At 67.6% G+C, this 56,848-nt stretch carries 54 protein-coding genes and 1 pseudogene (1 of these 55 cut by a window edge); 27 read left to right on the forward strand and 28 right to left on the reverse strand.

Translation table 11 applies throughout. From position 1 onward, the window contains the following. The 4 genes and pseudogenes from MSZK_RS33190 to MSZK_RS23170 all read left to right on the forward strand — a co-directional run. Positions 1 to 187 (forward strand): annotated as a pseudogene (locus MSZK_RS33190) (hypothetical protein); the annotation flags it as partial. A 592-nt stretch (positions 188 to 779) separates the two neighbouring features. Next, positions 780 to 1,550: a WXG100 family type VII secretion target gene (locus MSZK_RS32140; protein ID WP_233211473.1), complete on the forward strand. Its 771-nt coding sequence runs from the start codon at positions 780 to 782 to the stop codon at positions 1,548 to 1,550. A gap of 6 nt (positions 1,551 to 1,556) precedes the next feature. Further along, on the forward strand, positions 1,557 to 2,156 hold the full coding sequence (locus MSZK_RS23165) for a hypothetical protein (protein ID WP_142389986.1): 600 nt from the start codon (positions 1,557 to 1,559) through the stop codon (positions 2,154 to 2,156). 249 nt (positions 2,157 to 2,405) lie between these two features. Further along, positions 2,406 to 3,086 carry a response regulator transcription factor gene (locus MSZK_RS23170; protein WP_099250891.1) on the forward strand — a complete coding sequence of 227 codons (681 nt, stop codon included), beginning with the start codon at positions 2,406 to 2,408 and terminating at the stop codon, positions 3,084 to 3,086. Positions 3,087 to 3,107: 21 nt separating this feature from the next. Here MSZK_RS23170 and MSZK_RS23175 read toward each other — a convergent pair whose 3' ends face one another. Both MSZK_RS23175 and MSZK_RS23180 read right to left on the reverse strand, forming a co-directional pair. Continuing rightward, positions 3,108 to 4,754, reverse strand: coding sequence for a hypothetical protein (locus tag MSZK_RS23175; protein ID WP_099250892.1), 1,647 nt, complete (start codon positions 4,752 to 4,754; stop codon positions 3,108 to 3,110). A 103-nt stretch (positions 4,755 to 4,857) separates the two neighbouring features. After that, positions 4,858 to 5,241, reverse strand: a complete 384-nt coding sequence (locus tag MSZK_RS23180; protein WP_099250893.1) for a hypothetical protein — start codon at positions 5,239 to 5,241, stop codon at positions 4,858 to 4,860. A gap of 235 nt (positions 5,242 to 5,476) precedes the next feature. Between MSZK_RS23180 and MSZK_RS23185 the strand changes: the two genes are divergently transcribed. From MSZK_RS23185 to MSZK_RS23205, 5 genes are all read left to right on the forward strand, one after another. Next, positions 5,477 to 6,199: an RDD family protein gene (locus MSZK_RS23185; RefSeq protein WP_233211474.1), complete on the forward strand. Its 723-nt coding sequence runs from the start codon at positions 5,477 to 5,479 to the stop codon at positions 6,197 to 6,199. Then, positions 6,200 to 10,648: an FtsK/SpoIIIE domain-containing protein gene (locus MSZK_RS23190; RefSeq protein ID WP_099250895.1), complete on the forward strand. Its 4,449-nt coding sequence runs from the start codon at positions 6,200 to 6,202 to the stop codon at positions 10,646 to 10,648. A 16-nt stretch (positions 10,649 to 10,664) separates the two neighbouring features. Further along, positions 10,665 to 11,675, forward strand: coding sequence for a WXG100 family type VII secretion target (locus tag MSZK_RS23195; RefSeq protein ID WP_099250896.1), 1,011 nt, complete (start codon positions 10,665 to 10,667; stop codon positions 11,673 to 11,675). A 74-nt stretch (positions 11,676 to 11,749) separates the two neighbouring features. Beyond that, a complete protein-coding gene (locus MSZK_RS23200; protein ID WP_142389987.1) occupies positions 11,750 to 12,616 on the forward strand; it encodes a DUF6777 domain-containing protein in 867 nt (288 codons plus the stop codon). 150 nt (positions 12,617 to 12,766) lie between these two features. After that, on the forward strand, positions 12,767 to 13,039 hold the full coding sequence (locus MSZK_RS23205; RefSeq protein ID WP_233211475.1) for a WXG100 family type VII secretion target: 273 nt from the start codon (positions 12,767 to 12,769) through the stop codon (positions 13,037 to 13,039). On the opposite strand, the gene MSZK_RS23210 is transcribed toward MSZK_RS23205, so the two are convergent. From MSZK_RS23210 to MSZK_RS23220, 3 genes are read right to left on the reverse strand one after another with little or no spacing between them, the layout of a single operon-like run. Continuing rightward, on the reverse strand, positions 12,970 to 14,346 hold the full coding sequence (locus tag MSZK_RS23210) for a hypothetical protein (RefSeq protein WP_099250899.1): 1,377 nt from the start codon (positions 14,344 to 14,346) through the stop codon (positions 12,970 to 12,972). The two genes, MSZK_RS23205 and MSZK_RS23210, sit on opposite strands and share 70 nt — an antisense overlap. Beyond that, a complete protein-coding gene (locus MSZK_RS23215; protein ID WP_099250900.1) occupies positions 14,343 to 15,368 on the reverse strand; it encodes a PP2C family serine/threonine-protein phosphatase in 1,026 nt (341 codons plus the stop codon). Before MSZK_RS23215 ends, MSZK_RS23210 begins: the two co-directional genes overlap by 4 nt. After that, positions 15,365 to 16,063 carry a VWA domain-containing protein gene (locus MSZK_RS23220; protein WP_233211476.1) on the reverse strand — a complete coding sequence of 233 codons (699 nt, stop codon included), beginning with the start codon at positions 16,061 to 16,063 and terminating at the stop codon, positions 15,365 to 15,367. Before MSZK_RS23220 ends, MSZK_RS23215 begins: the two co-directional genes overlap by 4 nt. Before the next feature lie 348 nt (positions 16,064 to 16,411). Between MSZK_RS23220 and MSZK_RS31875 the strand changes: the two genes are divergently transcribed. Beyond that, complete coding sequence (locus tag MSZK_RS31875) at positions 16,412 to 18,058, forward strand: hypothetical protein (RefSeq protein ID WP_102869267.1); 1,647 nt, start codon at positions 16,412 to 16,414, stop codon at positions 18,056 to 18,058. Between the two features lie 17 nt (positions 18,059 to 18,075). On the opposite strand, the gene MSZK_RS23230 is transcribed toward MSZK_RS31875, so the two are convergent. The 4 genes from MSZK_RS23230 to MSZK_RS23240 all read right to left on the reverse strand — a co-directional run bounded on the left by MSZK_RS23230 (position 18,076) and on the right by MSZK_RS23240 (position 23,049). After that, on the reverse strand, positions 18,076 to 20,571 hold the full coding sequence (locus MSZK_RS23230; RefSeq protein WP_099250901.1) for a PQQ-binding-like beta-propeller repeat protein: 2,496 nt from the start codon (positions 20,569 to 20,571) through the stop codon (positions 18,076 to 18,078). A gap of 212 nt (positions 20,572 to 20,783) precedes the next feature. Then, positions 20,784 to 20,957, reverse strand: coding sequence for a hypothetical protein (locus tag MSZK_RS32475; RefSeq protein WP_158230637.1), 174 nt, complete (start codon positions 20,955 to 20,957; stop codon positions 20,784 to 20,786). Between the two features lie 149 nt (positions 20,958 to 21,106). Continuing rightward, the gene (locus MSZK_RS23235) at positions 21,107 to 21,754 is read right to left on the reverse strand and encodes a helix-turn-helix domain-containing protein (RefSeq protein WP_099250902.1); all 648 of its coding nucleotides are present in this window, start codon (positions 21,752 to 21,754) and stop codon (positions 21,107 to 21,109) included. Next, positions 21,754 to 23,049, reverse strand: a complete 1,296-nt coding sequence (locus MSZK_RS23240; protein ID WP_099250903.1) for an acyl-CoA dehydrogenase family protein — start codon at positions 23,047 to 23,049, stop codon at positions 21,754 to 21,756. The genes MSZK_RS23235 and MSZK_RS23240 overlap by 1 nt, the downstream gene beginning before the upstream one ends. A gap of 110 nt (positions 23,050 to 23,159) precedes the next feature. On the opposite strand from MSZK_RS23240, the gene MSZK_RS23245 reads away from it, so the two are divergent. From MSZK_RS23245 to MSZK_RS23265, 5 genes are read left to right on the forward strand one after another with little or no spacing between them, the layout of a single operon-like run. Beyond that, positions 23,160 to 23,996: a magnesium transporter MgtE N-terminal domain-containing protein gene (locus tag MSZK_RS23245; protein WP_099250953.1), complete on the forward strand. Its 837-nt coding sequence runs from the start codon at positions 23,160 to 23,162 to the stop codon at positions 23,994 to 23,996. Beyond that, positions 23,993 to 25,231 (forward strand): NRAMP family divalent metal transporter, encoded by a 1,239-nt coding sequence (locus tag MSZK_RS23250; protein ID WP_099250904.1) that lies wholly within the window; start codon positions 23,993 to 23,995, stop codon positions 25,229 to 25,231. Before MSZK_RS23245 ends, MSZK_RS23250 begins: the two co-directional genes overlap by 4 nt. Before the next feature lie 17 nt (positions 25,232 to 25,248). Continuing rightward, positions 25,249 to 26,043, forward strand: coding sequence for an enoyl-CoA hydratase-related protein (locus MSZK_RS23255; RefSeq protein ID WP_099250905.1), 795 nt, complete (start codon positions 25,249 to 25,251; stop codon positions 26,041 to 26,043). Beyond that, complete coding sequence (locus MSZK_RS23260; RefSeq protein ID WP_099250906.1) at positions 26,040 to 26,933, forward strand: SDR family NAD(P)-dependent oxidoreductase; 894 nt, start codon at positions 26,040 to 26,042, stop codon at positions 26,931 to 26,933. The genes MSZK_RS23255 and MSZK_RS23260 overlap by 4 nt, the downstream gene beginning before the upstream one ends. Positions 26,934 to 26,942: 9 nt before the next feature. Further along, positions 26,943 to 27,548 (forward strand): GNAT family N-acetyltransferase, encoded by a 606-nt coding sequence (locus tag MSZK_RS23265; RefSeq protein ID WP_199203450.1) that lies wholly within the window; start codon positions 26,943 to 26,945, stop codon positions 27,546 to 27,548. A gap of 45 nt (positions 27,549 to 27,593) precedes the next feature. On the opposite strand, the gene MSZK_RS23270 is transcribed toward MSZK_RS23265, so the two are convergent. Continuing rightward, entirely contained in the window at positions 27,594 to 28,493 is a 900-nt protein-coding gene (locus MSZK_RS23270; RefSeq protein ID WP_099250908.1) for a LysR family transcriptional regulator, read from the reverse strand. A gap of 117 nt (positions 28,494 to 28,610) precedes the next feature. Here MSZK_RS23270 and MSZK_RS23275 point away from each other — a divergent pair, with 117 nt between their 5' ends. Together MSZK_RS23275 and MSZK_RS23280 are read left to right on the forward strand one after the other, a co-directional pair. Further along, positions 28,611 to 29,669 carry a surface layer protein gene (locus MSZK_RS23275; protein WP_099250909.1) on the forward strand — a complete coding sequence of 353 codons (1,059 nt, stop codon included), beginning with the start codon at positions 28,611 to 28,613 and terminating at the stop codon, positions 29,667 to 29,669. 42 nt (positions 29,670 to 29,711) lie between these two features. Continuing rightward, positions 29,712 to 30,470 carry a 2-keto-4-pentenoate hydratase gene (locus tag MSZK_RS23280; RefSeq protein ID WP_099250910.1) on the forward strand — a complete coding sequence of 253 codons (759 nt, stop codon included), beginning with the start codon at positions 29,712 to 29,714 and terminating at the stop codon, positions 30,468 to 30,470. Between the two features lie 231 nt (positions 30,471 to 30,701). Here the strand turns inward: MSZK_RS23280 and glgX are convergent, their stop codons facing one another. The 5 genes from glgX to MSZK_RS23305 all read right to left on the reverse strand — a co-directional run bounded on the left by glgX (position 30,702) and on the right by MSZK_RS23305 (position 35,500). Further along, entirely contained in the window at positions 30,702 to 32,834 is a 2,133-nt protein-coding gene (glgX, locus tag MSZK_RS23285; protein ID WP_099250911.1) for a glycogen debranching protein GlgX, read from the reverse strand. 86 nt (positions 32,835 to 32,920) lie between these two features. Then, entirely contained in the window at positions 32,921 to 33,361 is a 441-nt protein-coding gene (locus tag MSZK_RS23290) for a hypothetical protein (RefSeq protein WP_099250912.1), read from the reverse strand. Next, positions 33,351 to 34,001: a pyrimidine reductase family protein gene (locus MSZK_RS23295; protein ID WP_233211478.1), complete on the reverse strand. Its 651-nt coding sequence runs from the start codon at positions 33,999 to 34,001 to the stop codon at positions 33,351 to 33,353. The genes MSZK_RS23290 and MSZK_RS23295 overlap by 11 nt, the downstream gene beginning before the upstream one ends. 56 nt (positions 34,002 to 34,057) lie before the next feature. Next, positions 34,058 to 34,732: an HAD family hydrolase gene (locus MSZK_RS23300; protein WP_099250914.1), complete on the reverse strand. Its 675-nt coding sequence runs from the start codon at positions 34,730 to 34,732 to the stop codon at positions 34,058 to 34,060. Positions 34,733 to 34,780: 48 nt separating this feature from the next. Next, positions 34,781 to 35,500 carry a TetR family transcriptional regulator gene (locus MSZK_RS23305; RefSeq protein WP_099250954.1) on the reverse strand — a complete coding sequence of 240 codons (720 nt, stop codon included), beginning with the start codon at positions 35,498 to 35,500 and terminating at the stop codon, positions 34,781 to 34,783. 70 nt (positions 35,501 to 35,570) lie between these two features. On the opposite strand from MSZK_RS23305, the gene MSZK_RS23310 reads away from it, so the two are divergent. Together MSZK_RS23310 and MSZK_RS23315 are read left to right on the forward strand one after the other, a co-directional pair. Then, a complete protein-coding gene (locus MSZK_RS23310; protein ID WP_199203451.1) occupies positions 35,571 to 36,617 on the forward strand; it encodes a ferredoxin reductase in 1,047 nt (348 codons plus the stop codon). Positions 36,618 to 36,634: 17 nt separating this feature from the next. After that, the gene (locus MSZK_RS23315) at positions 36,635 to 37,732 is read left to right on the forward strand and encodes an acyl-CoA desaturase (protein ID WP_099250915.1); all 1,098 of its coding nucleotides are present in this window, start codon (positions 36,635 to 36,637) and stop codon (positions 37,730 to 37,732) included. Here the strand turns inward: MSZK_RS23315 and MSZK_RS23320 are convergent, their stop codons facing one another. Continuing rightward, on the reverse strand, positions 37,733 to 39,514 hold the full coding sequence (locus tag MSZK_RS23320; protein WP_099250956.1) for a glycosyltransferase family 39 protein: 1,782 nt from the start codon (positions 39,512 to 39,514) through the stop codon (positions 37,733 to 37,735). A 189-nt stretch (positions 39,515 to 39,703) separates the two neighbouring features. On the opposite strand from MSZK_RS23320, the gene MSZK_RS23325 reads away from it, so the two are divergent. After that, the gene (locus MSZK_RS23325) at positions 39,704 to 40,429 is read left to right on the forward strand and encodes a hypothetical protein (RefSeq protein WP_199203452.1); all 726 of its coding nucleotides are present in this window, start codon (positions 39,704 to 39,706) and stop codon (positions 40,427 to 40,429) included. A 25-nt stretch (positions 40,430 to 40,454) separates the two neighbouring features. Here the strand turns inward: MSZK_RS23325 and MSZK_RS23330 are convergent, their stop codons facing one another. Then, on the reverse strand, positions 40,455 to 40,868 hold the full coding sequence (locus MSZK_RS23330) for a hypothetical protein (RefSeq protein WP_233211477.1): 414 nt from the start codon (positions 40,866 to 40,868) through the stop codon (positions 40,455 to 40,457). Between the two features lie 44 nt (positions 40,869 to 40,912). Continuing rightward, positions 40,913 to 42,271, reverse strand: a complete 1,359-nt coding sequence (locus tag MSZK_RS23335; RefSeq protein ID WP_142389988.1) for an NlpC/P60 family protein — start codon at positions 42,269 to 42,271, stop codon at positions 40,913 to 40,915. Positions 42,272 to 42,444: 173 nt separating this feature from the next. On the opposite strand from MSZK_RS23335, the gene MSZK_RS23340 reads away from it, so the two are divergent. The 4 genes from MSZK_RS23340 (at position 42,445) to MSZK_RS23355 (ending at position 46,180) form a co-directional block, all read left to right on the forward strand. Beyond that, the gene (locus tag MSZK_RS23340) at positions 42,445 to 42,822 is read left to right on the forward strand and encodes a BlaI/MecI/CopY family transcriptional regulator (RefSeq protein ID WP_099250917.1); all 378 of its coding nucleotides are present in this window, start codon (positions 42,445 to 42,447) and stop codon (positions 42,820 to 42,822) included. Next, positions 42,819 to 43,736: a M56 family metallopeptidase gene (locus tag MSZK_RS23345; RefSeq protein ID WP_142389989.1), complete on the forward strand. Its 918-nt coding sequence runs from the start codon at positions 42,819 to 42,821 to the stop codon at positions 43,734 to 43,736. Before MSZK_RS23340 ends, MSZK_RS23345 begins: the two co-directional genes overlap by 4 nt. 184 nt (positions 43,737 to 43,920) lie before the next feature. Continuing rightward, the gene (locus MSZK_RS23350; RefSeq protein WP_099250919.1) at positions 43,921 to 44,634 is read left to right on the forward strand and encodes a DUF305 domain-containing protein; all 714 of its coding nucleotides are present in this window, start codon (positions 43,921 to 43,923) and stop codon (positions 44,632 to 44,634) included. 25 nt (positions 44,635 to 44,659) lie between these two features. Then, positions 44,660 to 46,180, forward strand: coding sequence for a multicopper oxidase family protein (locus tag MSZK_RS23355; protein WP_099250920.1), 1,521 nt, complete (start codon positions 44,660 to 44,662; stop codon positions 46,178 to 46,180). Between the two features lie 11 nt (positions 46,181 to 46,191). On the opposite strand, the gene upp is transcribed toward MSZK_RS23355, so the two are convergent. The 9 genes from upp to MSZK_RS23400 form a co-directional block, all read right to left on the reverse strand. Beyond that, positions 46,192 to 46,821 (reverse strand): uracil phosphoribosyltransferase, encoded by a 630-nt coding sequence (gene upp, locus MSZK_RS23360; protein ID WP_099250921.1) that lies wholly within the window; start codon positions 46,819 to 46,821, stop codon positions 46,192 to 46,194. After that, a complete protein-coding gene (locus MSZK_RS23365; RefSeq protein WP_199203453.1) occupies positions 46,821 to 48,047 on the reverse strand; it encodes a URC4/urg3 family protein in 1,227 nt (408 codons plus the stop codon). Before MSZK_RS23365 ends, upp begins: the two co-directional genes overlap by 1 nt. Then, positions 48,047 to 49,321 carry a GTP cyclohydrolase II gene (locus MSZK_RS23370; RefSeq protein ID WP_099250922.1) on the reverse strand — a complete coding sequence of 425 codons (1,275 nt, stop codon included), beginning with the start codon at positions 49,319 to 49,321 and terminating at the stop codon, positions 48,047 to 48,049. Before MSZK_RS23370 ends, MSZK_RS23365 begins: the two co-directional genes overlap by 1 nt. A 127-nt stretch (positions 49,322 to 49,448) precedes the next feature. Then, positions 49,449 to 50,096 (reverse strand): TIGR03085 family metal-binding protein, encoded by a 648-nt coding sequence (locus tag MSZK_RS23375; RefSeq protein WP_099250923.1) that lies wholly within the window; start codon positions 50,094 to 50,096, stop codon positions 49,449 to 49,451. Then, positions 50,089 to 50,964 (reverse strand): SAM-dependent methyltransferase, encoded by an 876-nt coding sequence (locus MSZK_RS23380; protein WP_099250924.1) that lies wholly within the window; start codon positions 50,962 to 50,964, stop codon positions 50,089 to 50,091. The genes MSZK_RS23375 and MSZK_RS23380 overlap by 8 nt, the downstream gene beginning before the upstream one ends. Then, positions 50,961 to 51,701, reverse strand: a complete 741-nt coding sequence (locus tag MSZK_RS23385) for a fluoroquinolone transporter permease (protein ID WP_099250925.1) — start codon at positions 51,699 to 51,701, stop codon at positions 50,961 to 50,963. The genes MSZK_RS23380 and MSZK_RS23385 overlap by 4 nt, the downstream gene beginning before the upstream one ends. Then, positions 51,698 to 52,402 carry a fluoroquinolone transporter permease gene (locus tag MSZK_RS23390; RefSeq protein ID WP_099250926.1) on the reverse strand — a complete coding sequence of 235 codons (705 nt, stop codon included), beginning with the start codon at positions 52,400 to 52,402 and terminating at the stop codon, positions 51,698 to 51,700. The genes MSZK_RS23385 and MSZK_RS23390 overlap by 4 nt, the downstream gene beginning before the upstream one ends. Further along, positions 52,399 to 53,271, reverse strand: coding sequence for an ABC transporter ATP-binding protein (locus MSZK_RS23395; protein WP_099250927.1), 873 nt, complete (start codon positions 53,269 to 53,271; stop codon positions 52,399 to 52,401). Before MSZK_RS23395 ends, MSZK_RS23390 begins: the two co-directional genes overlap by 4 nt. Positions 53,272 to 53,409: 138 nt before the next feature. Continuing rightward, positions 53,410 to 54,450: a zinc-binding dehydrogenase gene (locus tag MSZK_RS23400; protein ID WP_099250928.1), complete on the reverse strand. Its 1,041-nt coding sequence runs from the start codon at positions 54,448 to 54,450 to the stop codon at positions 53,410 to 53,412. Positions 54,451 to 54,515: 65 nt separating this feature from the next. Between MSZK_RS23400 and MSZK_RS23405 the strand changes: the two genes are divergently transcribed. The 3 genes from MSZK_RS23405 (at position 54,516) to MSZK_RS23415 (ending at position 56,724) form a co-directional block, all read left to right on the forward strand. Then, entirely contained in the window at positions 54,516 to 54,971 is a 456-nt protein-coding gene (locus MSZK_RS23405) for a PPOX class F420-dependent oxidoreductase (protein ID WP_099250929.1), read from the forward strand. After that, positions 54,968 to 55,477 (forward strand): hypothetical protein, encoded by a 510-nt coding sequence (locus tag MSZK_RS23410; RefSeq protein ID WP_099250930.1) that lies wholly within the window; start codon positions 54,968 to 54,970, stop codon positions 55,475 to 55,477. The genes MSZK_RS23405 and MSZK_RS23410 overlap by 4 nt, the downstream gene beginning before the upstream one ends. 68 nt (positions 55,478 to 55,545) lie before the next feature. After that, the gene (locus tag MSZK_RS23415; protein WP_099250931.1) at positions 55,546 to 56,724 is read left to right on the forward strand and encodes an alcohol dehydrogenase catalytic domain-containing protein; all 1,179 of its coding nucleotides are present in this window, start codon (positions 55,546 to 55,548) and stop codon (positions 56,722 to 56,724) included. Here MSZK_RS23415 and MSZK_RS23420 read toward each other — a convergent pair. Then, on the reverse strand, positions 56,714 to 56,848 hold the end of the coding sequence (locus MSZK_RS23420; RefSeq protein ID WP_099250932.1) for a TetR/AcrR family transcriptional regulator. Its footprint extends 486 nt past the window's final position; 135 of the gene's 621 nt are visible here — the last part of the coding sequence; its start codon lies off the right edge, out of view — the gene reads right to left on this strand; the stop codon is at positions 56,714 to 56,716. The two genes, MSZK_RS23415 and MSZK_RS23420, sit on opposite strands and share 11 nt — an antisense overlap.

A 56,848-nucleotide genomic window follows, 5' to 3' on the forward strand; every position in this document is an offset into this window, starting at 1 on the left:
GTATGTCGGTGGCGGTGACGAGTACGTGGGTGTGGCCGGGGGAGGTGTGTACGGCGGCGGAGGAGGCGATGGCCGTTGCGGTGGAGGCGGGCTGTTTATGGGCTGCCGAGAGATGGTGGGCTGCTCGCGCGGCGCTGCGGGCGCCGGGGTGGCGGCAGGGTCGTGGCGTCGGCCGGTGCCGGTGTAGGTGGTGCCGGCGGAGAAGCGTTGCGAAGATTCGCGCAACAGACGTGCGGCGGACTCGCGTGACGGTTCCGGCTCGGCGACAGGCGGGGGACCAGGTGGCTGAGCTTCGCCCTGGGCGGGGGTCTGCGCTGGGGCGCGGAAGATGCGCGGCGCCGCCGGGGGCTTGGTATCTGGCGGCGGTGGCGGCGACGCGACCGGCTGCCCAAAGTGCGCGGCCGCTTGTCGCCGATATTCGCTGTGCGGATCCGCGCCGTCGGTGTTCACGATGTCCCTCCTGTACCCACAACGTCGGCGACGCCTGAGTTCATCGAGAGTCTTCGCCGGATCGCGCAGTTGTCAGACCCGGGCCGGGCCCGGTGTAGGCACATGATCGCGAAAGAACGGTCGCGGCGGTATCAACCGAACGGAGGACAACAGGTCCACATCGCCCAGTGGGTGGTGTGGGTAGAACAGCCCGCACCGCCGCTGATGGCCTGTCCGCCGAACGGACGAATCGGCGCTGCGAGGCACCGTCACCCATGGCTGAGTGATTTAGTCTCGGCTGGATGGAGCGCCATCGGCTGCTCTGCTGGTGAGAAATCGGGGGTGCGGCGATGGTCCAGATGGGTATGGATACCGATGCCGTCGAAAGCGCCGCCCGCCAACTCAAAGGTCACGCGGCAGCGATCGGCAACCTGATCGCTCAGCTCGACAAGGTCGTCAACACGCTGCCGTCGGTCTGGGACGGGGCCGACGCCAGTATGTTCGTGCGGGAGTGGTGGCCCCAGCACAAGAAGGCACTAGCCGAAGCCCAACAGCACGTCGACGGCTTGGGGCAATCCGCACTCAAGAATGCCTCGGAGCAGCGGCAGACAAGTGCCTCGAGCGGGGCGGTCAGTCCGCGGTCCAGCCTATCCAGCGCGCCCACACCGTTGGTCCCCCACTCGGTGCCCGGAGAAGCCATTTCGTTCAGCGGTCTCGGCCACGGCTACAACGACTTCATGAACACGCCACTTGGCCCGATCACCGTGGAAAACGTGCTTTCGAAGACTCCGCTCGGCGAGTATTTGCCCTACACGGACACCGCCGCTTTGGTGCTCGACGACCAGATCGCGACTGGCGACAAGGTGCACGGCGTTGTGGACTTCGCCGGCGGCCAACTTCGAGGAGCCGGCCTTGAGAAGGGCAACGTGCCGATGTACTTGACCGGCGTCGCGATATCGCAATGGGGCGATGTGGTGAATGAAGCGTCCAAGGCCGACTTCAGCTCAAGCGGAGTGAAAACTGTCACCGATTACATTGCTGCCGACCCCGGCGGCGCATTGCAAGGGGCGGTCGACGGCATTGTCGGGTATCTGCCAAAGCTCTTCTCGAATTTCAAGTAGGGGCCGATGACTCGGGCGTTTGTGCTCACCGATGACGAAGTGGTCGCGCTGGCGGCAATCCACAACCAATTGTGGCCTACCGGATTGGCAACGGTCCCAACCGCACCCGAGGCTATGCGGGATGCCGGGATGCGCGGTATTCGTTCGCTGATGGTTCGCGGGTTGGTCGGCGGTGAATTCGGTCCGAATGGCCGTTACGCGGTGGATCCCGAGTTGGAGTCTGCGGTGAACGGGTTCCTCGGGGCTACACGGCGTGTCGGCGCCTACCTGGCTCCGATCGGTGAACCGGATCGATTGGCCGGCGCAGCGATTACCGCCGCTGGTGCGGGCTCACAGTGGTGGCTGGTGAACACCACGGCCCACGGTGTCCACAGCATCCGGCCCAGCAGTCGTCTCGAGGTTATCGACGCGCTGGCCGAACTTGCCGAAAAGACCTATGACGGAACGCTGTTGGCGGCCTCATCAGACCCGTCGGACTACGCCTGTGTGGTCCGATTCGGTCCCGGAGCCGTCGACCGGATCGTGTTTGCCGGCAACGGTGCGGCCACCGGTCCGCCATGGAACCGGGCCCAATTGGTCGACGCGTTTACCGCGGCGGTCGGCTGACGCGCGATCGCCCCTTCGAGGGTTGTCGAATGGGGCCGAGGACTGCCGCTGCGGTGAGCTAAGGCGACGCACGAAAATTTGCCGGAAATCGGCGGAACGCCCGAGATGGGTGCTCGGCCGAGTGTCACACGGCGTGTGACATTGCTGGCATTGGTACAGATGTATGGCACCACGTGCCGCCGTTGGTTTATCTTGCATGTTGATTAAGTGCAGATGTAACAGCGGACCGCCACTTGGGGGGAACCAAGGATGACAGTCGCCGGTGATTCACAGCCACCCATCAAGGTAGCGATCATTGACGACCACGATGTTGTTCACGCCGGCGTCGAAGCATGGTGTGCGCGCGCTGACCCACCGATAGAAGTTGTCGGAAGTTTCACGAACCCGGCGGATTTTTTCGCGCGCTTTCCCGATCCCTCCAGTCGGGATGTCGACGTGGTTCTGTTGGATTTGCAAATCGACGGGCATCGGCCGGACTGGACGACGTTGACCCGGATGTGTCAGGCGGGCCAACGAGTCATCGTGTATTCGCACATGTTCACCGATGAGGTGATTTTGACCTGTCTGGAAATCGGCGCGGTGACCTACGTCGTCAAGTCCGAGGGGCAGAGTCACCTGATAGACGCGATCCAGGCCGCTCGCGACGGGCAGCCCTATGTCGCGCCGCGGATGGCCAATGCCATGTTGAGTGGCAACACCGTCGGCCGCATCAATCTGTCGGACCGCGAGAAAGAAGTCCTGGTCGCCTGGTTCCAAACGGAGAGCAAGGACCTGGTCGGCAAACGGCTCTTCATCGCGCCGACCACCGTGCGCACTCATCTGCAGCGCGCCAGGGCCAAGTACGCTGCGGCCGGCCGGCCGGCGCCGACCAAGTCGGCGCTGCTGGCCCGCGCGGTCGAGGATGGGATCCTCAGCCTCAAAGATCTCTGAGCACTCGGTCCCGGTCCGGGTCTACCCGCCGACGCACGGCAGCATCGGCACGCAGATCTTCGGCAGCTTCGGTGGCGGCGGCAGGTTGATCACCGGCGGCGGCGGAAGCTTCGGTGGCGGCGGCAGGTTGATCACCGGCGGTGGTGGAAGCTTGGGCGCTGGTGGCGCCTTGATCACCGGCGGCGGTGGAAGCTCGGGCGGTGGTGGCGCCTTGATCACCGGCGGCGGCGGAAGATCGACCACCGGTGGTGGCGGGAGTTTCGGTGGTGGTGGTGCCTTGATCACTGGTGGCGGCGGAAGATCGACCACCGGTGGTGGCGGCAGCTTGATCGGCCCCGGCGGGGGTAGCTGCACGATGATCGGCGGCGGCGGGGGGAGCTTGAACGGCGGCAGCACGACGTTCGGTGCGGGCAATCCAGGCGCCGGCACCGCCTCGACCGGCGGCGGGGGCAAGGGCGCCGGAAGGTTCACCGGGACGCTCGGGACACCGCCCCCTCCGCCACCGGAATACACGACCTTGAAACCGCCGTCGCTGGCGGCATCCGGGACCGCGACAGCGGCGGGAATCACGGCAGCGGCGTTCTTCTCCAGCAAGTTTTGGACAGGGCCGTATCTCGAGCCCACGGCACCCTGATCGGTTTCGTAGTTGCTTGTCGCCGCGATCCCGACTGTCGGCGGCCGAATTCCCATGGCCACCCAGACGGCCAGCCCGGCCAACGCCACCACGGCGACGGCGGCCACCGCGCTACCGACCAGCAGCACTTGGGGCCGCGCCGCTGGAGCGACCGCACTGTCGACTTCGGTCGGATCCGACGTGTAGCTCAACGGGTGCATCGCGCGCTGCAGCGGCACGCTGTCCCGGGGGTAGCGCGCCGGATCCTCGATGGACAGCGGGCCGGAGTCGTAGGCCATCGAATAGGCGAGTTGCGAACCGATCAGCGGGCTCTCCACCGTGGCGGCGGCAGGCGCGGCAACCGCCGCTGCCACCGGCGCGGGCTTGGGTTCGGGACGCGGCGCCGGCCGCTCCGGGACGGTGACTGGCGACTCCTGTGCCGCGGTGGCGGCCCCCCGCGCGATCGCGAATGCGGGATGCTCGGGGATGGCCAGCGGAAGCTGCGAACGCAGCCCGGCGGCAACCGTCGCGGGATCGCCGCTGGTGGCCACCAGGTACACACCGGTCGCGGCGCCGGGCTCCTCGGCCAGCCTGCGCAGCAGTGCCGCGCACGCGGGCCCGGGATCTGGACCGGCGTACGGTTCGGCGGCGATTACCGAGGTGGTCTCGGCGTCCGCGCCCACGATCGACAGCGTCGCGGTGTCCTCGTCAACGAACAACAGTGCGCACTCACCGTGGCGAGCGGCCCCCCGCACCAGCGCGGTGGCGGCCTCCGTTCCCGACACGGTGCGGACGTCGGAGACACCGGACTGAGCCAGCGCCTGGGCCAGCCGTTCAGCCTGTACTTGGTCGGGCCAATAGACCCGGGTGGCGACCAGTCGATGGTCGCTCTCACGCAGGGACTGGTGGGTGCCGGCGATGGTGGTGTGCAGTTGACCGGCCGGGTCCGACAGCAGGGCGAAATCCGATTCGTCCAGCACGTTGCCGGTATCGAAATCCAGCAGCGCGAGCCGCGCCGATGGGCCCGTTACCGCGACCCCGAGAGCAACGTCCACCGAAATCTTCCCCTTGCGAATTGATGGTGGCGTCACTATGTCATTTCGGTAACGGCGGCAATATCGGTCGAACGGTCGACACTGAGAGGCGGGATTTGCCCGATCAGGCCGGCCTGACGACGACCAGAAGAACGACCACCACGGCCGCCGCGATCAGATATATGCAGCTCATCGCGAGAGCGGCCTTGGCCAGTCCGGCACCGGCGGAGCCGGATTGAGTGATGTGCCGGCGTGCGATGAGGCTCAACGGAATCGTCAGCGGCGCGATGAACGGCCCCATCAGCAGCACCAAGACGAACGATGCCAGGGCGAGGGAGCTGATCGGCGCATTGGTGGCCGGTCCCGCGGGAGGCGAGCTCACGGCCGGACCGGTCGGCGATTGGCTGCGCAGTTGCGTCCCGTCGGTGGCCGGCAGCGCGGTCGGCGGCGGCGAGCCGACGGTGTAGCCCGCGCCGAAACGGCTGGGCGGTAGCACCGAATCCGGCATCCGCGCGATCCTCCGAGCCGTCCAGACAGGCCTTGCGGGCCGCGGTCGCGCGGCTCGTTGGGCCATCGTTGCCGCACGCCGACGGCCCGAGCAATCGTACGTTCGACCTACAGACAATTGACTGCACCCGCGCGATGCCGAGCCTAAGGTTTGACCGGCGGGCCCACCGTCGTGCGCGCCCAAGGGTGTTCAGGGCCGCCCGGCAGGAGGGAGTCCAAGTGGTGGTGGTGGCTGCGTGCGGGCAGCAGGCCTGGCGATCAGTACCGGAGAGGGTGCGGTGACGACCCCCGCCGACATCTCGTGCGCTCATTGCGGGTCAATCGTGCGGGCCAATGCGCCGTTCTGCTCGGCCTGTGGTCAGTCGGTGCCCAATCGCCCGGCAAATCTCGTGACCACGACGACCGCTCCGCAGCAGCCGTTCCCGACCCAGCCGACGATGCCGGTGGTCAGCGACCAGATCGTCGGAGCCGGGCGGGGAGTGCGGTGCTGCAGCCACCTCCTGGATGTCGCCGCCATGTTGAGTCCCGCCTTCCCGATCGCCATCGCGGCGACCGTCCTGGGCGTGGTCGACGTCATCTACATCGTGGTGCCGGTGTCCTTCGTCGCGATCTCGGTGTGGATGTCGTTGTGGCGGGGCCTGACCGGCATGACCTTCGGCACCGCAACGCTGGGTCTGAGGACGGTGCGCACCGCGGACAACCGGCCCCCAGGATTCGCCGCGGCAGGCCTGCGCAGCCTGGTCTTCGCCGCGACCGGAGGGCTGGCGGCCCTGCCGGTCCTGGCCACCGAAGCGCCTCGGCGCGGGCTACATGACCGAGCCACCGGTATCTCGGTGATCGACATCAGCCTGGGCGCCAACCCGTTTGGGCAGCGGCAGCAGACCGCGTTGCGCCGTACGCTCGACCGGAGTTTGCGCAAGGTCAGCTCGCCGGTGCCGGTCGGGGTGGGACGGCTCTAGATGCAACTGAAGATCATCCTGCGCCGGCCCGACGGCACGCACGCACAGCTGGCGGTCACCGCCGACGCGACAGCCTCGATCGGCGACCTGGCCGCGGCCCTGGTGTCCGGGGATCCCGAGCGGCGAACCGCCGCAGCGCCTGTCGGCGCCACCCTGAAGCTCGAGCACAGTTCATTCGACAGCGGTACGCCCGGGCGGGTGCTCGACCCGCGTCGCAGCCTCATCGACTCCGGCATCCGATCAGGCTCGACGGTCAGTGTCGCGAGCGCGCCGGCCAACCCGGTGTCACGCTCCCGACGCGGCCGCTCGGTCGCCGTCCTACGGGTACTGGCCGGGCCGGACGCCGGTCGCGAGTTCCCGCTCTCGGCGGGGAATTCCCGAATCGGGACAGCCCTGACCAGTGACGTGCTGCTCAGCGACCCGAGCCTGTCGGAGGTGCACGCCGCCATTGCGGTCGGCGACACCGTCGAGATCTCCAACTTGGCCGGTCCCAACGGCGTTCTGGTGGGCGGAGTTCCGGTCCAGCGGGCCGTGATCGGGGCGACCGACACGGTGCGGGTGGGATCCACCGAGCTGGCGGTGCTCCCCACGGTCAGATCTCGTGCTGCCCAATCCGACAGCAGTGCGATCGAATTCAACCGCTCGCCACGGGTGGTGGCCAGATTCGCCGAGCGGCGTTTCGTCACCCCGCAGATACCGCCGCGACCCGAGCCGCAGCACCTGCCGATCGTGTCGATGCTGCTGCCGCTGGTCATGGGTCTGGTCCTGCTGGTGACGACCCGCAGCCTGCTCTCGGTGCTGTTCGTTGCGCTGAGCCCGCTGCTGATGATCGGGATGTACTTCGACACCCGACGGCAGGAGAAGAAGCGGCGCCAGGAGGCGATCGCCCGGTTTGCCGAATCGCTGCGGGTACTCGCCGAGGAATTGACCACCGCCCAGCGGGTGGAGCGGGCGACCCGATTGGCGGAGACCCCGGCGCTGTCTCAAACCGTCGAGGCCATTCACCGATTGGGCCCGCTGTTGTGGACCCATCGACCGGAGAATCCCGAATTCCTCAGCATCAGAATGGGATTGGGCGACGCGCCGTCGCGATGCGTGGTCGAGATCCATGAGGGTCAGGACGGTGACGCGCACTACGCGGCGCAGCTGAACGAGCTCCGCGACGAGTTCGCACTGGTCAGCGAGGTACCGATTGTCGCCGACCTGCGTGAGTGCGGAGCGCTGGGACTGTGTGGCCCCCGCGGCCTGGTCGACGGGGTCGCCCGTGGCGTTGTGATGCAACTCGTCGGCCTGCACTCGCCCGCCGACCTGGCCGTCGCGGCGTTCAGCTCACCGCAGGCCCGGCAGTGCTGGGAGTGGCTCGAGTGGTTGCCGCACGCCGGCTCGGTGCACAGCCCGCTGACTGGTAACCACCTCACCGAAAGCGCCAGCGGCGCAGCGTCACTGCTGGCCCGGTTGGAGGACTTGGTCAAGAAGCGCCGCGAGGGAGTGGACGTCAACGCCCCCAGCTTCGGGGTGATCGCCGAGAATGGAACCAGCTTCGATGCCCCGGCCCAGGGGGTGCTGCCGGCGGTAGTGGTGATCGTCGAGGACACCGCCCCGATCGATCGGCCGCGGTTGACCCGGCTGGCCGAACACGGCGCGACGGTTGGCGTGCACGTCATCTGGGTGGCGACCGAGGTGACCAGTCTGCCGGCGGCCTGCCGGACCTTCCTACTTGTCGACAACGCCAGCGCGGGTTCGACCGTCGGCGAGGTGCGGCGTGGCCGGCACACCTTTCCGATCGCCTGCGAGACCCTCGACATTCCCGACGCCGTGCAGGTCGCCCTGCTGCTGGCGCCCGTCGTCGATGTCGGGGCGGCAGTCGAGGACGAGACCGACCTCCCGCGCTCGGTGTCGTATGTGACTCTGGCCGGTGCCGGTCTGGCCGGTGACCCGGCGACGGTGACCCGCGACTGGCTGGCCAACGAGTCGGTCACGTCGCGACGGCCGCGCAGCCAAACGCCGTCGGGGCAGCCCATCACGCTGCGGGCCCTGGTCGGCTCGACCGGGACCGCCGACTTCCACCTCGACCTGCGCGAGCACGGCCCGCACGCGCTCGTCGGCGGCACCACCGGCTCGGGCAAGAGCGAGTTCTTGCAGACCTGGGTGCTGGGAATGGCCGCCGCGCACAGTCCCGACCGGGTCACGTTCCTGTTCGTGGACTACAAGGGCGGGGCGGCTTTCGCCGAGTGCGTCCATCTACCCCATACCGTCGGGCTCGTCACCGACTTGTCGCCGCACCTGGTGCGCCGCGCGCTGACCTCGCTGCGCGCCGAGATCCGCCGCCGCGAAGAGTTGTTGAACCACAAGGGCGCCAAGGATTTGGTGACGCTCGAACAGACCGGCGACCCGGACACTCCGCCGAGCCTGATCATCATCGTCGACGAGTTCGCGGCGCTGGTCAACGAGGTGCCCGAATTCGTGGACGGCGTCATCGATGTCGCGCAACGCGGCCGCTCGCTGGGTCTGCACCTGATCCTGGCCACGCAACGTCCGGCCGGCGTGATCAAGGACAACCTGCGCGCCAACACGAACCTGCGGATCGCGCTGCGGCTCAACGATGTCGACGACTCCGTGGACGTCATCGAGGATCCCCTGGCCGCCCACTTCCCGCTCGGGGTGCCCGGGCGCGCCGTCGCCAAGACCGGGCCCGGACGGTTGACGGTCTTTCAGTCCGGATACGTCGGCGGCTTCACCAGCGACGAGCCGGAGCAGGCGCCGATCGACGTGTGCGAGTTCGTGTTCGGCCGCCGACGCCAATGGTTGACCGCAGTGGGTGCGGGCCGCAAAGCTGCCGGACCGACCGACATCAAACGTATTGTCGCCACAATTCGATCGGCGACCGACACGCTGGCGATCCAACCCCCGCGCCGGCCTTGGTTGCCGCCCCTGGCGCCGGTCTACGCCCTGGAGAGACTCACCGGACTGGCCCGCGACGAACAGCTGGTGATCGGACAGGCGGACTGGCCCGACGACCAGACACAGCGCCTGGGCGTCCTCAACCCGGACCGTGACGGCAACATGGCCATCATCGGCACCGGCGGGTCGGGCAAGTCGACGGTGCTGCGCACCCTGGCGATCTCGGCCGCGGTGAGCCCCGGCGGCGCACCGGTGCACGTCTACGGGTTCGACTTCGGATCGGGCAGCCTGCGGATGCTCGACGCGCTGCCACACGTGGCCGCGATCGTCGACGCCGCCGATGACGAACGCATCGGCCGGGTCTTGCGCCGGTTGACCGCACTTCTCGACGAGCGCTCGGCGAAGTTCAGCCGCGCGCACGCCTCCGACATCGTCCAATACCGCCAGCTGACAGGGGAACCCGAGCCGCGCATCCTCTTGCTCGTCGACGGTATCGCTGCCTTCCGCGACGCCTACGAGCACACCTCCCGCTCCCCGAACTTCGGCATGTTCACCCAGCTCGCCGCCGACGGCCGGATGCTGGGTATCCACGTGATCGTCGCCGCCGACCGTCCCGGTGCGCTGTCGGCGTCGTTGTCCTCGACCATTCAACGGCGGCTGGTCCTGCGGCTCGCCTCCGACGACGACTACGGCCTGGCGGGCGTGTCCGCCGACGTGCTGTCGGCGGCTTCACCGCCAGGGCGCGGGGTGATGGACGGCCAAGAGGTGCAGGTCGCAGTCTTCGGTGGCGACGCCAACACCGCGGTTCAGGGACGCGCGATTGCTCAGCTGGCCGAAGCGATGCGCGACAAGGGATTTCAGGAACCCGAGCCGGTCGTCCGGCTGGCAGAGCAGATCCCGCTTCATGCGCTGTCCGCGACGGCGGCGCCCGGCAGCCCCGCCATCGGTGTCGCCGCCGAGACGCTGGCGCCGATCGGGGTCAGCCCGCACGGGGTGTTCATGGTGACCGGTCCGCCGGGCAGTGGGCGAACGTCGACGCTGCTGACCCTGGCTCAGGCCGTGCGGCGCACCAACCCGGGGATCCGGCTGGTCTATCTGGCGCCCGCGGCGTCGACAGCAGCCGGTGCCGGTGGCTGGGACGACGTGGTGGTCGGGCCTTCGCGAGTGGCCGATTACGCCAACGAACTGATGGTGCGACTCCCGGCCGACGCGGCCGACACCCTGATGGTTGTGATCGAATCGGTGGCCGATTTCGGGGGCAGCGAAGCTGAGAACGACCTGACCCGACTGGTGAAAACACTCAGTGAGGCTTCGGTTTTCGTGGTCGGTGAATCAGGAGTGTCGTCGTGGAGCCAAGCCTGGCAACTCGCCCAGCCGTTCAAGTCCGCGCGCCGCGGGATCGTGCTGGCCCCCGACGGCACCGACACCGACAGTTTGTTGAGCACCTCGATCGGACACGTCCACGGCAGCTACTTCCCGCCCGGCCGCGGGGTGCTGATCGAGCGCGGGAAGGGCACCTGGTTCCAGGTCGCCCAGCCGTCCATCTAGTACCGGGGAGGCAGTCATGGCGTATAACGGTGCCGATGTCGATCAGCTTCGCACGGCGGCAAAGCAATTCGACAGCGTGGCCGGCGCCCTCGAGGGGGTGGCCAAGGCGGTGAGCTCGTCGATCAACGGGCCATGGTGGGGTACCGACGCCGATCGATTCCGATCGCAGTGGACCGGCACATCACAGCCCAACGTGCGGGCGGCGGTGTCGGCATTACGTGACGGCGCGGTCAGCCTGCGGCGTAACGCCGACGAGCAGGAGAAGGTCAGCAACACTGGGGACAGGCCGCGCGCGGCGGCGCCGGTGGGGACTGCGCAGCTCTTCGCGCATATCGACAACTACAACAAAGACGGTGACGGGGTACGCATCGAGCGAGTCATCGGACCTGACGGTAAGACCCGACTGATCGTCTATTTCCAGGGTATGAACACCACCGACAATCGGACCTTGGAGCGCAACGTTCCGCTGCTGGACGGCAAGGTGGATCCGACCGTGGTTGCTCGAATTCGCGAGGCTCTCAAGTTCTCTCCCGACGGCGCCAACACCGACGTCATGCTGGTGGGATTCAGCCAGGGCGGGATCGACGCCCAGAACGTCGCCACGCAAGCCGATGGCCTGGGGTTCCACGTGACCAATTTGGTCACCTACGGCTCGCCCATCATCAGTGGCAACCTGGACGGCGTTGAGACCGTGCATCTTCACGGCAATACGTCAGAAGGTATCCCTGACATGGTTCCCGGGGCAGGGGCGATAGTGAATTCGATCAATACCGTCGTGCCGGGTGCCAATGTGTTCACCATGATCGCCGGTGTGGCCAATCAGAACCCACTGCCGTGGAATTCGGTTTTCCAGTCCGACTCTGATGTGCCGATGGAGAAGCTGCTCGAAAAGGGCTACGACCACACCTTGCTGTACGACGATGTGGCCAAGGACTTCGACAATTCGTCGGATCCCCGGTTCACCGATGTCAAGGCCAGCATGAAGAAGTTCCAGGGCACGATCGTCGACGTCTCGCCGTCCAAGTGAACCCCGCGCCGCCCACCTGGTCCGATCCCAATGCCGCACCGCCGGCATCACCGCGGACCAACACGATCCTTGCGGTGGCCGCCGTCGCACTGACCGCGGTGGTGTTGGCGACTCTCGTCGGTGTGGTTCTCGCCGAGCGCGACACGATCTTCGACGAGCACGGCCCCGGCCGGCCCGCCGCCACCCTGATCGCCGCGAACAGCCCCGGAACCGAGCCGTTCATGGCGGCATCGGCCGTCCCGACGGTGCTGGTGTCACCGGCCGCGGTGCAGGCGATCCAAACCGACACCAACGGATTGGCGGTGTCGAAGGAGCGGGGTGTGCGGTTGGTGTCCGGCGCCCATCCCGGGCTCTACGGTGCGACCGAGAACACCGCGCCGTGTGATGCTCCCGCGCTGGCCAACTTCCTGGATGCCCACTCCGGCCGGGCCCGGGCCTGGGCCGAGGTGGAAGGTATTCGGCCCCAGCAGGTTCCGTCCTTCCTCAACACGCTGACGCCGGCGGTGCTGACCGTGGACACCTGGGTGAGCGCGCACGGATATGGCACCGATGGACGGCCCACCCGCACGCAGGCGGTCCTGCAGGCGGGCACCGCGGTGATGGTCGACCCTGCCGGCGTTCCGCGGGTGCGGTGCGCGGGAGCGCACCCGCTCACCCCGCCCGCCGACGTGAGCTTCACGACGCTCCAACAGTCCGGTGCGCCCTGGCCGGGCTACGACGCGCAGAACGTGGTCGCCGTCGCGTACACCCAAGGACCGTCGTCGTTCAGTGACCCGACGCCGACGTCGCCGCTGACCACCTTCACTCTCACCGATCTGAGCTCCGGCGAGCCGGTGTCGCGCGGTGCCGGCGGCACCATCGATCTGAGCGCGTCGGGTGAGGCCGCGATCGCCCTTCCCGACCCGATCACCGCCAACCACGCAAGCCCGGTCGGCCGCTGACCGCACGGGTCCCCGGTGCGGTGTACGCCATTCGGATGAATCCGCCGACAAACCCTCGCGACGCCGCTCCGCGGTGCCCTACAGTCGTGCCAACCACAGTCTCGCCAGCCCGATCCACGATGGCCGGACGCAAACAGGAAGGCATCACCAATGGCACGTATGGGGATGGACGTCGACGCCGTCGAGAACACCGGTCGCCAGCTCAAGTCCCACGCGGCCAACGTCGGGAACCTGGTCTCCCAGATCGACAAGGTGGTGCAGTCGCTGACTTCAGTCTGGGACGGCAAGGACGCCCAGACGTTCGTGAACGATTGGTGGCCGCAGCACAAGAAGGCGCTGCTGGACGCCCAGAATCAGATCGACGGGCTGGGCCAGTCCGCGCTCAACAACGCCTCCGAGCAGCGCAACGTCTCGTCCCACTGACAGCGGCTCGCCGCGGACAGTCGCGGCGACGACACGCTGACCTGGTTGGCGGCCGGGGCACCGAATGTCGTTGACCGGCCGGTCATCACCGCCCAGGCGATGAACGCCGACAACGCGATGGCCAGCACCCCGAGCACGATCAACACCACGGTCAGGGTGCGGGTGCTCATACCGGCGATCTTCGGGCTCGATCCGCGGGCGCCGGCTTGGCTGATCGGTCCGGTGCTGGCCGGCGTCGCCGCGGGGTGGGGGGCGGTGCGATAACCAGGCCCCTCGCCGCGGCGCGCCTGACGGGCTTCGTCGATCGCGCACCAGGGGCACGCCGCACACGAGACCGGAATCTGATGGTGCCCCGCCGGGCACGTCGTCACGGTGATCCGTTGCAGCGCGTCACGCCATTGGCCGGCGGTGGGACGCTGGCTGGGATCGACGGCACCCGCGGTGAACGCGCGATAGAACAGCTGTTGAATCTCACCGGGCAGGAACGTCACTGGCGGCGCCATCGGGTGGGTACGCAACTGCGACGACGGACCGCCGGCCCAATCGCCGTTACGGGCCAATGCCAATGCGGCGGGCTGCTCGCCGGGACCGGTCCACTCACCTCTCAGGAACGGGTGATTGCCGCCCATCAGAAGTTGATGGATGTGGATCGCCAGTGCGAACAGGTCGGAAGCCTGGCTGCGCGGTTGGGTGTGCAGATCGATACCGGTCAGCTCGGGGGCGGTGAATTCGGGTCTGCCGACCGTGCACAGATACTGCTGACCGGCCGGATCGGTGAACTGCATGGAATCGCAGTCGACCAGCGTGACCTCGGTGGTGTCGGACACCAGGATGTTGCGTTCCTGGAAGTCGCCGATCACCGCGCCGACCCAGTGCACAACCTCGACCGCCAGACACAGATTGGCTGCCACGTTCACCAGGTGGCCCCAGGTGGCGTGCTTGACCCACTGTGGCGCGTTCGGCGGCGGGTCGCGCCGGTTGGACGGATTGCTCAGCGCGTGGATCTCGACGGAGGTCGCGGTGGCGATCTTGGGCATGACGTAACCCACGAGACTCGGCCCATCGCTGAGCGTGCTGATCGGCCAGGTCAGAACCGCGAAGCCGTTGGGCTGGATCGCTCCCTCCGGTGAGGCCCGGGTCATCGCGGCGACTTTGGCCAGTTTGTGGTACAGGTTTGGCAGGTTCGGATGAAACACCTTGGCCGCCCAGTCCGGTCGCCCGACGACGTCGTAGATGGTGCCTTCACCGGCTTTGGCCAGCGCGGGTCCCAACGTCACCGACTGTCCGGTCCCCAGCAGCAGGTTCACTTCTCCGACCGCCGAAAGAGCCGGGGCCGGCCCGAAGGCTTGCCGATGGGGGTGGTCTCGGGTTCGGGCGCCTCGTCGCCTGCCGGCGATACGGGTTCGGGCGCAGGCTCAGGCGTCTGCGCCGTGATCGGTGTCTGATCCGAAATAGCTTGTACAGCAACAGAATTCGGGTGCAGCACCGACGGACTCGGTGAGCTGGCCGTCATCTTGGTTATCGGTGTCGGGCTGGGGTAGTAGTCGTCGTCCTGCCAGTGCAGGGTGGCCAGCACCATGGTCTTGTCGTCGCCGGTCTGGTCGTCCTCGATGCTGCGCAGCAGAGAGGCGAAGTTGGCTGAGGTGCCCCCGGCGCGCACCCGTTCCCACGAGCCTCGGAAGAAGGGCTCGTAGGCTTCGCCGCTGGCGACATTGGTGATCTTGTACGTCATTCCGTCGGTGCTGAGCGCGAATGCCGTGACCGCCGGGCGCACCACCGTGCGGAAGGATTCCTCGAACGCACCATCGGACTGCAGGAACCAGGTGGCGTTCTGGTAGTCGTCCTTGGCCTCGATCAGCAGTGTCTCGATGCCACCCTCGGTTTCGATGGCGATGATGCCGTCGCCGATCTGACCGAAGGCGGCGCGGTCGCGGTCGGCCAACGCCACACACAGCGTGGTGGCCAGCTTTGCGCTGTCCAGCCCGAAGTAACGCGCTTGAGCGTGAACATGTTCGGTGGCCTTGTCGAACAGGCCCCGCAACATCTGCTCGGCTTCCTCGGCTGTGCTGCTGCGGAATTCGCGGATGAACCGAGATCGCATGGCATTGGCCAGCACACTCTGGCAGGCGGTGTAGGCGCCCCAGGCCGACGTCCCGGTGACCGAGCCCGCGCCGTCGGCCACCGCCGCCACCACGAAATCCTGAGTGACGCCGAAGCAGTACGCGTCGTCACAACCCAGACCGCGCCGCTGATGCTCGGATCCCACGACCGAGGCGCCGCACACGCCCCACTGCCAACTGCCGCGCGCCCCGGTGACGGGGTGGGTCATGCGCTCGTCCAGCCGCTCACCGGCGGCAGGTTGATCCGGTCGCCCATCGCACCGAGGGCTTCATCGCTGCGGGCGTAGTCGGTGGAATTGGACACGTTGCTCAGCGACGCGGACAACCACTCGAAGAGTTCCTCATACATCAGCCCGTTCAGCGGTGCGGGGGACCGTTGAACCGACAACCGGCCCAGCTGTCGATAATCCACCCCGGAACCCGCGCCGACCGGGAAAACGGTGACACCCCTGCTGGTTTCGGCGGCGTTGAGCCGGGCAACCGCGGCATCGAACCCGTCGACGTTCGGCTTGCCGTCGGTGAGGATCAGGATCCAGGGCCGGTAGTACTGCAGCCCGGCCGCCTTGTAGGCGTGCTTGCGGTCCTCGAGGATGTCGAGCGCCAGGTGGATCCCGGCGGCCATGTTCGTGGTACCCGACGCGGTGAACCTCGCGGGCTGCAGCGTGCGGGCTTCCTGCATCGGCACCAGCACGGTGGCGGCCGACCCGAACGTGACGACGGCGACTTCGACCCGCTTGCTGGCCAGAGTGTCGTTGTGCAAGTAGTGCACGAACGAGGAGAACCCGTGCTCGAGGGCCGCGATGGGATCCCCGTTCATCGAGCCCGACACGTCACACAGCACGACGCACGCCACCCGAGGATCAGGGTTCTCATCATTGAGCTCGACCGCCCAGAAGTCAGACACGGCGCTCCTTAACTCCGTCGACAGATACTTCGCCAGATCCTCTCATCGCCGCCGCCGCGATTCATCGCTAACCGGGCACGTGATGACTGTTCGGCCGGGCCGGCGTAGCCGGCCGGTGGCGGTCGCGGGTTCGCTGTCGCACGGTTCTGGGGTCGCCGTCGGTCGAACGTATGAATTTCGGCGATCCGGACAGGCGAGGTCCGGGTGCGGCCCACCGGAGTGCGGATCGTTCGTCCGAACGTCTGATTTTGGGGCCTAACGTGCACCGTGACGATGGCCGGTCGGGTTATATGACGGGGAAATGCCACGAATCATCACCCGACGGTCCGGTTTCTCTGGGGGATCCTTGTGAACAATCACGCCGACGTCACGGCCACCGGCGTTGGTGGGGCCAGCCCCTCCGGCGGTGCACACAGCAGGCAAGTCGCGGACCCGGCGCGGAAATGGACCACCGCCCGCGATCTGGTCGCCGGCGCGCTGCTGGCGGTGTCGCTGTGCCTGCCGTGGAACGTGGTCTTCGGGGTCGGGGTGCCCGCCAGTAGTGGGTGGCTGTTCGCACTGGTGTGGGTGACGGTGTTGCTGTCCGTGGCGGCTCTCGTGCTCAGCCATCTGCCGGCCGCCGAGGGCATGCGGGCGGCACTGGGGGCGCGGTTGCGCGTGCTGTTCAACGCTCCACTGCTGTTGGTCGTGTGCGGATTCGTGGTGTACACGGTCGTGCAAACCCTTCGGCAGGCCGGCTCCGGGGCGGTCTCTCCGGGCATCGGCCCCGGGGTCTTGTTCGCGCTGGCCGGTGCGGTGTTGGGGGCGCAGCCGGCGTTGACCTGGCCGCCGGTCGAGCACCCCGCCTGGCATGCCTGGACTCGTCGCATCGCGGTCGCTGCGATGGTGCTGGCCGTGCTGTCCACCTTGTTCAACATCTACTGGCGCACCGAGTACATGTGGGCGGCCGACTCGTTGGGCAAATCCGACACCGCCGTCATCGTGCTCACCCTGCTCTACGCCGTGGTGGCGGTGCTCGCGGTGGGCATCGGCTGCAGGTGGATTCGACGCGATTCGGCTGCGTCGCAGTTGGCCGTGGTGACGTTGGGGGCATCGTCGCTGGCGGGCAGCCTCGTCGTCTGGAGTCTGAACGCCGGGCGGGAGATCGACGCGTTCCACGGCATCGCGCAGAGCACGTCGACGGCCGGAGTGGGTTACGAGGGGTACCTGCTCTGGGTGTTGGCGGCCGCCGTCTACGGTGCGGCCAGTCTGTCGGCGGTGACGTCGACGGCTTCCGCGGACCGGCAGGTGCTCGGTGCGGCGGTGCGGACTGTGCTGACGTTGATCGCCTTCTGGTGTCTGGCGTCGATCGTGTTGCGTATCGCAGATGTCGCGGTGGCCAGCAGCCTGGGCTTGCCGCATTCCTGGTACGACACCGCGATGCTGATCAGTTTCGATGCGATCACCGCGGCACTGACGCTGTGGCTGCGCGTGACGTTCGCCAAGCCACGCGTGTCAGCGCGGGTGCTCATCGCGGTGAGCACGGCGCTGGTGGGGTTCGCGATCGGCCGGGTCGTCATCGGCGTCGCGATGGCCCTGCGGGTGTTCTATGTCGACGGCGGCCCGGCGTACAACCCGGTGTACGGCAACACCCTGGCCCAACAGATCACCTCGACCTTCGATGTCGTCATCTGCTGGATGGCGGCCGGTGTGCTCGTCGCCGCGGTGGCCGTCGGCCCACTCGCGGCGCTGCTGCGCGCCCGCCGCGAGCCGGCCGCAGCCGCCCCGGCCGGGCCTCCACCGGCAGCGACTGCCGTGCCGACCGGCGCAGCACCGACTGCCGGGGAAGCTCCGACGATCTTCCGCGCGGCGCCCCCGGAACCCGATCCGGTCCCGGGCAGCGCGGCCGACCGCATCGCGCGAGTACTGGCCGATTCGACTCAACGCTTCGGCGCCGGCACCACCTACACAGGCGAGCAGCGCGGCGGGCCGGAGGGCAACGGACGCGCACAATGACTGCGTCCTAACGATTCTCACGGGCTGAACGCGGTGCTGCCGTCCACGGGATGGGTGGTGCTGACCAGCTTGGCGTAGCAGTGTTCCCGGTCGAATCCGTGATCGCGGCACCAGCCCAGCGCGCTGTCGGGGTCGGCGAACGTCACCCCCGCAACGGTCACCCAGAAGTCCGGTGAGGAGAACGTGGACCAGTCCCCGGAGTAGAGCAGCCGCACTTCGGGGTAGCGCAGTCGAAGATCCAGATGCTCGCGCAGTGTCGCGGCGTTGTCCCAGGTGATGCCGTCGGCCACCAGCCCGGGTCGCTTGGAGCTCAGCTGCGGCACCCACCGGTCGGCGAGGTTGGCGGCGACGAACGGCCGGTCGGCAGTCGCCAGGGCGCGCAGGGCGTCGAAGCTGGCCGACTCGCTGTCGCCGGTGGCGGGGGCCGCCGGGCCGCTGGCGGTGCTGGATTGATCGCCCCGCGACCCGCTGGGCGTCTGGCCGTTGCCGGTCGGGCCGTCTTGCCGGCAGTCGACGACCAAGGTGGTGACGCCCAGATCGGTCGGGCCGGACTGGCTCGCGCCACCGGTCGGAACAGCATTGAGCGAGACCGGGATCCGCCAGAATGTGCCTGCCGGGAACACGAAGTCATGAGTGACGGCCGGCCGGTCGCCGGAGCCGGCGGGAATGACGATGGGTGCCGCCGACAGATCGAACGTGGCCGCGGCCACATTCTGGCCCTCGGAGGTCACCGAGAGCCTGGTCTGTCCCGAGGACAGGACGTCTCCGCCCGGACATTGGGCCACGATCTTCATCGTGATGACCAGCCCACCGGACTCTGCCCGGATGGCTTGCGGCTCGAAGTGGGCGGGCCGGCCGCATTTGGTGACCAGACGCGTGCCAGCGGAGCCGGTCGGTTTCGTGCCGACGGCCGGCACCGGGGCGGCCGGGCCGCTGGGCCGGAGCAGGGCCACACCGATTGTGCCGACGACGAGCACACCCTGATCGGTGGCATAAATCACGGCAGCCTTGCCGACACCGGTGCCGACCTCCCAGATGCGCGATCCGTCCGACAGGCTGATCGCCGTGACATCGCCGTCGTCGGTGGACACAATGACGTGCTCGCCATCGGTCAGGGCATGGGAGCGGGAACTTAGACCGTTGCGCCACAGGCGATTTCCCGAGCTCATGTCATAGGCACCCAGTCCGTCGGCGTCGGAGGCCATCCCGATGTCGCCGACCACCCAACCGGTTCCGGACGAGGGCGTCCCCGGCAGGTGCCACAAGGTCTGCCCCGTCCGAGGGTCCAAGGCCTCGCCGCGGGTGGTGGTCAAGGGCGGCGGCCCACCGGCGAACACCGAAAGGTCCTCGGTCTGCAGCTGATCCGGCGTGGTGAACAGTTGGCGGCCGTCGATTGTGGCCACCTCGGTCGGCCAGCTGTCGAAGTCTGCGCCGCCGCGGCATCGGGTGGCGATGATGGTGTCGGGTTCCCGCATCCGGACATTGACCACCTCGTGGTCGAACAGGGCCGACCCGTCCACCGCACGTAGCGCGATCTCGGCGCCGCCGAGATAGCCCCAGAGCACGCCGTGAGCGACGTGAAGATCTTGCCCGTCACCGTCGCCGTAGGCCTGGCACGCGTCGTTTCCGACGGTGCGCGTCCACGCGGCGGCGGGATTCTCGGCGGTGCCCTTGCTGACGGTCAGGCCGCCGACGTCGTTGCTGTAGGACGCGGTGTACAAACTCGTCCCGTCACTGGCAAGGATCGACGCCCGTGAGGGCACCGTGGAGTCCACCTTGCCGGTGCCGACATCGATGAATTGCAGCTGTGCCGGGCGGCCGTTGTCACCGGACTTCTGGCATACCAGAAGATTTCGCAACAGGTTGCGCGCGCAGCCGTCGCTGAGCCGAACCGGCAGCGACCACTCGACACGCCCGTCGGCCAAGCTCAGCGATACCAGTTCGGCCTCGTCGAGCTGGGACGAGTGATCGGCCCGTACCACGTGGACGATCACGTGATCGCCGGCGATGATCGCGCCGGGGCTGCCGTAGAAAGCGGCGCCGAACACCGGTGTCGCGACCCGACCGTCCCTGCCGTTCAGCAGGATTGACGCTTCTGCGGTCCAGGCGGTGGTAGGTGTGTTGGGGAATGTGCCGGCCAGCATGTTCTCCGGCCGTGGAGCGGGGGAACTGCCGTGCTGCTTGACCAGCACGACGCCGATGACGGTGGCGACCACAGCCACGATCAATGCCGCCGCGCCGGCGACGAACAACCCACGACGCCGGCCGGGGCCTGGGTGCGGGCGTTCGACGGGCGCTGGCGGCGGGGCCGAATAGCTTGGCTGGAAGGCATTTTCACCGACTGCGCCGGGAGCGGGGTGGAGCGGGGCGCGGGCCTCTTCGGCGGGCTCCTCGACCCAGAACCGCCAGCCGGGCGGCGCCGGCGGCCAGGACGGATCCGGTGACCAGTCCGGGGTCGGTGTGAAGCCCGATCGCAGTGGCCAATTGGGAGGCGGGTTGAAGACCGCTGCCATCGCCCTCTCTTTCCCCGCCGCCGCGGCGGGGCCGTGCCGGCCGCGGTCACCTGGGTGGGACTCTAGGCGCAGTTGTGCGCGCACTGGCGGCGCGATCGTGACGCCGCCGGATTTTCATACGTTCGGTCGATAGCGGTCCCGGCATTCGCTGCCGGGGATGGCGACGCACCCGAACAGAGCCTCCCGTGCTCGGATGCGTCGCCCCGGTGTCGTCAATAGCCCCTACGCGGAGCTACCGTCGACCCCGTCGCCGCGACGATGGCGGGTCCGCAGACGGCGTCGACGTCCCCCATGCCGTCCGCCTGCACCATGCCCGCGGCGGCGAGTCCCGCTGCGCCGACCATCTCGGCGGCAACGCTGCGAAGAGAAGAAAGCGTGTGCGCCATTGCTTGCTCCTTGTGCCGTATGTTGCACAAGAGGCTGCCAGTGGCGCCCGATTAAAACCAGGCTTAACTGGGATAATACGTCGAACAAACGACGGAGATGTCGACCGAACGGTCGACGGTGGGTGTCCCTCGAAGGTCCGCTGGACCGGTCAAGATCGGATAGTCCGGGACCGTCGCGCTTGCCGTTCCCGTGCCAGCGTGCGGGTCTCGTCCGACAGCGGCGCGGCCAGCAGTGCGGCGACGGAGTCGACGAGATGGCTGGTGAACAACCGGTCGTCCGCGTGCGGGGCGGTTGCCGCGCGGCGACCGAGCTCGATCGCCGCGTACACCAGCGCGCCGAACCGCGGGTGCAGCGTGACAGCCACCGGATCGAACATCGGTTCCAGCATCCGGCGCCAGCGCTGCAGGCTGGCCGAATGCCCGGTGAAATCGAACGCGGGGACCGCCCGGTTCAACAGGTCGGCGTGGATCCTCAAAAACGCCGGACCGCCGTCGGTGTCGGCGAGCTTGGCAGCCAACGGGCGGACCAGGGCCGAGGCCATCGACCGCATGGAGGGCGTGGCCTCGGCCTCGATGGCGTCCAGGAGGGCGTCGCGGCGGGCGTCGACGAGTGGCAGGTGCTTGGCGGCGACCGCGGCCAGCATTCCGGCCCGGTCGGTGAAGTGGTACTGGACCGCCATCACGTTGCGCGCGCCTGCCTCGCGGGCGATCTCGCGCAGGCTGACGGCGTCGACCCCCCGCTCGGCGAACAACCGCTCGGCAGTGGCCACCAGGTTCGCCGAGGTGTCGGCGGCCATCAGAGCTCGGCGACCTCGTGTTCGAGCAGTTCGGCCAGCTTCGCCTGGGCGGCCGCGCGCCGGGTGGGGATGTGCTGGGACGGGAAGAGGGTGTCGACGGGCTCGTATTCCTTGAGGGTGCGCCGGGCCACGGTCAGTTTGTGCACCTCGGTCGGGCCGTCGGCGATAGCCAGCGACTCGGCGGCCACCATCATCTTCACGAACGGCATCTCGTCGGAAACCCCCAGTGCGCCATGCAGATGCATGGCCCGTTGGACGACATCGTGCAGGACCTGCGGCATGGTCACCTTGACCGCGGCGATATCGCGGCGCACCCGCTGATAGTCGTGGTACTTGTCGATCTTCCACGCGGTGCGCAAGACCAGGAGCCGGAACTGCTCGATCTGGATCCAGCTGTCGGCGATCTTCTCCTGGGTCATCTGGTAGTCGCCCAGCGGCCCGCGGCGGGTCTGGCGGGACACCGCCCGTTCGCACGTCATGTCGAAAGCCTTGCGGGCCAGTGCGATTGTCCGCATCGCATGGTGAACCCGCCCGCCGCCGAGGCGGGTCTGGGCAATTGCGAACGCCTGGCCCTCACCTCCGAGCACGTGGTCGGCGGGTACCCGTACGTCGTTGTAGCGGATGTAACCGTGCCCGGCGCGATCATCGGACTCGCCACCGACACCGACGTTGCGGACGATCTCGATGCCGGGTGTCTCGGCCGGCACGATGAACAGCGACATCTTCTGGTGCGTACGGGCTTCCGGGTTCGTCACCACCATGACGATGAAGAACGACGCGTTGCGTGCGTTGGAGGAGAACCATTTCTCGCCGTTGATCACCCACTCATCGCCGTCGCGCTCGGCGTGGGTGGTGAACAACCCGGGGTCCGACCCACCGTGCGGTTCGGTCATCGAGTAACACGAGGAGATCTCGCCGTCCAGCAGTGGTTGCAGGTAGCGCTGCTTCTGCTCCTCGGTGCCGAACATCGCCAGAATCTCGGCATTGCCCGAATCGGGCGCTTGGGATCCGAAAACCGAGGGCGCCCAACGGGACCGACCCACGATCTCGTTCAGCAGGGCCAGCTTCACCTGCCCGTAGCCCTGGCCGCCGAGTTCGGGGCCGAGATGTGCCGCCCACAGCCCTTGGTCGCGGACCTGCTGCTGAAGCGGACGCAGCACTCGCAGCACCTCGGGGTTGGTCTTCTCATAGGGGTCCAGCGGTGCGAAGTCCAATGGTTCGAGCTCGTCGCGCATGAACTCTTCGACCCAGTCGAGTTTCTTCTGGTATTCGGGGTCGGTTTCGAAGTCCCACATGGTGTCGTCCTCGGGTCGGCGGCGTTAAGGCGCCGCGATCATAACTTCATGCATCTGCATTAATCAACGACTCCCGGCCATCGCCTCCGGTGATCAGGCATGCTTCCACCGTGCTGTTGCTCAGCCGGGTCACCGGTCAAGACGTGCGGGGACCCGACGGGCAGGTGGTCGGCCGGTTGACCGATCTCACCGTCAGCCTCGCGCAGCAGTCGGGGCAACACCGGGTCGAGCGGGTGCTCGTCACTCGCCGGCACGGCGGCCCGCTGCTGGTGCCGTGGGGGCCGGTGGCCAGATTCGAGCGCAATCAGATCGTGCTCGCCGCCATCACCGCCGAGCACGCGCCGGTGGCGCTGTCCGAGCACGAGATCCTGCTGGGCCGAGACGTGCTGGACACCCAGGTGATCGACGTGGTCGGCCAGCGGCTGGCCCGCGTCGCCGACGTGGTGCTGGCCCGCACCCGGGTCGGTGACATCGAGCTGGTGGGGGTGGAGGTCGGGTTCGGCGCCGTGCTGCGCCGGCTTTCACTGGGCAGGTTCGCCCCACGGTGGGGCAGAGACGTCATCGCCTGGTCCGACGTACACCTGACCTCCGAACGCGGTCACGCCGTGCAGCTCTCCAGCCCGCGCGCCGCTGTGCACCACCTCGACGCACGCGCGCTGGCCGCACTGGTCAGCCGTCTCGACACCGAGTCGGCCACCGAGGTGCTGGCCGTGCGCGGGCCGGGCGTTGCCGCCGACGTCGTCCGCGCCGCACACCCGGCGGTCGGCGAACGCATGCTGCGTGCCATGCCCGGCTCCGAGGCGGCCCGGATCGTCGCCGCGATGCCCGAAGAGCACGCCAGCCGCTGGCGCAACCGGCTCGAGCAGGCGCCGGCCCTGCTCGGGCGCCGCTTCCTACGGTCACGCGTGTGGCCCCGGCGGCGCCACAACACAGGACCGTCGTCGTGACCGCTCCCCGGCGCACCGCCACGAAGTTCGGCGCCCTGCTGGCCGTCTTGGGCCCCGGGCTGCTCGCCGGGCTGTCCGACGACGATCCGGCCGGCATCACCACCTACTCGGTGCTCGGCGCCGACCACGGCTACCAGTTGTTGTGGGTGTTGCTGCTGTCCACCGTGGCGCTCATCGTGTTCCACAGCCTGGCAGCACGGATGGGGGTGGTCACCGGTCAGGGCTTGATCGGGTTGGTCCGCCAGCGCTACGGGGTGTCGGTGGGCGCTGCCGTGCTGGCCGCGCTGGTGGTGGCCAACATCGGCACGACCTGCGCCGAATTCGCCGGCATCGCAGCGGGATTCGAGCTGTTCGGGGTCAGCCGCTACATCAGCGTGCCGGTCGCCGCGATGGCGGTGTCGCTGTTGGTTCTGCGCGGCAGCTTCCATCGCGTCGAGCGGTTGCTCCTGGTGCTGTCCACGGTGTTCCTGGCCTACATCGCCTCGGGATTCCTCGCCAAACCGGACTGGGGCGCGGCGCTGCACGGCACCTTCGTGCCGACCATGCCGATGACCGGCTCCGCGATCGCGATCGTCACCGCCACCCTGGGCACGACGCTGGCCCCGTGGGGGCTGTCGTTCATGCAGTCCTACGCCGTCGACAAGAAGTTGCGCACCGAGGACTTGCCGCTGGAGCGGGTGGACGTCATCACCGGAGCCGTGCTGACCGGGGTCATCGGGTTCTTCGTCGTGGTGGCCTGTGCGGCCACACTGCACCGCGACGGGCGCAGCATCGCCGATGCAGCCGACGCGGCGATCGCGCTGCAGCCACTGGCGGGTGAGGCGGCGGCCAAGCTCTTCGGAATCGGTTTGATCGGCGCTGCCTTTCTGGCCGCGTCGATCCTGCCGTTGTCGACGGCCTACTCGGTCTGCGAATACGCCGGAGTGGAAGCCGCCATCGACGATCCGTACCGGGATGCCCGGGTGTTCTACCTGACCTACGGGATCGTCACCATGATCGGGGCTGTCGTTGTGCTCGCACCCAATGCGCCGCTGGTGCCGATCCTGGTCGGTACCCAGGTGCTCAATGCGGTCCTGCTGGTGCCGCTGATGTTCGCGATGATCGGCCTCGGCCGCGACCGTGACCTGATGGGCCGGTTCGCGATCGGCCGCACCGGACTGGTCGGCTACAGCGTGACGACCATCGTGGTGGTCCTGTGCGTACTGGCGCTTGGTGTCACGACAGTGATCGGGTGAGCAGAAAGGATCGCGGTGTGACGACAACTGTTCGCCTGGAGGTCGACTCCTCTGGCGTCGCGCTGATCACGCTCGACGGCCCCGAACGCCTCAACGCGTTCTCCCCAGGTACCGCCAGTGAGCTGGGCGCGGCGTACCGCCGCTGCGACGCCGACGACGCCGTGCGGGCCGTCGTGCTCACCGGAGCGGGCCGGGCGTTCTGTGCGGGGGCGGACATGTCGGCTCAGGCCGGGGCGTTCGACAGTCCTGCCGATGGATTCAGCGCCTCACCGGTGCAGCCACCGGCCTGGCGGGTCCGCAAATTGGTGGTCGCCGCCGTCAACGGACCCGCCATCGGGATCGGGCTCACCCTGGCTCTGCAATGTGACATCCGGCTGGTGGCCGCCGACGCCAAACTGGCCATCCCTCAGGTGCGCCGCGGCATGATCGGCGACTGCGCGGTGCACTACACCCTCAAGCGCGCCGTCGGCCTGGCTGTTGCCGCCGACCTCCTGCTCACCGGGCGCACGTTCACCGGCTCCGAAGCCACGGCGCTCGGCGTCGCCAGTCGCGCCCTGCCGTCCGGCGAGGTCCTGCCCGCAGCCCTGGACCTGGCCCGCGACGTCGCGGTCAACGCCAACCCCGCGTCGCTGGCCTACAGCAAGCGACTGCTGTGGACCGACCTGGGTGCCGAGGAGGTGGCCGCCGAGGAGACTACGGTGCACCTGAAACTGATGGGCGGCCCGGACGCGATCGAAGGGCCGGCCGCCTGGCGGGAGAACCGGCCACCGGTGTGGCGGTCCCGCGCCGGCCAGACGGGAGATCCTGCATGACAGAGACCACGACCAAGACCACCGCCGAGGTTCTCGACGGTGTCGACCTGACCGGTCGCACCGTCGTCATCACCGGTGCCTCCTCGGGGTTGGGGTTGCAGACCGCCCGGGCGATGCAGTCGGCCGGAGCGCAGATCGTGGCCGCGGTGCGTGATCTGGACAAGACGCGCGCGGCGATCGACTGCGAGATGGTGGCGCTCGAACTCGGCGACCTGCGCTCGGCGGCCACCGCGGCCGAGACGATCGCCGACAGTCATGAGCGCATCGATGTGCTGATCAACAACGCCGGCGTGATGGCGCCGCCGCTGACCCGCACCGCACAGGGGTACGAACTTCAGCTCGGCGCCAACCATCTCGGACACTTCGTGTTCACCACCGGACTGGCCGAGCGCTTCGCGGCCGGCACCCGCATCGTCAACCTCAGCAGCCGCGGGCACCTGTACAGCGGCATCCGGTGGGACGACCCCAACTACGACGACGAGACCAGCTACGACAAGTGGCAGGCCTACGGCCAGAGCAAGACCGCCAACGTGTTGTTCGCCGTCGAGGCCGAACGGCGCTGGGGGCCACGCGGCGTGCATTCGTTTGCCGTCCATCCGGGCGTGGTCGTCACCGAGCTGGCCCGACACATGACCCGCGACGACTACAGCGGGCGGCTGGCCAACCTCGACGTGACCGACGTCGACCACGGCGCGGCGACCACGGTGTGGGCTGCCACCAGCACCGACCTCGACGGGCGCGGGGGGCTCTACCTCGAGGACTGCCGCATCGCCGACCCGTTCGCCGAAGGCGTGGTCGGCGGGTACGCACCGTGGGCGGTGGACCCCGAGCAGGCGGTGCGACTGTGGGACTGGTCGCAGCGACAGGCCGACCTTAATTTGGGTGACTAACCTGCAGTGGTGGTCATCGACGTCCGTCCAGCCCGCAAGGCCGACATCCCTGCGCTGGCACGGGTGCTGGGCCGGGCGTTCCAAAACGACCCGGTCATGTCGTGGGTGCAGCCCGACGCCGAGCGCCGGCAGGCCGCCCTGCCGGGACTGTTCGGCGCGCTGACCCGCCACCACTTTCTGGCCGGCCGCGGCACCGAGGTCGCGGTGTCCGACGACGGGGTGGCCGCCGGCGCACTGTGGGATCCCCCAGGCCGGTGGATGCAGTCACCCCGTGAGCAGCTGGCCATGCTGCCCGGTGTGATCCGCGCGTTTCGGGGTCGGCTCGCCGCGGGCCGCGCGGTCACCGACTTGATGAAGGCCCACCATCCCGAGGAACCGCACTGGTACCTCGCGGTCATCGGCAGCGATCCGATGGTGCGTGGGGGCGGGTTCGGCCACGCGCTGATGCGCTCCCGGCTGGACCGCTGCGACGCCGAATATGCCCCGGCCTATCTGGAATCCAGCAACCCGGACAACATCCCGTACTACCAGCGGTTCGGTTTCGAGGTGACCGGGGAGATCGTGCTGCCCGACGGCGGACCGTCGCTGTGGCCGATGTGGCGTGCCCCGAGGTGACCGCCGCGGCTGGTTAGCCTGGGTATCTCGGTGAGACTGCCGCCGTCAGTCCGAACCGGCCGCGAGTATCGATTCGAACGTGGTGGCGACGTGCTGGCGAAACCATCGGTGAGCCGCGTCGTCCTCGGTTCGGGGATGCCAGGCGATCCCGATCTCGAGCGGCGGCAGGTCGAGTGGAATGGCGAAGGTGCGCATGCCGAGGCTCTCGATGGTGGAAGCCCAGTGCGCGGTGGTCAACGCGACGAGGTCAGTGGAACCGGCAAGCAGCAGGGCGCTGGTGTGGTTGGACACGACGATCCGCACCCGTCGGCGTAGCCCGTGGGCGGCCAGGGCTGTGTCGATCGGGCCGTGCGCCCTGCCGCGTCGGGAGGTGCCGATGTGTTCCGCGGCAGCGAAGCGGTCCACGCTGATCTCGGCAGCGAACAGCGGATTGCCGGCACGGGCGACACCCAGCAGTTCGGTTCGGGTCAGCGAGCGGTGGTGGGTCTCCGGATCGAGGTGGCCCAGGACGCCGAGTTCGAGGTCCACGTCTCCCCGCCGGAGTCCGGTGTCTTCCAACGCTTCCGACACGAAGATCACGTCGACCCCCGGCGCCTGCTGGCTCAAACGCTGCAGCAGCGGTGCGGCCACACTCGACACGAACAGGTCAGCCGATTGAACGGTGAACGCCCGGCGTAGCGAGGACGGGTCGAATTGTGCACCCGGGCGCAGGATTTCGTCAGCTTCAGCGAGGAGGCCGCTGAGCCTCTGGCGCATGTCCACCGCGCGCTGGGTGGGCACCAGCCCCTGTCCTGCCCGCACCAGAAGGGGGTCACCTGCCTGTCGGCGCAATTGGGCCAGCGCCCTGCTCACCGCTGGAGGCGAGGTGCCCAGGCGTTCGGCGGCGCGCGTCACGCTGCTCTCCTGAAGCAGCACATCGAGCACCCGAAGCAGGTTGAGATCCATCGCCCACCATTCTTATCGGCAGAGGCAATTATTAGTTCTCAATACTTGCATTGTTTGTTATGGGTCGGCGGCGAAGGCTTGACGAAGCCCCAGAAACTCGCACAGAGGAGCACACCCGTGAACGATGACTCACCCCGCGCCGGCCGTGATGGTGACGTCCTGGCCGTCGTCAGCCAGAGCGGACCGACGGTGACCTTCTTCGACGCCGCAACCGACGGACCCCTCGGGGTGCTCGACCTGCTGGCCGAACCCCACGAACTGTGTTTCGACGCAACGCATCGGCAGCTGTGGTGCACCAACACCTACCACTCCGGCTACTATCACGCCAACCAGGGCCGACGCACCCAGCTGACCGTCATCGACCCCGACGAGCGTCGCATCGTCGACGTGGTTGATCTGGCTCCCGAGCACGCCCCGCACGGCCTGGCCCTCGACAGCACCCGCAACCGCCTCTACGTCAGTGTCGAGGGGGACGCGGATCGGCCCGGCGGGGTCGTCGTGATCGATACCGTGACGCGAAAAGTGCTCGGCCGCATGAGCACTGGCGCCCCGGGTCCCCACTGGTTCGTCATCGACGCCACCGGGAGGAAGGGGTTCGCGACCAACAAGGAGGCCCCCTTCGTGTCGATCCTGGATCTGGCCACCGAAGAGCTCGTCACGGTTGACGTCCCCGGCAGTGAAGGCCTCGCCGTCTCGCCCGATGGCAGCGAGATCTACGTGGCCGCGCCATACGGCTCGTTCACGGCAAGCGGATCACAGAGCTTGCCGACCAATGGAATCCGTGTCATCGATACCGAAAGCGCCCGAGTGGTCGACGTGCTGGCGACCGAACATGTGGTGTTTCCGGTCTGCCTGACCGGTGATGGCGTACTGCTGGCTGCCGAGCTTCGGATGACCCCCGGCGGACCGTCGGCGCTGGGCAGCCACCTGCCGGGACGCTTGAACGCATTCGACACCGCCACTCGCCAGCGCATCGCGACGGTCGAACTGACGGGCCGATTTCCGCTCACCATGACTGCATCCCCTGACGGCCGACTCGGCTATGTCGCCGCGGTGACGTCCTCCACGGTTGACATCGTCGACCTGCGTCGGTGGGAGGTCCTCAATTCGCTGGCCATCGCCAAGCGCGGCGAACCGGGCGCTCATGGACTCGCCTACATTCCCCGGCCGAACTGACCGGCATGCGGCTGACCTGCTACTTCCGCGCGGAGAATCACTGTGGAGTTTGACGACATCGCGCACCGGCTCGATACCGCGCGCGCTCGGCGCACAGCGGTGACCCCGTTCAGCGACACCGCGCCAGACTTCGACGTTGGCGCGGGATACCACGTTCAGCGCCGCCGCCGCGCCGGCCGTGCCCTCGCCGGCTGGAAACTGGCCCTGACCTCACGCGCCAAGCAGCGTCAAGTGGGCCTCGACGCAGCGATGTACGGGTTCCTCGGCAGGGATGACGCCCTCGCTCCGGGACAGGCGCTGAACGTCGGATCGCTGATCGCGCCGCGAGTCGAGCCCGAACTGGTCTTCATCATGGGCGACGACATTGCCGGCCCTGGTATCACCGGGGCACAGGTACTCGCGGCCACCGCCGAAGTGGCGGCCGGTATCGAGGTCATCGACTCCCGGTATCTCGACTACCGCTTTTCCCCGGGCGATCTTGCCGCCGACAATGCCTCGGCCGCAAACTTTCTCATCGGTCCGGGCCGGCCACCGCAGGACCTGGAACTTCCCGTGCTGGGAGTTGTGCTGGCCAAGAACGGGGAACTGGTCGACACCGCGACCGGTGCAGCGGTGATGGGACACCCGGCGGCTGCCGTGGCGTGGTTGGTGCGCCGACTGCACACCCAGGAAGGGCTGGGCCTGCGGCGCGGACAGATCGTGTTTTCGGGCGGGCTGACCGGCGCTGTACCGGTCGGGGCCGCGGACACCGTCACTGCGGAATTCGCCCACCTCGGCCGCCTCACCCTCGACTGCCGATGATCCACACCGATCGGACACCCGGGGCCCGCGGTGGCGGCGGTGCTTCCTGGCCGTTTGCTGAGGGCCCAGAGAAACTTGCCTTCGAGTTGGCGAAAAGTGCGCATCGCACGTTCCCGATTGTGATAATCGGCCCAGGGGTGGCGCGGGCCATGGCGGGTCCTCCGGAGGGGAGGGGATCGGCCATGGCCCGCCATTTATGCAGTATGCAGCCCATTTGTGGGGCTCAATGCGCTACTCGGTCGCGCGCAGTACCAGCATGGCGCGCGATTCCAGTCGCACCGGCGCGGCCGCCTTCACCACCGCGGCGTCCTCGATCTCGCCCGGTCCCGCAGCGGTGTCCACGACAGGTTGCCAAGCCTTACCGAACTCCGCTGGGGGAAGGGTGAACTCGATGGGCTCGTGGTGGGCGTTGAAGCAGAGCACGAAGGAGTCGTCGCTCACCCGCTGGCCGCGGGTGTCCAGGTCCGGGATGCCGTGGCCGTTGAGATAGACCGCCACCGACTTGCCGAAGCCGGAGTCCCAGTCCTCGTCGTTCATCTCCGAGCCGTCCGGGCGGAACCAGGTGATGTCCGGCAGCCCCTCGCTGCCGCGTTGCCGGACCGGCCTGCCGTTGAAGAACCGCCGTCGGCGGAAGGCCGGATGGTTGGCCCGCAACACCGACACCGACGCGGTGAACTCCAGCAGGGCGGTGTCCGCGCTGGCCCAGTCGATCCAGGTGATCTCGTTGTCCTGGCAGTAGCCGTTGTTGTTGCCGCCCTGGGTGCGCCCGAGTTCGTCACCGTGCGAGATCATCGGCACGCCCTGGGACAGGATCGTGGTGGCGATCAGGTTGCGCTGCTGGCGGGTTCTCAGCGCGTTGATCTCCGGATCATCGGTGGGGCCCTCGACGCCGCAGTTCCACGACTTGTTGTTGCTCTCGCCGTCGTTGTTGTCCTCGCCGTTGTCCTCGTTGTGTTTCTCGTTGTAGGACACCAGGTCCCGCAGCGTGAATCCATCGTGGGCGGTGACGAAGTTGATCGACGCCACCGGCCGGCGCGCGGTGTGCTCGTAGAGGTCGGCCGAGCCGGTCAACCGGTAGGCGAACTCGCCGAGGGTGGCGTCTTCACCTCGCCAGAAGTCGCGGACGGTGTCGCGGAACTTGCCGTTCCACTCGGTCCACTGCGGCGGGAAGTTGCCCACCTGGTAGCCGCCGGGGCCGACGTCCCACGGCTCGGCGATCAGCTTTACCTGACTGACCGTCGGATCCTGTTGAACCAGTTCGAAAAACGCGCTCAGCCGGTCGACATCGTAGAACTCGCGGGCCAGCGTGGAGGCGAGGTCGAAGCGGAAACCGTCCACGTGCATCTCGGTCACCCAGTACCGAAGTGAATCCATGATCAGTTGCAGCGAATGCGGGTGTCCGACATTGAGGCTGTTGCCCGTGCCGGTGTAGTCCATGTAGTACTGCTTGTCGTCGTCGACGAGTCGGTAGTAGGCGGCATTGTCGATACCGCGGAAGCTCAGCGTGGGGCCCATGTGGTTGCCTTCAGCGGTGTGGTTGTAGACCACGTCGAGGATCACCTCGATGCCGGCTTCGTGCAGCGAGCGCACCATCGCCTTGAATTCCTGCACCTGTCCACCGGGCGTGGTGCTGGCTGAGTACTTGCTGTCCGGGGCGAAGAACCCGATGGTGTTGTAGCCCCAATAGTTCGACAGGCCCTTGTCGATCAGGGTGGAGTCGTTGGCGAAGTGGTGCACCGGCATCAGCTCGATCGCGGTGGCACCGATCGACTTCAGGTGGTCGATGATCGCCGGATGTGCGATGGCGGAATAGGTTCCGCGAATGGCGTCGGGGATGTCGGGGTGGGTCTGGGTCAACCCTTTGACGTGTGCCTCGTAGATGACGCTGTCGGCGTACTCGCGTTGCGGAGGACGATCGACGCCCCAGTCGAAATACGGGTTGATGACCACCGATTTCGGCATGCTGGCGGCCGAGTCGTCGTCGTTGCGGCTGTCGGGGTCGCCGAAGTTGTAGCCGAACAGTGACTGATCCCAGTCGAAGTGACCGTCGATCGCCTTGGCGTAGGGATCCAGCAGCAGCTTGTTGGGGTTGCAGCGATGGCCCTGCCCGGGATCGTGCGGTCCGTGTATGCGATAGCCATAGCGCTGGCCGGGTTCGACGCCGGGCACGTACCCGTGCCAGACGAAACCATCCACTTCGGGCAGGACGATGCGGGTTTCGTTCCCGTCCTCATCGAACAGGCAGAGTTCGACTCGCTCGGCCACCTCGGAGAACACGCCGAAGTTGGTGCCGTAGCCGTCGTAGGAGGCGCCCAGCGGATAGGCCTTGCCGGGCCATACCTCGGGTGCGGCGGCGTTGGTCACGTAGGGCTCCTTGGATTGACGGGCTGGACTCTGCCGGGTACCCAGTAATCGCCGGCGTCAAATCACCCGTGAGCCGGTTGTGAGAGTCATGACAATTCGGCTGCCGGAGTTGCTTCGTGGCCGGGTCGGCCGGCGGTTCGGCGCCGCTGTTTCATCTCCGCCTCATACACGTGCCGGGCACCGCCCATCAGCTCCTCGCGCACCTGGCGCTCGCGGTCACGCAGGGCCGACCAGTAGGTGTCGTCGAACTCCTCGACCACTTGAAACGTCCAGCGGCCGTAGAGGACGTTGCGACCCACCAGGTCAGTCTCCAGCGCCTCGGCCATGCCGGAATGACCCGCCGCGCGCAGCTTGTCGGCCGTTTCCCCGAGCAGCAGGTCGGCGTGCCCCATCAGCTGGTGAAACGAATAGAGGTGGCCGCGCGCCCGTTCGACGTATTCCAGCGCCTCGGACAGCGATCCGACCGCTTCGACGGTGTCGTCGTCGACGCCCTGGGGTCGTCGGCTGGTCAGCTCGTCACCGCTCATGCGGGGCCTCCTGGGGGCTGGATCGGATATATCGCAGGTAGACGTAGTTTTCGGCGGTCACGGCGTGGCCCAGGGCCATCCGGGTCGGTACCGTCAGCGCCGGTGCGCCGGGGCGGGCGGTGGCGGCGGTGGCCGCGAGGGTCGGCGAGATGGTCAGGCACATCTCGTCGACCAGGTCACAGGCCACCAGCTCGTCGAGCAGGGTCGGGCCACCTTCGCACAGGATCCGGCGCATACCCCTGGTCTGCAGCGCGCACACCGCGGACCGCAGGTCCACCGCGGTGTCGCCGGCGATCAGCGCATCGCCGGCCAGCTCCGGGCGCTCACGGACCAGCCGGGCGGTAGTGACCACGATGGGGCGTCGCGCGGGGTCGGCGTACAACGACGCGGGCAGGTGACCGGTGTGGGTCACCACGGCGACCGGCGGTGCGCCGTCGGCGCCCCAGCGTTCATGTCGTTCGGCCGCCTGCTCAGGGGTCAGGCGCACCGGGCCGTAGCCCTCGGCGCGCGCCGTACCCGCACCCACCAGCACCACGTCCGCGAACCCGCGCAGGGCCAGCAGCAGATTCTGGTCGGTGGTGCCTGAGAGCGGTCCCGCCACGCCGCCGAACGCTGCCGCTCCGTCCAGCGACATGATCATGTTGACCCGCACCCCGTCGGGCGGCTCGCGATAGCGGGCCACCAACTCGTCCGGCGTCACCGGTGACCTGCCAACGCCGCGATCGCGGAACTGTCGAGCTGATCGCACAGCTGTCGAGTGCCATCGAAAACCGCTGCTGCTCCGGCATTCTCGAGTTCGGCCCGGGAGAGTCCGCCGGACAGCACGGCGATACAGGCCACTCCGGCGCGCGCGCTGGCCTCGACGTCCCAGACCGTGTCGCCGATGAATACCGCCTGCCGCGCTGACACCCCGGCCTTCTTCAGTGCGACGTTGACGATGTCTGGCCGCGGCTTGGCCTCCTCGACGTCTTCGGACGAGGTGATGGCCGACACGAGGTCGTCGCACGCGAGGGTCTTGCGCAGCAGCGCTAGTTCGTTCGCCGGTGCCGAGGTTGCCAGCACCACCTGCAGGCCGAGGTCGGCCACCCGCTGTAGCAATGCGCGCGCCCCGGGCAAGGCAGTCAGCAGATCGGCGCTGTCCTCGTAGTAGCGGGTATGTAAATCCTTGAGCCGTTTCTGGATGTCGTCGTCGGCGCCGTCGGACAGCTCATCGACCAAGCCGGACCCGTCCATGCCGATACAGCGGTGGATGTGCCAGGCCTGGACCGGCAGACCGACCTCATGGAAAGCCTGCTGCCAGGCGTGGACGTGGAGGTAATTCGAGTCGACGAGGGTGCCGTCGATGTCGAAGAGAACTGCGGGCTTGGCCATGGTGAGCGGTGTACCCGGTTTTCAATCTCACGCAATATCGAGTGGTGCTCAGGGCTCGGGTACGTCGGCGGGCGGCAGGTCCTCCTCATGGACCACGGGCTCGGGCTGCCAGGCGTTGACTCCCACGGTGATCATCCGCAGCTGTTTGACCGCCGTGCGCTTGATCTCGTCGAGCGCGGCCGCGTCGTGGGCGTCCTCGATGGCCTCGGCGATGATGATCATCGAGTTGACGAACAGGCTGGCCAAGATGTTCAGGTCTTCGGTGCTCCAACTGTTCAGGCCGGGAAAGCGGGCCAGGTCGGTCGCCAACTCGGAGGTGATCAGCCGGATCTCGGTGCGGATCGCGTAACGCAGCACCGTCACGCCGCTGGACCGCTCGCGGCCGATGAACCGCCAGTGCTCACGCTGCTCGGCCACCCCGGCGACCAGGATCTCCACCGTCGATTCGATCACCCGGTTGGGGTCCAGCTTGCCGGCGCGGGCGCTGCGCAGCATCTCCCGCAAGGTGCGGAAGGACTCGTCGATGAGCACCAGACCCAGGGCGTCCATCGACTCGAAATGCCGGTAGAACGCGGCCGGCACGATTCCGGCCTCGCGGGTGACTTCGCGCAGGCTGAGGCCGCTGAAGCTGCGCTCGTCGAGCAGCTTCAGCGCGGCCGCGATGATCGCACGGCGAGTGGCCTCTTTGCGTTCCTCCCGCGACGGGGTTTCGCGCGAGCGGGACTTTCCTGAGCGCTCACGACGTGAGCTCGGCGTACGACTGTTCACTGTTGTGAACGCTACCACACTCTGGCTCGATTCCTTGACGACGTGCAGTTTCACCAGTCACGGTATACACATGTTCACTCAAATGTTGACCACGAAGGTGCTTCGCTCGCCGCTGGTCGATCTGCTCACCGGTCCGCACGGCGTCGACCGTTACACCGAGCTGGTGGACCCGACCTGGACCACCGATGCCCGGGCCAGAGTGGTCGATGTGCGCCGCTCCACCCCGCGCAGCGTCACCCTGCTCCTCGACCCCAATTCGGCAGTCACCGGCCACCGCGCCGGCCAGCACCTGAACCTGACGGTGGAGATCGACGGCCGCCGCCATACCCGCTGCTACTCACCGGCCAACGCCGAGGGGTCTTCGCTCATCGAATTGACGATCGGAGCCCACGACGGCGGCCTGGTGTCGGGCCACCTCTACCGCAACGCCCGTCCCGGCATGGTGGTCGATCTGTCCGACCCAGCCGGCGACTTCGTGCTTCCCGAGCAGCGGCCCCGCCGCATCCTGTTCGTCTCCGGCGGCAGCGGCATCACCCCGGTGATGTCGATGCTGCGCACCCTGCAGACCGAGGGTTTCGACGGCGAGATCGCCTTCGTCCACTACGCCCGCACTCCGGACGAGGCGTGCTACCGAACCGAACTCGCCGCGATGGACGTGCGGGTGCTGCACGGATACACCCGCGCGCCGGGCGGCGAGCTGGACGGCCGCTTCGGACCCGAGCACCTCGCCGTCGCGATGCCCGATCCCGACGCCGTCTACGTGTGCGGGCCGCCGGCACTGGTCGAGGCGGTGCGCGATCATTGCCCGCACGCGCTCTCGGAAAACTTCGTCCCGGCGCCCTTCGTGGTACCCGATGCGCCGTCGGGTGGACGAATCAGCTTCCGGGACAGCGGCATCGACGCCGAAGACGACGGGCGTCCGCTTCTCGACCAGGCCGAGGACGCCGGGCTGAACCCCACCAGCGGATGCCGGATGGGCATCTGCCACACCTGCACTCGCCGCAAGCATCGCGGCGCGGTGCGCAACCTGACCACCGGAACGGTCTCCACCGCCGACGAGGAGGACGTGCAGATCTGCGTGTCAGTGCCCGTCGGTGACGTCGAGATCGCGCTCTAGAGCAGAACGGGACGATCATGACCACCCAACACATCACACTGACCCGCGAGCAAGCCGACGAGTTCGGCCGGGAACTCGACGCCATCCGCGATCGAGTGATCGCCGACCTCGGCCAGACCGACGTCGACTACATCCGCCGGGTCATCAAGGCCCAGCGCGCCATGGAGATCGGCGGCCGCGCGCTGCTGATGGCCGGCATCTTCCCGCCGGCCTGGCTGGCCGGCACCGCACTGCTCGGGATCTCGAAGATCTTGGACAACATGGAGATCGGGCACAACGTCATGCACGGGCAGTACGAGTGGACCGGCGATCCGGCCCTGCGCGGGCGCACCTTCGAGTGGGACACCGCGTGCCCGGCCGACCAGTGGCGCCACTCGCACAACTACTCCCACCACACGTTCACCAACATCGTGGGCATGGACCGCGACATCGGCTACGGCATCCTGCGGATGAGCCCGGATCAGCCGTGGCGGCCCTACTTCCTGGGCAACCCGGTGTACGCCTTCCTGTTGATGGTGCTGTTCCAGTACGGAGTGGCCCTGCACGAGCTGGAAGCCGATCGCATCCGTGCCGGTGAGATCTCACTGGACGACAAGCGGGACATTCTCCGCGAGATCTGGCGCAAGACCCGCCGCCAGCTACTCAAGGACTACGTCGCTTTCCCGCTGCTGGCCGGACCGATGGCGCCGTTCGTGTTCAGCGGCAACATGACTGCCAACCTGATGCGCAACGTCTGGTCGTACATGATCATCTTCTGCGGCCACTTCCCGGACGGCACGCAGGAGTTCACGATCGAAGAGACCCGTGACGAGTCACGCGGACAATGGTATTTCCGGCAGGTCCTCGGCTCGGCCAACCTGACCGGCGGCAAGCTGTTCCACCTGTTGTCCGGCAACCTGTCTCATCAGATCGAGCACCATCTGTTCCCGGATGTGCCGGCACGGCGCTACGCCGAGATGGCTCCGCAGGTCCGCGAGGTGTGCGAGCGGTACGGCATCCCCTACAACTCGGGGCCGCTGCCCAAGCAGTTCGCGACCGTGGTGCGCAAGATCGTCAAGCTCGCCTTGCCGACCCGGCAGCGCCGTGACGCCGCCGCGCTGGCCAGCGCGGCCTGATCACTTGGGCTTGGACAGGTCGTACACGTCGGCGTCCCCGATATGGGACACCGCAAACGTGGAACTGACCCATTCGGTGATGCCGGTGTGGTTGCGATTGCCGGCGGGCCAGCCGCCCGACCTTCCCCGCCAGTCCTTTTCGACGACGTAGTAGGCAATCTGACCGGCAGACACGTCGGCCTTGAACTGGCCAAGGCTCGGCACCGGATCGCTACCGGTGAAACCGCCGATCGCCATGACCGCGGTGCCGGTGCTCAATTCAAGCGCGGCTGCCGTCGACGAACCGATCGTGGCGGCTGACCACTTCGTCTTGGCGGTGCGCAACACGTCATCCAGTTTCGGGTTGGCCTGTGTCTCTCCGAAGGCTCTCGCGCCAAGACTGTTCTCGGAACGCGGTGGCCCGACGGTGGGGCCACCACCGCGGTGTGCTGAGCCGATCGTTGCCACCGCGTAGGCGGTCGGGCCGGCCAGCACGGCCGTCAGGCCGAGTGCTGCGGCGACCACCGCGATCCGGCGCCGTCCCGGGATCGACAGTGCGAGCGCGACCGCGGCCAACACGGTGCCGGTCAGGATCGTCCACCGAAGGGCGGGAAGCCAGCTGTCGTTACGGCCCAGCACCCACCAGCTCCACACGCCGGTCACCGCGACCATTGCGGTGAGTCCCGCACGGCCGAAGGCACTCTGGCGCCGACCCCACATCTCGTGGGCGCCGATCGCGACCGTGCCGGCCACGGCCGGTGCCAGTGACAGGCAGTAGTACGGGTGCACCATGCCCTTCATGTAGCTGAGCACCAGCCCGTCGATCAGCAGCCACCCGCCGAACAGCAGCACCCCGGCGCGCACCCGGTCCGTACGCGGCGCCCGGCCCCGTGCGAGCAGCACCAGCACGATCGCCAGCAGAGCCGCCGGGATCAGCCAGCCGATCTCGAAGCCGAATTCGCCGGCGAACAATCGGCCCAGGCCTTGCGCCTGGCCACCGAAGCCGCCCAGGTGGGCCGGGCGGAGCTGATCGCCCGCCGAATTGCCGAGCGGATCGGTCCGCCCGAAGTCCAGGTGATTGCGCCCGAGAACCCGGGCAAAGCCGTTGTAGCCCAGCACCAGATTCATGAAGCTGTTGTCCGTCGACCCGGCGATGTAGGGCCGTGACGAGGTCGGCCACACCAGCGTGAGCACGACGAACCACCCCGCGGACACCGCGAATGCCGCCACCGAGCCGAGCAGCTGAACCACCCGTCGTCGCAGCGTCGTCGGAGCCGCGATCAGGTACACCAGCCCCACCGCCGGGACCACCATCAACCCCTCGAGCATCTTGGCCAGGAAGGCGAACCCCAGCGCGACGCCCGCCCAGGCCAGCCACCTACCGCTGGCCCGCTCGAGCGCGCGCACTGTGCAATACGCCGAGGCCGTCATCAAGAGCACCATCGCGGCATCGGGGTTGTTGAACCGGAACATCAAGGCCGCAACCGGGGTCAGCGCCAACGCCGCCCCGGCCAACAGCCCGGCGCGTGGACCGCAGATGCGGGTCACCGCGGCGTACAGCAGCGCCACCGTGGCCACCGCCATCAGCGCCTCCGGGATCAGCATGCTGGCGCTGCTGAACCCGAACAGCTGGCCCGACAAGCCCATCACCCACTGGGACACCGGTGGCTTGTCGACGGTGATGAAGTTGGCCGAATCCAGCGAGCCGAACAGCAACGCCTCCCAGTTCTTCGAACCGGCCAGTGCGGAGCCGGCATAGAACTGGTTGCCCATCCCGTTGACGGTGATGTTCCACAGGTACATCACGGCGGTCCCGCCGAGTAGCAGCACCAGCCCGATTCGCTCTCCTCGCGACGTCGTCACAATGGCTATTGACCCATCCGAGCCTGATCGTTTACTGGGAAGGAGCTGGTCAGCTCGTTGCGGATCTGGGACTGGACCGTTATGACCCGCTGCTCGTGCCGACCGGTCGGCTATGCCACTGTCGATGCCGTGGCCACCAGGGACATGGGGACGAGGAACGGCCGACTGGCCGCGCGGTGCGCAGCAGTCACCTCCATCGGTGCAGCGGTTATCCACTTCGTCGTGGTGCCGATGCACTGGCATGACTGGAAGCCGTCCGGGGTGTTCTTCGCCTCGATTGCGGTGTTCCAGTTGGTCTGGGGATTCCTGGTCTGGTTGCGTCCGAACACGCTGGCGTTGGTAGTTGGCGTGACAGGCAATGCAGGTGCTGTCGCGCTGTGGGTGCTGTCGCGGACCGCGGGCGTGCCGTTCGGGCCCAACGCCGGCCAGCCCGAAGATGTCGAGGCCGCCGGAATATGCGTCCTACTGCTTCAGTGCTACGTGATCATGGGGGCGATGTGGTCATTGCGCCGACGTGGTCGGGCACACGAGGTTTCGGGCCGCGTCGGGGCACTGGTGTTGTTGGGCGCCAACGCCGTGATGGTGGGCGCGGTCACGGTCGGGCTGGCTTCCAGTCTCCAGGGGAACCACCACCATGGTGGAGCGGCCGAGGCCGAGGCTGGTCCTGAGGCGGCACACCATCCGGTCGTGCACGGTCACCACCAACATGCCGAGCCGGTCGCTCCACCGGCTGCCGCCGTGGCCGAGTCGGTGCCCGAGGCGTCATCCATTCCCGCGGTGCCCAGCCCTGAAGGGCGACCGGTGACGGATATGGGTCTGATACCAGAAGGCCACCAGCACGATCACGGCGATTGACGGAGACCACCCATCTTGGCGGCGCTCAATGGGGATGATCGAAAAGCACCAGGGTGTGGGCGAGTGAACCGTCGACGAAGTAGGCGCGACAAGAGAAGTGATCCTGCATGGGAGAGCCGAATTCGTTGAGCGAGTGAACTATCCCGGTGACATCGAACACGGTGATGCGAGCGACATCGACGCCCTTGAGCGGCTCTTCGAGGGTGAGGGAGAAGAGGTCACGCCCCTCGGTATCGAGAGAACTCGACACCGTCTGAATGTCGGAGAGGCGGGCCGACGATGGCGTGATCAGCCGCTCGAGCACGTTGTCCTCGCACCGCCGCTGCGCAGACTGCTCGGCGGCCGGCTGGGAGTCTCCTGAAATCCGCAGGCGCAGCGTACCGGTCCCGATCGCGACGGCGACCACCGCCGCACCGATGACGACGAGGATGGCCGCCACTACCAGAGGGCGCCGATCGCCAGGCTGGCTGGGCATGCGGCCGCTCAATATTCAATGAGGCGGGTGGCATACGGCGCCATGCCACTGGTGCGCACGGGAGAGATCTTGACGGGTACACCGGTCTGCTGGGCCTCGAGCATCATGCCATCGCCGAGATACAGCGCTTCGTGCTGACTGGCGGCGGGGCCCCAGAAGAGGAGGTCGCCCCGGCGCATCTGCGCGACGGGGATCTTACGGCCGGCGTTGTATTGCGAGCCCGAATAGTGGGGGAGCTTGATACCAACGCCGGCGAATGCGTAGAGCATCAGTCCGGAACAATCGAATCCGACCGTGCCGGCTCCCGAATCGATGCCACGAGACGGGCCGGCCGCCGTTCCGCCGCCCCATGAATAGGGCACCCCGATTTGGGACATGGCACGCCGGATCACGTATTCGGATGCCTGCCGGCCGTTGGCGTAGGGGATCCGCCCGTTGGTGATACCCGAGTCGGCGGAAGCGGCGGCCGGCGGCAGTATGCCCGCCTGGGTGAGAAACTTTCGGCCAAGGTCGGCGGTGACTTGCGCAGATGTGAACGACACCTGCAAGACGTAGTTGATGATCGCGACCGGGTCGCCAGTGATGGTGGCGGCGGGAACGGCAGGTACGACAGTGTCCCACCCGCGGTTGACGGGGCCGAAGTCCCAGCTGGCGGCCCCGCCTGGCTTGGTGCGGGCTTGTGTCAATCGAGACGTCGCCGAATCACGCTGGGCAACAATCTGATTGACGCGCTCCTGCTGGGCGCCGAAGGCATTCTGGGCGTCGGTCAACGTTCGTGCGGCGGCCGCGAGGCTGCGTTGTTCGTCGGCGGCGGCCGCATCGGCGCTGAGCTGGGTACCGCGAGCTGTCGACTGCCGGTTGGCTTGTTGTATGCGGGCGCGTTGGAGATCGGCCAGCGCCTGGGAGAACGCGACCTGCAACGTGTGGTTCGTGCTGACCGCCGCGATGAGGTCTTGCGGGTTCGCCGCCTCGATCAGCGTGCCGGACGGCCCGTTGGTGTACGTCCTGGCGGCGAACTCGTCGAAACGCTTTTGGGCGAGCAGAATTGCCGCGCCGGCCTCATCAAGGCTTCGGCGACTGGCGGCGACCTCGTTCGCTGCCTGGGCGGCAACTTGGCGCCGGGTCTCAACCTCCGCGACCGCGCGGTTGACGTCTTCCTGGCTTCTCTGGATCTGGCCCCCAAGATCCGCGAGTTCCTGCTCGGCCTCGGCCACCTGGGCGATCAGTGCGCCAATCTCGTGAGCGTTGTCCGCCCCGGAATGGGTGGCGGCCGCCGGGGCGGCGGCTTCCACCAACAACGCCGCCACCAGCGCGCATATCGCTGTTGAACGACCGATGGCCGCCGCGACCATCGTGGATGAACGCATCGGGTGCTCCTTCGCCGGAAGGGTCGGCTCCGGGAGAATCGGCCGACAAATCTACGTAGTTGGTACGTATGTAGTTGCACCGTATGTCACAATGGCCACATAAGAAACATTTGTCGCAGTTGCGGACCGCAACGATTTGGTCACGGCCGGTCCACATGCCTACGGGAGGCCTGTTGCAGCAGAGAGGGTTTGGCGATCTGGAAGCGGTCGTGATGGACCGCATCTGGTGTCACCAGGAACCGGTGACGGTACGTGAGATTTTCGACGAGTTGGTCGACGATCGCCGCATCGCCTACACCACCGTCATGTCGACGATGGACAACCTGCACCGCAAGCGGTGGTTGGAACGCGAACGCGCGGGCAAGGCCTACCGGTACTGGCCGACGATGACGCGTGAGGAACGATCCGCCCGGCTGATGCGCTCGGCCTTCGAGACGGGTGGCGACGGCGATGTGGTCCTCACCCACTTCCTACAACAATTGAGCCCGCCAGAAGCCGCCCAACTGGCCGCTGCGCTGCGCCGGCTCACGGCGGAAGGGCAAGGTCGGTGACGGTTGCCGCCTGTCTGGTGCTGTATGCAGCAGGACTGACGTGGCTGTGCCCACCGATATTGGAGCGCATCACCTGTCACGGTCTCGCGCCGCGCCTGGGCGTCGCGTCCTGGCTTACCGCGATCGCCACCGCGCTGGCCGCCTGGGTTGGCGCGATCGGTGCGGCGGCGGTCGGTGCGGCGTCCGCTATCGCCGACGGAACGGCCGTTGCCTTCTGTCTCGATGTGCTCGGGTGGTCCGGTGCCACGGTGAATCCGGGTCGGATTCCGACCATCCTGACGGCACTGGTGGCGCTCGCCGCGACCATTGTGGTGGTGCGGCGAACCGCCGCCGAAATCCGCAACCAGCGCAGGCTCAGTGAGGAGCATGCGCGCACCGCCTACATGGTCGGCGTTCCGGCAGACCGACCCGATGTGGTCGTGATACCGGACCACCGCCCGGCAGCCTATTGCGTTGCCGGGCCTCCGCCCGCGATCGTCATCACCAGCGCGGCGATCGAGAGCCTCAACCGCAGGCAGCTGGCAACTGTTCTCGCCCATGAAGAGGCCCACATACGTGGCCGCCACCACCAACTGCTGACAGTCATGCGGGCCATGGCGGCGGCGCTTCCACGATTACGGCTGTTCCCGGCCGGGGCATCGGCTGCGTCGCGCTTGCTTGAGATGTGCGCGGACGACGCGGCCGTCCGTCGTTATGGGGCAACGCCTTTGGTCGAGAGCCTGGTTTGCCTCGCCGGCAATCCTGCCACGCATGCCCGACTGGGCGCTGCCGACACCGCGGTCGTCGCAAGGGTGACTCGGCTCGCTCGGAAGGCCGGGCCGATCCGGCGGTGGCGACACCGAATTGCACTGAACGCGACCATCATCCTCACCGCGGTCGCTCCCGTGTTGGTGGCTGTCGTCTGCGCGCACTGAGCCGGCGTCGGATCTTCGGCCCGAACTTTTCGTCACCGCGTCCGGTGAGATCCGGGTGGACGATCTGACGCCGTTCGGCGAGGGGCGATCTTCATCGAATCTTCACAGAACGACTAGAGCAGCCCTATCAAGGCGACGAAAGCTGAATCCCGTAGACCAACCGTGCGACGAACAGGATGGCGACATGAACACGCGCAAGACGATGGCGACCGCGGCGGCGGCATTGGCCACGGTGGCCGTGCTCGGGGCATGTAGCAACTCGGCGACCACGCAAGAGGCGACCCGGTCCCCGGCGAACTCGTCGTCCGCGAGCCCCGCTGCTGACCCGGCGGCGCACAACCAGGCCGACATGATGTTCGCCCGCATGATGATCCCGCATCATCAGCAGGCGATCGAGATGAGCGACATGGTCCTGGGCAAGCAGGGGATCGACCCGCGAGTGGTCGACCTGGCCAAGCAGATCAAGGCGGCGCAGGGCCCGGAGATCCAGCAGATGCAGGGGTGGCTCAACCAGTGGGGTATGCCGGGCATGAACGATATGCCCGGACACTCTGACCACGGCGGAATGCCCGGTTCGGGCACCGGGACAGCTGCCCCGTCCACCCCGATGATGCCCAGCGGGTCGATGATGCCGGGAATGCCCGGTATGGACGACATGCCGGGCATGGACGGCATGATGTCGCCTGCTGACATGCAGGCCCTGCAGAACGCCCAGGGGGTGGCGGCCAGCCGACTGTTCCTCACCCAGATGATCGAGCATCACCAGGGCGCCATCACCATGGCGCAGAACGAGATCAAGAACGGCCAGTTCAAAGATGCCGTCGCGTTGGCGACATCGATCGCCAGCAGCCAGCGTGCGGAGATCGAAACGATGAACCAGATCCTGGGCTCCCTGTAGCGGCGGGATCGGCACGGGAACGACGATGAGTCGACAACCGTCGGCCGCGGGCCTGAGCCGCCGCGGCTTCCTGCTGGCCGGCCTTCTCGGCGGCGTCGGCCTGGTGGGGTGCGCGCGGTCCACGCCTCCCAACGCGCCACCCCGGACAGTCGCCGGTGACGCGATCGCGGCGGTCGAGGCCGCGCGCCCGCACTCCGGCAGGACGGTCACCACCCGCCTGACGCCCGGGGCCGCCGACATCGACCTCGGCGGGGTGGTAGCCCACACCCTGGCCTACAACAACCAGGTTCCGGGGCCGCTGATCCGGGCGAACATCGGCGACGAGCTCGCCGTCGCAGTGGACAACGGTCTGGACCACTCGTCGTCGGTGCACTGGCACGGCATCGCGCTGCGCAACGACATGGACGGGGCCTCCCCGGCCACCCCCAACATCGCGCCGGGTGCAGGGTTCACCTACCGATTCACCTCCCCGTACGGCGGCACCTACTGGGCGCATCCGCACACCGGCCTGGACACCGACTACGGCCTGTATCTCCCGGTGATCATCGACGACCCCGCCGAACCCGGGCGTTATGACGCCGAGTGGATCGTGATGCTCGACGACTGGACGTCCGGGGTGGGCAACAGCCCGCCACAGATCTTCGACAACCTGCGGTCGATGGGCATGGGCGGGATGGGCCCGATGGGCGGAATGCCGGGCATGGGCCCGATGCGGGGAATGGGCGGTGCCGGAGGCAGTGAGCTACTCGGCGGCGACGCCGGTGACGTCGCCTACCCCTACTACCTGGTGAACGGGCGAATTCCCACCGCGGCAAGCACATTCAGCGCAAAGCCGGGGCAGCGCATCCGCATCCGCATCATCAATGCCGGCGCCGACACCGCGTTCCGGGTCGCTCTGGCCGGGCACCGGATGACCGTCACCCATACCGACGGCTTCCCCGTCGTGCCCACCGAAGTCGATGCCCTCCTGCTAGGCATGGGAGAACGCTACGACGTCATCGTGACCGCAGGCGACGGGGTCTTTCCGCTGGTCGCCGCCGCCGAGGGTAAGAACGCCGTCGCCCGCGCGGTGCTGTCCACGGCCGCGGGGTCCGATCCCGGTGCCGGGTACCGGCCCCCCGAGCTGACCCGGCTCGTCGGAACGGTCGACACCTTCACCGCGACGCCGGACGTCCGGCTCCCCGGGGGCAGCGATCTCGACCTGGCGGCCCGATTGTCGGGCACGATGATGCACTACGACTGGATGATCAATGGCCGGCCCTACGACCAGACCGTCCCGCTGACCATCCGTGCCGGTCAGCACGCGACGCTGACCTTTGCCAACGCCACCATGATGTGGCATCCGATGCATCTGCACGGGCACACCTTCGAGGTGATCAAGCCCGATGGCAGCACGGGGCCACGGAAGGACACCGTCATTGTCAAACCGATGCAGACGGTGGCGGTCAAGCTGGTCGCCGACAATCCGGGCATCTGGATGCTGCACTGCCATAACGGCTATCACATGGATGCCGGCATGATGACCACCCTCGACTACACCAGCTGACCTGCGAGGCGCTACTTGGTGCCGAACAACCGGTCGCCCGCATCGCCGAGGCCCGGGACGATATAACCCTCGTCGTCGAGTCCGCGATCCAGAGCCGCGGTGTAGATCGGCACCTCCGGGTGGACGGCGTGCAGCGCCGCCACCCCCTCCGGACAGGTGAGCAGGCAGACGAACTTGATGGAGCGGGGCGCGAACTCCTTGAGCCGGTCCACCGCGGCCACCGCCGAATTGCCGGTCGCGAGCATCGGGTCGACGACGACCACCTCGCGCTCGTGCAGGTCGTGCGGCATCTTGAAGTAGTACTCGACCGCGACAAGCGTTTTCGGGTCCCGATACAGCCCGATATGGCCGACCCGGGCGCCCGGCACGACGGTCAGCATGCCGTCCAGGATTCCGGTGCCGGCTCGCAGGATCGATACGAACACCAACTTCTTGCCGTCGATGATGCTGCCGGTCGTCGTCTCCAGCGGGGTCCGGACCTCGATCTCCTGGGTCGGGGTGTCGCGCAGCACCTCGTACGCGAGCAGCGTGGCCACTTCGTTGGCGAGGCGACGAAACGTGTTGGTCGAGGTCTCCGCACGCCGCATCAGGGTCAGCTTGTGCTGTACCAGAGGGTGATCGACGATGTGCACGTCGCGCATCAGAACACCGTGCCGTCGGATGCGATGGACAGCGGCGGCAGTCCGCCGCGCAGCTGCTGTGCCAGTAGCCGGCCCGCAGCCCAGGTGCCACCCTCGAGGACCCGCGCCAAGGGCAGCTGCTCGGCGTCCACACCCAACTGCTCGCGCACCAGCGGCGCCAGCTCGTCGAGCAGGGCCACCGTCAGTGCGCGCCACTCCACCACCAATTCATCTGCGGCGGTGACATTTCGGGTACTGCTGGTGGCGTCTCGCAGTCTCAGCACGCCGGTATCGAGCAGCAGGCCGCCGTTGCGGTATTCGGGTAAGCCGGTCAGCTCGTCAAGGTCGGTCACCGCAATCCCGGCCCAGCCGAATGGCTCCAGCAGCGAATAGGTGAGCCACTGCGACAGTTTGTGGAACGGCATCCAGCCCGCCGTGAGTCCAGGCCCGCGCAGCGCCCGGTGTCGCCAGCAGTCGCCGAGGGACTCTTCGCCGATCATGTTGCCGCTCGGCCAGATCGGGGCCAGTGCGGTCAGGATCGTGGTGAGGATGTCGTGCGCCCGGACTGTGTTGCCGCCCTGCCTGGGCACCGTGTCGAGCAGCCCGGCGGGCCGGCCGTCGGCGCCGAAGGCCTGCGGTGCGGCGGACAGCGTCACACCCAGCCTGCCCAAGATCGCCAGCCGGCCGTCGAGCCCGACCAATGGATTGGCTGCGTCGTTCTGAAAGGCCGCGCTGAGGCGACCCGCTGTCAGACCGGCCAGGCCGGCAGCGTCGACGCGCAGCGGGTCCGCCGGATCGGAGGAGAACAGTCCGGCGGTGAACGCGTGAAAGCTGGCCACCCCCAAGCCTTCCGACCGGCTCAGCCGCAGACCCGTTCGGGGTTCGCGGTACGACCACGACGCTCCGGCGCCCGCATCGAGCAGCACGCTGACCACGGTCAGATCGACCAGCGCCCGTGGATCGGCAGCAGAGAGGAAGGCGGTTCTGCGGTCGACGCCGGCGGCCTCGAAATGCCGCCACCGGCTGTGGAAGGGGATCTGCAGGTCCGGGTAATTGCTTCGCGTCACCTCGGCAACCAGCGCCGCGGCCGGCTCCAGCGCTTCGGCGTGCACCGTGAACCACGGCGACTCCCCGGCGCGAGCCCGCTCGGTCAAGAACCGTGCCCGCCCCCGCACGGCGCGGGTACTACGCAGTGCCGCCGCTGCACCCGCCGGACTGTCGACGTCGATCTCGATGGCCGAGCTCATCAACCCTCCAGTCCGCGGCCCTTGGCCTTCTTCAGTTCTGCAGCGTCGGGGACCGGTCCAGGAGTGAAATAGCCGGCCGCCATCTTGGCGTCGATCTCCACGCGGGCATCGGGCGGAATCAGTTCGTCGGGGATGTTGACGCGCTCGCCCACCTCGATACCGGAGCCGACGATGGCGTCGTACTTCATGTTGCTCATCGACACCAGGCGGTGGATCTTGCGGATCCCCAACCAATGCAACACATCGGGCATCAACTCCTGGAACCGCATATCCTGCACGCCGGCAACACATTCGGTTCGGGCGAAGTAAGCCTCCGCGGTGTCGCCGCCCTGCTGGCGCTTACGCGCGTTGTAGACCAGGAACTTGGTCACCTCGCCCAGTGCACGGCCCTCCTTGCGCGAGTAGGCCACCAGACCCACCCCGCCGCGCTGCGCACCGAGGATGCATTCCTCGATCGCGTGGGTCAGGTACGGCCGGCAGGTGCAGATATCGGATCCGAACACGTCCGAGCCGTTGCACTCGTCGTGCACCCGTGCGGTCAGCTCGACCGCAGGGTCGGCGAGATCCTTTGGCGCGCCGAAGATGTAGAGGGTCTGTCCCCCGATGGGTGGCAGGAACACGTCCAGATCCGAGCGGGTGACCAGCTCGGGATACATGCCACCGGTCTCCTCGAACAACACCCGGCGCAGGTGCGCCTCGCTGCACCCGAATCGCTGGGCGACACCCGGCAGGTACCAGACCGGCTCGACCGCGGCCTTGGTGACCAGCGCCGCCCCGCTGGGCAGGAGGACCCGGCCGTCGGGCACCAGCCGGCCCTTGCCGATCGCCTCGGCGATCTCCGGGAGAATCACGTGCGCTTTGGTCACCGCGATGGTCGGCCGGATGTCCTGGCCGGCGGCCAAGTCGCCGGCGAAGGCGTCGGCGACCATGGCGCCCCACGGGTCCAGGCTGACGATCGCCTCGGGGCGGCTCCACTGGGGATAGGGGCCGATAGTGTCGGTCGGGGACGTGTTGGTCAGATCCGCCCGGTGCTCGCGCGAGAGGGCACCGGCCGCGACCGCCAGCGCGCGATACACGCTGTAGGAGCCGCTATGGGTGCCGATGACATTACGGTGGCTGCGGGTGCTGGTGGTACCGATCAGCGGTCCGCGTTCACCGGCAGTCGCCGCACCCCACCGGATCGGCGGGGCGTCGTCGGCGCCACGGTGCGATGTCAGCCGGATGTGACCAGGCTGGCCCTTCGGGGCGACCGGTGACGGCGCTTCGGCGGACATGCGCGCTCCTCTGGTTCAGGAGATCCGGCGGATCGGCTGACCGCCGACCACTGGAAAGGCGCCAGCTTAGTCACTTTGCGCGGGTCGCGCCGTGCGGCGGCCTGACGGCGAGGTGAACACTGTTCGGTCACATGCCGAAGCGGGTGCTCCGGACGGACGCCACGGCCGCCGGCTCTCCGTGCACGGCCACCGCTGCCGCGGCCTGCCGCCCGAACAGGTACAGCAGCAGCTCGCCCGGTGCGCCGTTCAGCTCGGCGGTGTGTTCGCCCGTGCGGATCGCGATCCGCTGTCCGGTGGCCGGCCAGACGACGTCCAGCCCGGTGGCCCCCAGCCTGCGGCTCAGATAGCGGGCGCCGCGCCGGACGTTGTGCCACAGCGCCGTCTCGAGGTCCGGCGAGAGATCATCGCGGGGACCATGACCGTTGGCGCGGCGGACATCCTCATGGTGGACGAAGAATTCGTTCAGGCTCGGGAAGGACCGGACCCACCCGAGCCGGAAGAAACCGACCGGGGGTCCGGACCGTAGACGCGATACCAACCAGCTGAATTCGTGACGTTGTGCCATCGCCACCGTGCGCCGCTCGGCAAAGCGAGCGCCGGGTCCAGGCAGGACCAGGCCGGGGGCGGCCAGCGGGTCCCGTTCGCGCAGCAGTAGATGCGCGGCGAGCGTGCGGGTGGTCCAGCCGTCCAGCAGGGTGGGGGCGTTTGGGCCGAGGCTGTCGAACAGGTCGCACAGTGCCGCGCGTTCTCTCGCGTCGAACGGTCGATCAGTCATGATCACGCACCGCGCACACCGCACGCTCGATTTCCGACACCGCGCCGTCGCGCCCGGCCGGACGCAGGTAGCGGGCCGCGTATTCGGCGGTGCCGACCTGGTCCACCTCGGTCCAGCCATACTCCGCGAGAAAAGCGCCGACATCGGCGGGGTCCAATCCGAAGCGCCACAACGCGTCGTCGACCACGAACCGTCGCCGCGCCGGATCGGCGCCGTAAGTCCGCACACCGGCGAGGAAGTCGCGCCGCACGAACGTGAAGGCGAGCTCGCTGAAGGGCGCGGCCGACGCGAAGTACTCGAAGGTCCGGCGCACGGCGGGCTCGGTCAGGTATTGGGTGACCGCTTCCCAGATGTAGAACGTACGTTGCCGCCGCCCGTCGAAACCGTTGTCTCGCAGAGAAGAGGCAAGGTCGTCGGTCTCGAAGTCGACGGGTACCAGTGTGACGTGGTCCGGGATCGCGCCGAACGCACGACGCACAGCGGCGGCCTTGCCCGCGATGTTCACCGGCAGATCGACTTCGTACACGTCGATCCCGACCAGTTCGGGCAGCCGGTAGGCGCGGGTGTCGTAGCCGGCGCCCAGGATCACCACGGCCTCGACACCGTTGGCGATTGCCGCACGCAACTGATCGTCGATGTAGCGCTTGCGGCAGAGGAAATTCAACCAACCCCCGCGGATCTTGCGCTCGGTCGCCGACTTCAGCGCGCCGCGGACCGGTGACCAGCGAGTCGCCGCTGCCACGTATCGGCCCGGGGCCGGCAGCAGCCGCGCCGCCAACGGGTCGTGCACCAGCGGGGCGGCTTCGTACTGGTCGGCGGCCACCACGACCATCGGGCCGAGTGCGGTTCGTGCGGCGGGATCTGTCATCGAGAATTCCTGGCGATGAAGCGGTGAAAGAGCAGCCCGATGATCACCAGGTGGTACGCCGACCCCGCCAACAGGTATGGCCACCAGGTCGCGTGGCTGCTGGCCAGCCAGAACGCTTTGGCAGGCCAATACGGTGGCAGCACACCGAAGGCCAGGCTCCACCTCGAGTGGATGAACCACGGGAGACAGGGCAGTCCCGCGATGAGCATGCCCAGTCCCCGCAAGGCCGCCAAGCCCTGGATCTTGTTGTCCGCCAGGTTGACAATGAGCAGCAGCGTCACCACTGCCGATAGTCCGGCCAGGAGTCCGATCGGAACGAGTGCAGGTACGGTCCCTGGTTCCAGTATCCCGCTGAACGACATCGTTGCGATCACATAAGCCGTCGTCACCACAACGACCGTGGCCGCGCGATAGGCGAAGAACGTGCCCAGTGGCAGGGGGGTCAGCCTCAGTGCGGTCAATGTGTCGGCATCGATTTCGTCCAGTACCAGGAACGCCCCGAGTCCGCCGACGACCACGACGCTGGTCAGCAGCAGGAACGCCGTCAGCAGCAGGGGGTAATACGGCACCAGATCGAAGTCGTGGCGCTGTGCCAGCAAGTCGGTGAAATGAGGTGTCAAGACCGCGACCGCGGTGGTCCAGATCGCCGGGGCCACAACGATCATGACGAGCAGGGGATCACGGTAGGTGCCGCGTAGATCGTTGCCACCGAGTGCGGCCAACGCACGCACTGTCATGATCGCTCTACCACGTATCGGGTGAACAACAGCCCGGCCGCCCGCCCCAGCGCAGCCAACCACACCAGCGGATACGCCAGGCAGTAGAACACCTGCGGAGCAGAAAGCGACACCTGGTCGAAGGCGGCCCCGAACAGCAACATCGGGCCCTGAGTGGGGACGAGATAGGCCAGCCCGTTGGTCCACACCCCGGAGAAGTACAGCACCGGCGGCACCATCGTCACCGAAAGCGGCACGGTCGCAGCGAGAAACCAATCGCTGACCGATGAGAACGGAAGTGAGGTGATGAACCCGATCATCAGCATCAGGAGTGTTCCCAACACCGTCCCGGCGATGAGCGGAATCCATCGGAAGTCGAAGCCGTGGCTGAGGATCGGTACCAGCAGGGCGACCGTGAGCGAAATCGCTACGAGGGGAGCCAGTTTGGCCGTCAGATATTCGTGAAACCGCAACGGCGTCGCGACGAGCGCACTGAGCGTGCGTTCCTGCTTCTCGAAGAACACGGTTCCGGCGACGAAGAAGAATCCGATGACACAGATGTCACCGAGGAGGACATAGGGCTCGACGATCGGACGAAGCTTGGGTGACAGTGGCAGAAGTACGGCCAGCCAGATCAGTCCCGAGAAGATGGCGGCGTGCAGGAACCGCTGCCGTACCTGCAGTGTCAATTCGAGCCGAAGGGCGTGAGCGAGCCGCGTCATGACAGGGATCTACCGGTGATCTCGATGAACACGTCGTCCAGGCTGGCTTCCCGGCTGTGGATGGTCTCGACGTGATGGTCCCGCAGCACGGCGTGGAACGCCGGGTCGTCGACGATGCTGTCCATCGGGAATTCGGCGTCGGCCAGGCCCCCGTCCGTGCTGCGGTACTCCACCCGGACCACTCGTTGGCTGCGGGCAAACTTCAGCTCAGAAGGCTTGTCCAGGGCGACAATTCGGCCATCGACGACGAACGCCACCCGATCGCACAACTCGTCGGCGGTGGACATGTCGTGTGTGGTCAGGAAGACGGTGCGGCCCGCGGCCCTCAGGTCGCGGATCATGTCTTTGATCGTGCGCGCGTTGACCGGGTCGAGCCCCGAGGTCGGCTCGTCGAGGAACAGCAGCTCGGGGTCGTTGAGGAGCGCCCGCGCGAAGGTCAGGCGCATCTGCATTCCCTTGGAGTACTTGCCGACCCGGACGTCCGCGGCGTCGAGCAACCCAACCGCGTCCAGCAGTTCCGCCGGGTCGCGAGTGGACCCGCTGTAGAGCGAGGCGAAGAATTGCAGATTCTCCCGACCGGTGAGCCTCTGATAGTGATTGGGGAGCTCGAACGAGACGCCGATGCGTTGGTAGTAATCCGACCCCCGCGCCTGGGGGTCCTCCCCCCACACCAAGGCCGTGCCGCCGTGCCCGCGCAGGAGACCGATCAGGAGCTTCTGGGTGGTGGATTTGCCGGCGCCGCTGGGGCCGAGGAAACCGAAGATCTCGCCGCGGGCGACCGTGAAGTCCATGCCGCGGATGGTCGGCTCCGGCGACTTCGGATAGGTGTAGGTAAGCCCACGCACCGTGATGACGGCGGACTCTGGCATCGCTGGCGGCCCTCTCCTGGGTGCGCGGCGCGCCGAATGGCCGCCGCCGCGCGAACTGCGGACAACAATTCCGACCAGACTTCCCGGAGCCGATTCAGGACCTTACTCCATCAGCGCCGCGATGAAAGACCGACTTTGTCAGGGCGCGACGAGTACCCGGATCGGATTGCCGTCGGCGTGCTCCAGGATGCGGATGCCGTCGTGGATGTCTTCGAGCGGAATGACCCGGCTGATCGATCGGGACAGGTCCAGCCGGCCGCGGGAGACCAGCTGAGCCAGGGTCTCGATGTCGGTGTTGTGGTAGCCGAGGTGGCCCAGCACCTGGCGCTGCGTCAGCCCGAACATCGACGTCGGTCCGACGGTCGGCGCCTCGGCGCTCATGCCCACCCCGATCAGCCGGCCGCCGACCGTCAGCGAGTTCAGCGCCTGCTCGAAGGTGACCTTGAGTCCGACCGCGTCGAAGGCGACATCGAGACCACGCCCGCCGGTGGCCTCGGCGAGCTTGTCGGCGAAGCCGGGGTCGCGAGAGTCGAGCGCGTAGTCGGCGCCGAGTTCCAGTGCCCGGTCGCGGACTGCCGGATTGATGTCCACGGCGATCACCGGGACCGCGCCCACCAGCCGGGCCAGTTGCACGATGTGGGTGCCGACGCCGCCCACGCCCCACACCCCGACCGATTCGCCGACGGCGACCTTGCCGGTGTGCACGACGGCGCCGAACGGCGTCGACACCGCGTCGGCCAGGATCGCGGCCTGTTCGAGCGGCACGTTGTCGGGCACCCGGGTCAGCCCGGCGGCCTGGGCGACGGTGTACTCGGCCCAGGCGCCGTCGTAGGCGAAGGCCATCAGCTGAATGCGCAGGCAGTTCGCCATGTCGGCGCGGCGGCAGTTGGCGCACTGGCCACACGGGCGACCGGCGGCCACGACCACCCGGTCACCTTCGGACCAGCCGGTGACGCCGGGTCCGAGCTTGGCGATGGTTCCCGACGCTTCGTGGCCCTGGGTGACCACCGGGCGCTGAGCGGGGAAGGTGCCGTTGATCAGGCTGAGGTCGGAATGGCAGATGCCGCAGAACGCCACCTTGACCAGGACCTCGCCCTCGCCCGGCTCTGGGATCGGAATATCCTCCAGGGCAATGGTTTTGGTGTCCGCGTAGAAGCGCTCGGCGCGCATGGTGGCCATGGGTCCTCCTGAGGTCAGTGACAAACGTACGCCGGGCCGGCGCCGCCGGTGGCTACAGTGGCGATATGTCGCCCAGGATCGCCACAGCCGACGCCGTGGAGCTCGCCGAGCTGCTGGATTTCGTACGACCGCGGCACCGCATGGTGCTCACCACATTCCGTGCCGACGGCAGCCTGCAGAGCTCGCCGGTGACCGGCGGGGTCGACGAACTGGGCCGGTTGGTGATCGCGAGCTACCCGCGCCGGGCCAAGTCGGTGAACATCCGGCGTACCGGGCGAGCCAGTGTCGTGGTGTTGTCCGACGAGTTCGACGGCCCTTATGTGCAGATCGACGGGCCCGCAGAGGTGATCGACCTGCCCGATGCCGTCGGGCCACTGGTCGATTACTACCGGGCGGTGGCCGGCGAGCATCCGGACTGGGCGCAATACCGCGAGGCGATGGTCACGCAGGGTAAGTGCCTGATCCGGCTGACGCCGCACACCTGGGGTCCGGTGGCCACCGGCGGTTTCCCACCGTCGTGAGCTGGCCGCGCCAGCACGACGGGGTCAGCTGCGGCCCCAGTGTCGCGGTGCTGGCCGGGGCGCTACTGGACGCCGACTACGGTGCTGCGCTGCGATCCGAGCGCGCCCAAACGTGGTTCGACGCCGAGCAGGTCCGAGTGCACCGCGCGGTCAACGTGGTGTGGCCGCACGCGTTGGGAACCACACCCGCCGGCGTGGCCCGCGCAATGACCGCGCACAGCACCTCTCGAGGGGTGCGCTATCGCTGGCGACCGGCGCGCTGCGGTGACCCGCTGGCCGAGGTGTGTGACGCCGTGGCCGCCGGCTGGCCGGTGGCGATGCTGATCGGTGCGGTGCTACCCCGGCACTGGGTGCTGCTGACCGAGATCGCCGGCACCGTACTGCGCTGTTACGAACCGTCCGCCGGTGAGGTGCTGGATGTTCCGATCGCCGACATCCGCCGTGCCCGGCTGTCCGGGCTGGGCTTTCCCCGGCCGTTCGCCTTCGTGGTTCCGCGAAGTGTTTGAGGCCCAGATGGTTTGAGGACAGGCCGAACGGGCATGCGGGCGTTGACCCCCAAGTCGAGGAGGACCTCATGCGCGCAGTCACCTGGCACGGCCGGCGTCACGTCGCGGTCGACACCGTGGCAGACCCCGAACTCAAGGAACCGACCGACGCCATCATCCGCGTCACCAGCACCAACATCTGCGGGTCGGATCTGCACCTCTACGAAGTGCTGGGCGCGTTCATGTCTCCGGGTGACATCCTCGGCCACGAAGCGATGGGAGTGGTGGAGGAGGTCGGCGACCAAGTGGATCAGCTCACGGTCGGCGAGCGTGTGGTCATCCCGTTCAACATCTCCTGCGGGCACTGCTACATGTGCGGTCATGGCCTGCAAAGCCAATGTGAGACAACGCAGAATCGGGACCAGGGCACCGGCGCCGCGTTGTTCGGCTACTCCAAGCTCTACGGTGAGGTGGCCGGCGGGCAGGCCGAGTACCTGCGGGTGCCGCAGGCTAACTACACCCATATCAAGGTGCCACACGACGGGCCTGACGATCGGTATGTCTACCTGTCCGACGTCTTGCCGACCGCCTGGCAGGGCCTGGAGTACGCCGAGGTTCCCGACGGCGGCACGCTGGTGGTGCTGGGGTTGGGCCCGATCGGGTCGATGGCGGCTCGGATCGCCGCGCACCGCAACCGGCACCGGGTGATCGGCGTCGATCTGGTGCACGACCGGCTGGAGCGGGCGCGGCCGTACTGCGATGACGTGATCGATTTCCGCAATCCGGACTTGGTGGAGCGGGTGCTGGAACAGACCGACGGTCGGGGCGCCGACGCGGTGCTCGATGCGGTCGGGATGGAAGCCCACGGGTCGCCGGTCGCCGAGTTCGCACAGACCGCGGCGGGGTATCTGCCGTCACCGGTGGGCCGCGCGGTGATGCGGAACGCCGGGATGGACCGGTTGGCCGCGCTGCACACCGCGGTCACGTTGGTGCGCCGCGGGGGGACGATCTCGCTGTCGGGTGTGTACGGCGGCGCTGCCGACCCGATCAACATGATGGTGTTGTTCGACAAGCAGATTCAGCTCCGGATGGGCCAGGCCAACGTGAAGCGCTGGATTCCCGACATCCTGCCGCTGCTCACCGACGGTGACCCGCTCGGGGTGGATACGTTCGCCACGCACCGATTGCCACTGACCGCGGCGCCACAGGCTTACGAGGATTTTCAGAAGAAGACCGACGGCATGGTCAAAGTCGTTCTCAAACCGTAGCTTCCGCGGCGGGGCCGAGCAGCGCCAGCGACACTGCCAGCATGGGCTCGATCATGTCGGCGACCGGCTTGCCGTCCTCGACGGTCTGGGCCGTCAGCTCGCGAAGGCCGCCGACCAGGATCAC

It is taken from the genome of Mycobacterium sp. shizuoka-1 (assembly GCF_002723835.1).
Taxonomy (GTDB): Bacteria; Actinomycetota; Actinomycetes; order Mycobacteriales; family Mycobacteriaceae; genus Mycobacterium.

Bases quoted from the DNA above. Each gene is read 5' to 3' on its own strand.
- MSZK_RS23400 (WP_099250928.1), bottom strand. From the start codon at position 54,450: ATGGCCACCATGCGCGCCGAGCGCTTCTACGCGGACACCAAAACCATT.
- MSZK_RS23375 (WP_099250923.1), bottom strand. From the start codon at position 50,096: ATGACTGATCGACCGTTCGACGCGAGAGAACGCGCGGCACTGTGCGAC.
- MSZK_RS23310 (WP_199203451.1), top strand. From the start codon at position 35,571: ATGTTCACTCAAATGTTGACCACGAAGGTGCTTCGCTCGCCGCTGGTC.
- MSZK_RS23165 (WP_142389986.1), top strand. From the start codon at position 1,557: ATGACTCGGGCGTTTGTGCTCACCGATGACGAAGTGGTCGCGCTGGCG.
- MSZK_RS23415 (WP_099250931.1), top strand. From the start codon at position 55,546: ATGCGCGCAGTCACCTGGCACGGCCGGCGTCACGTCGCGGTCGACACC.
- MSZK_RS23355 (WP_099250920.1), top strand. From the start codon at position 44,660: ATGAGTCGACAACCGTCGGCCGCGGGCCTGAGCCGCCGCGGCTTCCTG.
- MSZK_RS23230 (WP_099250901.1), bottom strand. From the start codon at position 20,571: ATGGCAGCGGTCTTCAACCCGCCTCCCAATTGGCCACTGCGATCGGGC.
- MSZK_RS23390 (WP_099250926.1), bottom strand. From the start codon at position 52,402: ATGACGCGGCTCGCTCACGCCCTTCGGCTCGAATTGACACTGCAGGTA.
- MSZK_RS23205 (WP_233211475.1), top strand. From the start codon at position 12,767: ATGGCACGTATGGGGATGGACGTCGACGCCGTCGAGAACACCGGTCGC.
- MSZK_RS23365 (WP_199203453.1), bottom strand. From the start codon at position 48,047: ATGAGCTCGGCCATCGAGATCGACGTCGACAGTCCGGCGGGTGCAGCG.
- MSZK_RS23385 (WP_099250925.1), bottom strand. From the start codon at position 51,701: ATGACAGTGCGTGCGTTGGCCGCACTCGGTGGCAACGATCTACGCGGC.
- MSZK_RS23405 (WP_099250929.1), top strand. From the start codon at position 54,516: ATGTCGCCCAGGATCGCCACAGCCGACGCCGTGGAGCTCGCCGAGCTG.
- MSZK_RS23235 (WP_099250902.1), bottom strand. From the start codon at position 21,754: ATGGCCGCCGACACCTCGGCGAACCTGGTGGCCACTGCCGAGCGGTTG.
- MSZK_RS23295 (WP_233211478.1), bottom strand. From the start codon at position 34,001: ATGATCATGTCGCTGGACGGAGCGGCAGCGTTCGGCGGCGTGGCGGGA.
- MSZK_RS23380 (WP_099250924.1), bottom strand. From the start codon at position 50,964: ATGACAGATCCCGCCGCACGAACCGCACTCGGCCCGATGGTCGTGGTG.
- MSZK_RS23335 (WP_142389988.1), bottom strand. From the start codon at position 42,271: ATGCGTTCATCCACGATGGTCGCGGCGGCCATCGGTCGTTCAACAGCG.
- MSZK_RS23290 (WP_099250912.1), bottom strand. From the start codon at position 33,361: ATGAGCGGTGACGAGCTGACCAGCCGACGACCCCAGGGCGTCGACGAC.
- MSZK_RS23315 (WP_099250915.1), top strand. From the start codon at position 36,635: ATGACCACCCAACACATCACACTGACCCGCGAGCAAGCCGACGAGTTC.
- MSZK_RS23395 (WP_099250927.1), bottom strand. From the start codon at position 53,271: ATGCCAGAGTCCGCCGTCATCACGGTGCGTGGGCTTACCTACACCTAT.
- MSZK_RS23320 (WP_099250956.1), bottom strand. From the start codon at position 39,514: ATGTACCTGTGGAACATCACCGTCAACGGGATGGGCAACCAGTTCTAT.
- upp (WP_099250921.1), bottom strand. From the start codon at position 46,821: ATGCGCGACGTGCACATCGTCGATCACCCTCTGGTACAGCACAAGCTG.
- MSZK_RS32140 (WP_233211473.1), top strand. From the start codon at position 780: ATGGTCCAGATGGGTATGGATACCGATGCCGTCGAAAGCGCCGCCCGC.
- MSZK_RS23180 (WP_099250893.1), bottom strand. From the start codon at position 5,241: ATGCCGGATTCGGTGCTACCGCCCAGCCGTTTCGGCGCGGGCTACACC.
- MSZK_RS23195 (WP_099250896.1), top strand. From the start codon at position 10,665: ATGGCGTATAACGGTGCCGATGTCGATCAGCTTCGCACGGCGGCAAAG.
- MSZK_RS23240 (WP_099250903.1), bottom strand. From the start codon at position 23,049: ATGTGGGACTTCGAAACCGACCCCGAATACCAGAAGAAACTCGACTGG.
- MSZK_RS23350 (WP_099250919.1), top strand. From the start codon at position 43,921: ATGAACACGCGCAAGACGATGGCGACCGCGGCGGCGGCATTGGCCACG.
- MSZK_RS23270 (WP_099250908.1), bottom strand. From the start codon at position 28,493: ATGGATCTCAACCTGCTTCGGGTGCTCGATGTGCTGCTTCAGGAGAGC.
- MSZK_RS23215 (WP_099250900.1), bottom strand. From the start codon at position 15,368: ATGACCCACCCCGTCACCGGGGCGCGCGGCAGTTGGCAGTGGGGCGTG.
- MSZK_RS32475 (WP_158230637.1), bottom strand. From the start codon at position 20,957: ATGGCGCACACGCTTTCTTCTCTTCGCAGCGTTGCCGCCGAGATGGTC.
- MSZK_RS23370 (WP_099250922.1), bottom strand. From the start codon at position 49,321: ATGTCCGCCGAAGCGCCGTCACCGGTCGCCCCGAAGGGCCAGCCTGGT.
- MSZK_RS23190 (WP_099250895.1), top strand. From the start codon at position 6,200: ATGCAACTGAAGATCATCCTGCGCCGGCCCGACGGCACGCACGCACAG.
- MSZK_RS23170 (WP_099250891.1), top strand. From the start codon at position 2,406: ATGACAGTCGCCGGTGATTCACAGCCACCCATCAAGGTAGCGATCATT.
- MSZK_RS23300 (WP_099250914.1), bottom strand. From the start codon at position 34,732: ATGGCCAAGCCCGCAGTTCTCTTCGACATCGACGGCACCCTCGTCGAC.
- MSZK_RS23260 (WP_099250906.1), top strand. From the start codon at position 26,040: ATGACAGAGACCACGACCAAGACCACCGCCGAGGTTCTCGACGGTGTC.